This is a genomic window from Pantoea sp. AG1095 (genome assembly GCF_003208415.1).
Taxonomy (GTDB): domain Bacteria; phylum Pseudomonadota; class Gammaproteobacteria; order Enterobacterales; family Enterobacteriaceae; genus Pantoea; species Pantoea leporis.
The window spans coordinates 115,344-171,756 of sequence record NZ_QKMJ01000011.1 but is presented as its reverse complement, the minus strand read 5'-3'; the positions used below and the strand labels follow the sequence as shown (position 1 = coordinate 171,756).

Annotated in this window: 55 protein-coding genes and 1 tRNA gene (1 of these 56 running past the window's edge); 25 read left to right on the top strand and 31 right to left on the bottom strand. The window is 54.5% G+C overall.

Translation table 11 applies throughout. The annotated features are described in order from the left end of the window. The first annotated feature begins 18 nt into the window (after positions 1 to 18). The 3 genes from DEU53_RS19565 to DEU53_RS19555 all read left to right on the top strand — a co-directional run bounded on the left by DEU53_RS19565 (position 19) and on the right by DEU53_RS19555 (position 3,347). Entirely contained in the window at positions 19 to 933 is a 915-nt protein-coding gene (locus DEU53_RS19565; RefSeq protein ID WP_101762333.1) for a substrate-binding domain-containing protein, read from the top strand. A gap of 197 nt (positions 934 to 1,130) precedes the next feature. Further along, positions 1,131 to 2,099 (top strand): glycosyltransferase family 8 protein, encoded by a 969-nt coding sequence (locus tag DEU53_RS19560; protein WP_101762332.1) that lies wholly within the window; start codon positions 1,131 to 1,133, stop codon positions 2,097 to 2,099. After that, positions 2,100 to 3,347 (top strand): O-antigen ligase, encoded by a 1,248-nt coding sequence (locus tag DEU53_RS19555; RefSeq protein WP_110868110.1) that lies wholly within the window; start codon positions 2,100 to 2,102, stop codon positions 3,345 to 3,347. A 44-nt stretch (positions 3,348 to 3,391) separates the two neighbouring features. Here DEU53_RS19555 and DEU53_RS19550 read toward each other — a convergent pair whose 3' ends face one another. Next, positions 3,392 to 4,318 (bottom strand): glycosyltransferase family 2 protein, encoded by a 927-nt coding sequence (locus tag DEU53_RS19550; RefSeq protein ID WP_158527642.1) that lies wholly within the window; start codon positions 4,316 to 4,318, stop codon positions 3,392 to 3,394. Positions 4,319 to 4,560: 242 nt separating this feature from the next. Here DEU53_RS19550 and DEU53_RS19545 point away from each other — a divergent pair, with 242 nt between their 5' ends. Further along, positions 4,561 to 6,012: a methyl-accepting chemotaxis protein gene (locus tag DEU53_RS19545; protein ID WP_110868108.1), complete on the top strand. Its 1,452-nt coding sequence runs from the start codon at positions 4,561 to 4,563 to the stop codon at positions 6,010 to 6,012. 45 nt (positions 6,013 to 6,057) lie between these two features. Here DEU53_RS19545 and DEU53_RS19540 read toward each other — a convergent pair whose 3' ends face one another. From DEU53_RS19540 to DEU53_RS19525, 4 genes are all read right to left on the bottom strand, one after another. Next, a complete protein-coding gene (locus DEU53_RS19540; RefSeq protein ID WP_110868107.1) occupies positions 6,058 to 6,348 on the bottom strand; it encodes a DUF1330 domain-containing protein in 291 nt (96 codons plus the stop codon). Continuing rightward, entirely contained in the window at positions 6,348 to 7,229 is an 882-nt protein-coding gene (yghU, locus tag DEU53_RS19535) for a glutathione-dependent disulfide-bond oxidoreductase (protein WP_110868106.1), read from the bottom strand. The genes DEU53_RS19540 and yghU overlap by 1 nt, the downstream gene beginning before the upstream one ends. Positions 7,230 to 7,330: 101 nt before the next feature. Next, a complete protein-coding gene (locus DEU53_RS19530) occupies positions 7,331 to 8,350 on the bottom strand; it encodes a LacI family DNA-binding transcriptional regulator (RefSeq protein WP_101762326.1) in 1,020 nt (339 codons plus the stop codon). Positions 8,351 to 8,491: 141 nt separating this feature from the next. Then, entirely contained in the window at positions 8,492 to 9,373 is an 882-nt protein-coding gene (locus DEU53_RS19525; RefSeq protein ID WP_007888450.1) for a sugar phosphate isomerase/epimerase family protein, read from the bottom strand. 318 nt (positions 9,374 to 9,691) lie between these two features. Here DEU53_RS19525 and DEU53_RS19520 point away from each other — a divergent pair, with 318 nt between their 5' ends. From DEU53_RS19520 to DEU53_RS19510, 3 genes are all read left to right on the top strand, one after another. After that, entirely contained in the window at positions 9,692 to 10,720 is a 1,029-nt protein-coding gene (locus DEU53_RS19520) for a LacI family DNA-binding transcriptional regulator (RefSeq protein ID WP_101762324.1), read from the top strand. A gap of 146 nt (positions 10,721 to 10,866) precedes the next feature. Further along, entirely contained in the window at positions 10,867 to 11,790 is a 924-nt protein-coding gene (locus DEU53_RS19515) for a TIM barrel protein (protein WP_110868105.1), read from the top strand. Between the two features lie 10 nt (positions 11,791 to 11,800). Next, positions 11,801 to 12,970: a Gfo/Idh/MocA family protein gene (locus DEU53_RS19510; protein ID WP_110868104.1), complete on the top strand. Its 1,170-nt coding sequence runs from the start codon at positions 11,801 to 11,803 to the stop codon at positions 12,968 to 12,970. Positions 12,971 to 13,032: 62 nt separating this feature from the next. Here the strand turns inward: DEU53_RS19510 and DEU53_RS19505 are convergent, their stop codons facing one another. Next, positions 13,033 to 17,763 (bottom strand): Ig-like domain-containing protein, encoded by a 4,731-nt coding sequence (locus DEU53_RS19505; protein ID WP_110868103.1) that lies wholly within the window; start codon positions 17,761 to 17,763, stop codon positions 13,033 to 13,035. 910 nt (positions 17,764 to 18,673) lie between these two features. Here DEU53_RS19505 and DEU53_RS19500 point away from each other — a divergent pair. From DEU53_RS19500 to DEU53_RS19485, 4 genes are read left to right on the top strand one after another with little or no spacing between them, the layout of a single operon-like run. Next, the gene (locus DEU53_RS19500) at positions 18,674 to 19,198 is read left to right on the top strand and encodes a fimbrial protein (protein ID WP_101762319.1); all 525 of its coding nucleotides are present in this window, start codon (positions 18,674 to 18,676) and stop codon (positions 19,196 to 19,198) included. Positions 19,199 to 19,251: 53 nt separating this feature from the next. Continuing rightward, positions 19,252 to 19,938, top strand: a complete 687-nt coding sequence (locus DEU53_RS19495; protein WP_101762318.1) for a molecular chaperone — start codon at positions 19,252 to 19,254, stop codon at positions 19,936 to 19,938. An 11-nt stretch (positions 19,939 to 19,949) separates the two neighbouring features. Continuing rightward, positions 19,950 to 22,535, top strand: a complete 2,586-nt coding sequence (locus DEU53_RS19490; protein ID WP_110868102.1) for a fimbria/pilus outer membrane usher protein — start codon at positions 19,950 to 19,952, stop codon at positions 22,533 to 22,535. Positions 22,536 to 22,546: 11 nt separating this feature from the next. Continuing rightward, positions 22,547 to 23,557: a fimbrial protein gene (locus DEU53_RS19485; protein WP_110868101.1), complete on the top strand. Its 1,011-nt coding sequence runs from the start codon at positions 22,547 to 22,549 to the stop codon at positions 23,555 to 23,557. A 40-nt stretch (positions 23,558 to 23,597) separates the two neighbouring features. On the opposite strand, the gene DEU53_RS19480 is transcribed toward DEU53_RS19485, so the two are convergent. The 7 genes from DEU53_RS19480 to nac form a co-directional block, all read right to left on the bottom strand. Then, complete coding sequence (locus DEU53_RS19480; RefSeq protein ID WP_101762315.1) at positions 23,598 to 23,873, bottom strand: hypothetical protein; 276 nt, start codon at positions 23,871 to 23,873, stop codon at positions 23,598 to 23,600. A gap of 88 nt (positions 23,874 to 23,961) precedes the next feature. Then, the gene (locus DEU53_RS19475; RefSeq protein WP_101762314.1) at positions 23,962 to 24,699 is read right to left on the bottom strand and encodes an amino acid ABC transporter ATP-binding protein; all 738 of its coding nucleotides are present in this window, start codon (positions 24,697 to 24,699) and stop codon (positions 23,962 to 23,964) included. 9 nt (positions 24,700 to 24,708) lie between these two features. Beyond that, positions 24,709 to 25,464, bottom strand: coding sequence for an amino acid ABC transporter permease (locus DEU53_RS19470; protein ID WP_101762313.1), 756 nt, complete (start codon positions 25,462 to 25,464; stop codon positions 24,709 to 24,711). A gap of 5 nt (positions 25,465 to 25,469) precedes the next feature. Beyond that, the gene (locus DEU53_RS19465) at positions 25,470 to 26,165 is read right to left on the bottom strand and encodes an amino acid ABC transporter permease (protein WP_061718311.1); all 696 of its coding nucleotides are present in this window, start codon (positions 26,163 to 26,165) and stop codon (positions 25,470 to 25,472) included. Positions 26,166 to 26,187: 22 nt separating this feature from the next. Beyond that, positions 26,188 to 26,940: an SDR family oxidoreductase gene (locus tag DEU53_RS19460; RefSeq protein WP_101762312.1), complete on the bottom strand. Its 753-nt coding sequence runs from the start codon at positions 26,938 to 26,940 to the stop codon at positions 26,188 to 26,190. Between the two features lie 227 nt (positions 26,941 to 27,167). After that, positions 27,168 to 27,590 (bottom strand): acetyl-CoA carboxylase biotin carboxyl carrier protein subunit, encoded by a 423-nt coding sequence (locus tag DEU53_RS19455; RefSeq protein ID WP_110868100.1) that lies wholly within the window; start codon positions 27,588 to 27,590, stop codon positions 27,168 to 27,170. A 109-nt stretch (positions 27,591 to 27,699) separates the two neighbouring features. Continuing rightward, positions 27,700 to 28,623 (bottom strand): nitrogen assimilation transcriptional regulator NAC, encoded by a 924-nt coding sequence (gene nac, locus DEU53_RS19450; protein WP_049851333.1) that lies wholly within the window; start codon positions 28,621 to 28,623, stop codon positions 27,700 to 27,702. 485 nt (positions 28,624 to 29,108) lie between these two features. Between nac and DEU53_RS19440 the strand changes: the two genes are divergently transcribed. Continuing rightward, positions 29,109 to 30,311, top strand: a complete 1,203-nt coding sequence (locus DEU53_RS19440; protein ID WP_110868098.1) for a pyridoxal phosphate-dependent aminotransferase — start codon at positions 29,109 to 29,111, stop codon at positions 30,309 to 30,311. 112 nt (positions 30,312 to 30,423) lie between these two features. Here DEU53_RS19440 and DEU53_RS19435 read toward each other — a convergent pair whose 3' ends face one another. From DEU53_RS19435 to DEU53_RS19420, 4 genes are read right to left on the bottom strand one after another with little or no spacing between them, the layout of a single operon-like run. Next, positions 30,424 to 31,194: a 5-oxoprolinase subunit PxpA gene (locus DEU53_RS19435; RefSeq protein WP_110868097.1), complete on the bottom strand. Its 771-nt coding sequence runs from the start codon at positions 31,192 to 31,194 to the stop codon at positions 30,424 to 30,426. 20 nt (positions 31,195 to 31,214) lie between these two features. Continuing rightward, positions 31,215 to 32,201: a biotin-dependent carboxyltransferase family protein gene (locus tag DEU53_RS19430; protein ID WP_110868096.1), complete on the bottom strand. Its 987-nt coding sequence runs from the start codon at positions 32,199 to 32,201 to the stop codon at positions 31,215 to 31,217. After that, positions 32,198 to 32,908 (bottom strand): 5-oxoprolinase subunit PxpB, encoded by a 711-nt coding sequence (gene pxpB, locus DEU53_RS19425; RefSeq protein ID WP_110868095.1) that lies wholly within the window; start codon positions 32,906 to 32,908, stop codon positions 32,198 to 32,200. Before pxpB ends, DEU53_RS19430 begins: the two co-directional genes overlap by 4 nt. 2 nt (positions 32,909 to 32,910) lie before the next feature. After that, positions 32,911 to 33,750, bottom strand: a complete 840-nt coding sequence (locus DEU53_RS19420) for a transporter substrate-binding domain-containing protein (protein ID WP_110868094.1) — start codon at positions 33,748 to 33,750, stop codon at positions 32,911 to 32,913. Positions 33,751 to 34,021: 271 nt separating this feature from the next. Here DEU53_RS19420 and DEU53_RS19415 point away from each other — a divergent pair, with 271 nt between their 5' ends. After that, positions 34,022 to 34,942 carry a DMT family transporter gene (locus DEU53_RS19415; protein ID WP_110868093.1) on the top strand — a complete coding sequence of 307 codons (921 nt, stop codon included), beginning with the start codon at positions 34,022 to 34,024 and terminating at the stop codon, positions 34,940 to 34,942. 134 nt (positions 34,943 to 35,076) lie between these two features. Here the strand turns inward: DEU53_RS19415 and DEU53_RS19410 are convergent, their stop codons facing one another. The 6 genes from DEU53_RS19410 to aspA form a co-directional block, all read right to left on the bottom strand. Beyond that, on the bottom strand, positions 35,077 to 35,772 hold the full coding sequence (locus DEU53_RS19410; RefSeq protein WP_101762304.1) for an RraA family protein: 696 nt from the start codon (positions 35,770 to 35,772) through the stop codon (positions 35,077 to 35,079). A gap of 441 nt (positions 35,773 to 36,213) precedes the next feature. Continuing rightward, a tRNA-Phe gene (locus DEU53_RS19405) sits at positions 36,214 to 36,289 on the bottom strand. A 108-nt stretch (positions 36,290 to 36,397) separates the two neighbouring features. Further along, on the bottom strand, positions 36,398 to 36,976 hold the full coding sequence (locus tag DEU53_RS19400; RefSeq protein ID WP_101762303.1) for a transcriptional regulator: 579 nt from the start codon (positions 36,974 to 36,976) through the stop codon (positions 36,398 to 36,400). Between the two features lie 66 nt (positions 36,977 to 37,042). Next, positions 37,043 to 38,743, bottom strand: coding sequence for a protein-disulfide reductase DsbD (locus tag DEU53_RS19395; RefSeq protein ID WP_110868092.1), 1,701 nt, complete (start codon positions 38,741 to 38,743; stop codon positions 37,043 to 37,045). Between the two features lie 83 nt (positions 38,744 to 38,826). Further along, positions 38,827 to 40,128, bottom strand: a complete 1,302-nt coding sequence (locus tag DEU53_RS19390; RefSeq protein WP_110868091.1) for an anaerobic C4-dicarboxylate transporter — start codon at positions 40,126 to 40,128, stop codon at positions 38,827 to 38,829. A gap of 117 nt (positions 40,129 to 40,245) precedes the next feature. Beyond that, positions 40,246 to 41,682 (bottom strand): aspartate ammonia-lyase, encoded by a 1,437-nt coding sequence (gene aspA / locus DEU53_RS19385; RefSeq protein WP_101762300.1) that lies wholly within the window; start codon positions 41,680 to 41,682, stop codon positions 40,246 to 40,248. A gap of 375 nt (positions 41,683 to 42,057) precedes the next feature. On the opposite strand from aspA, the gene DEU53_RS19380 reads away from it, so the two are divergent. From DEU53_RS19380 to DEU53_RS19365, 4 genes are all read left to right on the top strand, one after another. Then, entirely contained in the window at positions 42,058 to 42,510 is a 453-nt protein-coding gene (locus DEU53_RS19380; protein ID WP_192236087.1) for an FxsA family protein, read from the top strand. Between the two features lie 191 nt (positions 42,511 to 42,701). Further along, entirely contained in the window at positions 42,702 to 42,995 is a 294-nt protein-coding gene (locus DEU53_RS19375) for a co-chaperone GroES (RefSeq protein WP_101762298.1), read from the top strand. Between the two features lie 46 nt (positions 42,996 to 43,041). Next, positions 43,042 to 44,694, top strand: coding sequence for a chaperonin GroEL (gene groL, locus DEU53_RS19370; RefSeq protein ID WP_101762297.1), 1,653 nt, complete (start codon positions 43,042 to 43,044; stop codon positions 44,692 to 44,694). A gap of 197 nt (positions 44,695 to 44,891) precedes the next feature. Beyond that, a complete protein-coding gene (locus DEU53_RS19365; RefSeq protein WP_008104416.1) occupies positions 44,892 to 45,239 on the top strand; it encodes a DUF4156 domain-containing protein in 348 nt (115 codons plus the stop codon). Between the two features lie 64 nt (positions 45,240 to 45,303). Here DEU53_RS19365 and DEU53_RS23340 read toward each other — a convergent pair whose 3' ends face one another. From DEU53_RS23340 to epmB, 3 genes are all read right to left on the bottom strand, one after another. Continuing rightward, positions 45,304 to 45,486 (bottom strand): DUF1090 family protein, encoded by a 183-nt coding sequence (locus DEU53_RS23340; protein ID WP_158527641.1) that lies wholly within the window; start codon positions 45,484 to 45,486, stop codon positions 45,304 to 45,306. Beyond that, positions 45,441 to 45,737: a DUF1090 family protein gene (locus DEU53_RS19355; protein ID WP_110868089.1), complete on the bottom strand. Its 297-nt coding sequence runs from the start codon at positions 45,735 to 45,737 to the stop codon at positions 45,441 to 45,443. Before DEU53_RS19355 ends, DEU53_RS23340 begins: the two co-directional genes overlap by 46 nt. Before the next feature lie 96 nt (positions 45,738 to 45,833). Further along, complete coding sequence (gene epmB / locus DEU53_RS19350; RefSeq protein WP_101762295.1) at positions 45,834 to 46,862, bottom strand: EF-P beta-lysylation protein EpmB; 1,029 nt, start codon at positions 46,860 to 46,862, stop codon at positions 45,834 to 45,836. Between the two features lie 42 nt (positions 46,863 to 46,904). On the opposite strand from epmB, the gene efp reads away from it, so the two are divergent. Further along, positions 46,905 to 47,471 (top strand): elongation factor P, encoded by a 567-nt coding sequence (gene efp, locus DEU53_RS19345; protein ID WP_034826669.1) that lies wholly within the window; start codon positions 46,905 to 46,907, stop codon positions 47,469 to 47,471. Between the two features lie 145 nt (positions 47,472 to 47,616). Beyond that, positions 47,617 to 47,751 (top strand): entericidin A/B family lipoprotein, encoded by a 135-nt coding sequence (locus tag DEU53_RS19340; protein WP_007886592.1) that lies wholly within the window; start codon positions 47,617 to 47,619, stop codon positions 47,749 to 47,751. 39 nt (positions 47,752 to 47,790) lie between these two features. Here the strand turns inward: DEU53_RS19340 and DEU53_RS19335 are convergent, their stop codons facing one another. Continuing rightward, positions 47,791 to 48,315 (bottom strand): lipocalin family protein, encoded by a 525-nt coding sequence (locus DEU53_RS19335; protein WP_101762294.1) that lies wholly within the window; start codon positions 48,313 to 48,315, stop codon positions 47,791 to 47,793. A 136-nt stretch (positions 48,316 to 48,451) separates the two neighbouring features. On the opposite strand from DEU53_RS19335, the gene epmA reads away from it, so the two are divergent. Beyond that, the gene (gene epmA, locus DEU53_RS19330; RefSeq protein WP_101762293.1) at positions 48,452 to 49,429 is read left to right on the top strand and encodes an elongation factor P--(R)-beta-lysine ligase; all 978 of its coding nucleotides are present in this window, start codon (positions 48,452 to 48,454) and stop codon (positions 49,427 to 49,429) included. Positions 49,430 to 49,452: 23 nt separating this feature from the next. Here the strand turns inward: epmA and degS are convergent, their stop codons facing one another. From degS to zapG, 3 genes are all read right to left on the bottom strand, one after another. Beyond that, positions 49,453 to 50,532 (bottom strand): outer membrane-stress sensor serine endopeptidase DegS, encoded by a 1,080-nt coding sequence (degS, locus tag DEU53_RS19325; RefSeq protein WP_110868088.1) that lies wholly within the window; start codon positions 50,530 to 50,532, stop codon positions 49,453 to 49,455. 86 nt (positions 50,533 to 50,618) lie between these two features. Beyond that, positions 50,619 to 51,989 (bottom strand): serine endoprotease DegQ, encoded by a 1,371-nt coding sequence (gene degQ, locus DEU53_RS19320; RefSeq protein WP_101762291.1) that lies wholly within the window; start codon positions 51,987 to 51,989, stop codon positions 50,619 to 50,621. Positions 51,990 to 52,093: 104 nt separating this feature from the next. Next, the gene (zapG, locus tag DEU53_RS19315; RefSeq protein WP_064737767.1) at positions 52,094 to 52,498 is read right to left on the bottom strand and encodes a Z-ring associated protein ZapG; all 405 of its coding nucleotides are present in this window, start codon (positions 52,496 to 52,498) and stop codon (positions 52,094 to 52,096) included. Between the two features lie 190 nt (positions 52,499 to 52,688). On the opposite strand from zapG, the gene zapE reads away from it, so the two are divergent. From zapE to sspB, 5 genes are all read left to right on the top strand, one after another. After that, a complete protein-coding gene (zapE, locus tag DEU53_RS19310) occupies positions 52,689 to 53,816 on the top strand; it encodes a cell division protein ZapE (protein WP_110868087.1) in 1,128 nt (375 codons plus the stop codon). A gap of 238 nt (positions 53,817 to 54,054) precedes the next feature. Further along, positions 54,055 to 54,483 (top strand): 50S ribosomal protein L13, encoded by a 429-nt coding sequence (rplM, locus tag DEU53_RS19305; RefSeq protein WP_007886599.1) that lies wholly within the window; start codon positions 54,055 to 54,057, stop codon positions 54,481 to 54,483. Positions 54,484 to 54,498: 15 nt separating this feature from the next. Next, positions 54,499 to 54,891, top strand: coding sequence for a 30S ribosomal protein S9 (gene rpsI, locus DEU53_RS19300; protein ID WP_007886600.1), 393 nt, complete (start codon positions 54,499 to 54,501; stop codon positions 54,889 to 54,891). Between the two features lie 329 nt (positions 54,892 to 55,220). After that, a complete protein-coding gene (gene sspA / locus DEU53_RS19295; RefSeq protein WP_008104394.1) occupies positions 55,221 to 55,862 on the top strand; it encodes a stringent starvation protein SspA in 642 nt (213 codons plus the stop codon). Positions 55,863 to 55,865: 3 nt separating this feature from the next. Beyond that, positions 55,866 to 56,354 carry a ClpXP protease specificity-enhancing factor gene (gene sspB / locus DEU53_RS19290; protein WP_064737765.1) on the top strand — a complete coding sequence of 163 codons (489 nt, stop codon included), beginning with the start codon at positions 55,866 to 55,868 and terminating at the stop codon, positions 56,352 to 56,354. 52 nt (positions 56,355 to 56,406) lie between these two features. On the opposite strand, the gene DEU53_RS19285 is transcribed toward sspB, so the two are convergent. After that, positions 56,407 to 56,413, bottom strand: partial view of a sulfite reductase subunit alpha gene (locus DEU53_RS19285; protein WP_101762289.1) — the end only. Its footprint extends 1,748 nt past the window's final position; only the last 7 of its 1,755 coding nucleotides appear in the window; its start codon lies off the right edge, out of view — the gene reads right to left on this strand; it ends in the stop codon at positions 56,407 to 56,409.

Sequence of the window (56,413 nt, the reverse complement as noted above, 5' to 3'; positions counted from 1 at the left end):
ACCCTACAGGACTAACCCATGAACATCAGAAATGTGATGCTTTGCCTCTGCGCGCTGCTGCTCAGCCTGAGCGTGAGCGCTAAAACCTTCACCGTCGGCGTCGCGCTGGCGAACTTCGATCTCAACTTCGTCTCGATTTTGCGCACCCAGATGCAGGCAGAGCTGAAAGCTAACCAGCTCAATAGCCAGTTTGTGGATGCCAAAGGCGATGTCGCGCTGCAAGTGCAGCAGGTGGATGATTTTGTTAATCAGGGTGTCGATGCCATCATCCTCAATCCGGTGGACACTCAAGGCGTATTGCCAATGATTACCGCAGCGAAAAACGCCGGCATTCCGCTGATCTTCGTCAATCGTAAGCCAGAAGTGAAACTGCCAACCGACATGGCGTATGTTGGTTCAGACTCGGCGTTGGGCGGCGAAATGCAGATGGAAGCGCTGGCGAAGAAGATGAATTACAAAGGTAACGTGGCGATTTTGATGGGCGCGCTGTCGAATGAGGAAGCGCGTGAACGCACCCGCGCGGTGGAAGCCGTGATTGCCAAATACAAGGATATGAAGGTGATTGAAAAGCAGAGCGCCAAATGGCAGCGCAACGAAGCGGTGGATGTGGTGTCGAGCTGGCTGCTGAATCAGCGCCCGATTGACGCTATCGCGGCGAATAATGATGAAATGGCGATTGGTGCCATCATGGCGCTCAACCAGGCGAAAAATGAGAAGATTTTGGTCGCCGGTATCGACGGCACGCCGGATGGTCAGCAGTTCGTGAAGAACGGCAAAATGACGCTGACCATTTTCCAGGACGCGAAAGGGCAGGCGACCGGCGCGGTGCAGGTGACTAAAGCGCTGCTGGAGAAGCAGAAAGTGCAGGAGTTCAACTGGATTCCGTATCAAACCATCACGCCTGAGAACTATGCGCAGTTCGCGGCGAAATAACATTTTTACTTACCAAAACTCTCCTGCTCGCAGGAGAGTTTTACGCTGGAAACCCGATTTATTCCTCCTCCACTTCGCTTTATTTGCCTAACTCTGACTGATAAACTCCGGCTGCAACCAGAATTGTCTCTGGTTAATGATTGCTCAGGCATGATGCATTAACAGAACGCATGCTTTCGACCGGAGAGAAGTGCAGGATGGATAAAGAGATTCTCAACACCATAAATTCTCAGCACCTTTTTCCCGCGCACAGCGACCGGCATATTTTTTTTGGTGTTGATGGTAAATTCATTGGCCACTCGCTGATTACCATCATGTCGATAATCAAGCATGCCAATGATGTTCGTTATCACTTTCATCTTATCTCTTCGGAAATATCTGCAGTTGATACTGCTCGTCTGGAAAAAATATTCGCTGGATCGCCACATGGGTTAACGCTGCATCATATTCAGGATAGTTTGTTTAGCGCGTTCCCTACCACAGAGTTGTTCACTCGCGCGACCTATTATCGTTTTCTCGCTCCGCTTATCTTGCCGCATGCCACTAAATTGCTTTATCTCGATGCCGATATGGTGTGTCTGAATCCTCTTGATGAATTATGGCAGATTGCCATGCCAGCTGACGTTATTGCCTTGGTGGTTGGCGAGATTCAGGCATTGCAACCGCAGTTGGCTGAAAAGGTGGGCTTGCGTGGAAAGCGCTATTTTAATGCCGGCATGATGCTGATTGATGTTCAAAAGTGGAACCGCGAGCAGATCAGTGAACGCGCTTTTAATTTGCTTAGCGAAAAGGGAAAACAATTCCAGTATCTCGATCAGGATGCGTTGAATACGTTGCTTGAGGATCGTGTGATATTTACGGAAACGCGCTTTAATACCATCAATATGCTCTCACACGATGATAGCGGTTATACACAGGATGTGCCGAAAAATACCTGCTTATTGCATTATGCGGGTGCCGATAAACCCTGGCAGCGGTGGAATCAACAGCACGTTGGCCATTACTATCGCGATCTTTATCAGATTTCACCATTAGCCGACGTCTCTTTTGAAACACCGAAAAACGCGCAACAAGCGAAGAGAATGTACAAATTTTTGTTCCGTAGTCATCAATGGATGCCGGCACTCTATTGGCGCATTAAGTATTTTAAAATGAGGTATTTTTGAGTGCAGACTTTACGTTTAAAGCCGCTGTTAACCGAAAGCAATATTTATCAGCTGTGCTTTCTGCTGTTAACCCTGGCATTTGCGACCTCGTTAGTTATCCCCGCATATCCTAAGAAAACATTCTATCTGGTGGGTTATTTAACGCTATTCTTTCTGCTGGTCCAGGGAATAAAAAGAAAATTCATTATCGATAAGAGTGCTTTCATCGTCGCTATTCCCATTCTATTATTGGGCATAGTCAGGGTAATATGGTCGCGTATTTATGCCGATGCCTATTTTAGCGATGTAGTGGATAACTATTTTCAGGGCGGTAAACTTTTCATTATCTCCGCTTTTGTCAGCTATTTTTTCATTGCGTGGCGTCACTGTTTGTCAGCGAAAGTCCTGCGCATTAGCGTGTGCTTGTTAATTTTTGGCTTGCTGCTGACGCTGGGCGCCGGCTGGTACGAACATGCTCAGACGCAGCAACGCATCAAATTACTCACAGATTCAGCCGGTACCGTTTCATACCTGATGACGGCGTTAGCATTAACTGCCCTGTTTATTGTGAATAAGGTGATAGTTCGCCGCCTTAATCAAATTCTGCTGTTCACCGCTATCTTTGTGGTGAATATGCTGCTGATGTTCCTCACTGAGTCACGTGCGGCGGTGTTGGTGCTGCCCGTTTTATACTTGCTCTGTTTTTATCTGGTTCATCGCTGGGCAGGAAAATATTCGCTGGTGATTTTAGTTCTTTGCATTGCGGGGGGGCTGTTCTTCATGCCCAGCTCCATTATGCATCGGTTGGACAACATCCAGAACGAAATAGACAGCTATCAGAAAAATAATGATACCTCAATTGGTGCGCGCTTCTCGATCTGGAAAAGTGGCTATCACAGCGTTTCCTGGTCGCTGCTGGGGCAAAGTCCGGATGACAGAACGGATAAAGCGCGCGTTTATATTAAAACCTATGAACGCGCTAATCCTGAGGCTTATAAAAATGTGATGTATCACTTGCACGATGATTTTTTAGAAACGCTTTCGCTGCAAGGTATCGCGGGTGCTGTCACCCTGATTCTTTTTTATGTCGGTTTAATTGTGGCGGCAATACGTCGTCGGGCATTGGATGTTGCGCTGCTTCCTGTTTCCATTTTTATATTCGGTTTGACTGATACCGTATGGATTCAAAGCAGTTCAGTGTTTATTCTGATGGCATCGATTATTATGAGCTATGCGCTGATGCAGCATAAGCCCCGAACGCATATCTAATATTTGTAAGGTCGCCATTGAAGGCGACCGATTTTCTCAACGCTTCAGTTCATTCTCCGCAATTTCATTCTCAGATATTTTTTCTTCAAACTAAATCTGACTTTACTGTCCAGCAAAAATGAAACGAAAGAGACGTTTTCAATCGCCTGCTTCACCACCTGTTTCTCATGTTCATCGTTAATCAGCGGATAAAACTTATGCGCCAGATTGATCCAGTGACAAGCGAGCAGGTTGCGGTAGCTTTCACCGAGCACATTATCCATCTGTTGCGTGGCTTTGATCAGCATCGATATTTTATCGGCATCCAGCGCGCTGGAGAGACTTTTTTCTCGTTTGAAATAGAGATACGGGCTCTGCTTCGCTAAAAATATCGTCTGACTGGCTTTCAGAATCGAGGGGAATAAATACGCATCTTCGTAGCAACTGAAGTCAGGGAAATGGTTATCTTCCAACAGCGAGCGTTTAATAAACTGACCGATAAAATGCGCCTGAATATCACGATGGATGAGGAATTTTTCAATCACCTGATGTTGCGACAAGGCGTTGACCTGCAAACCTTTCCACTGCTGTAGTTTGGTCTTCTTTTCATAAATTTCATTCAGCGGCGCCAGCAGAATATCGGGTTGTTGCGCCTGCAAAAACTGCACGATGTCAGCAAAAGAGTTCGGCAAAAGCTGATCGTCACCATCCAGCATCGTGACAAAATGGCCGCTGCATTTGCTGACGCCGAAATTTCTCACTTTGCCGATGTTACGGAACATCACGTCAAAGATTTTCACCTGGCTGAATGAAGCGGCAAAGCTGTGCAGCAACGCGCTGGTGTTATCTGTGGATGCGTCATTCACCAACACAACCTCGACCGCATCCTCAACGCCAGAGCAGGCCTTTTTGAGGCTGTTTAACGTCTCAACAATGTATTTTTCGCAATTGTGAGCCGTGACCAGGACGCTGAGAGTGCAAGGTGAATCCATAGTTAGCATCTATCCGTTAATGTTCTGAGAGCATTCATTGCTAACAAGTCTATCGCTTTCTACGCTGAAGGGAATGAAATTGTGTTGCATGGTTTAGGTAATCATACTCACAGCTCTGCGCGTCGTTAATCAGCACAACTAAACTTTCCTCCCGCCTTGCCGATGTTTTTTACCACTGAGTCCGTGCGCTTTGCCCCACGATTTTGGGGCTCTACGATCAACTTCTGGTGTGGAAAAATGTCATGATCGCAACGCCCTTGTCAGGCCCGGCGGCTTCGCCGGTGGAGATGGTTTCGCTCAAACGTATCGCACAGCGCGCGGATAGCCTGGCGGTGTTCCTCAGTTGGGCGCTGTTGCCGATTGCACTTGGCGTTGGCTGGCTAAATGACAGCGTGCTGGTGGCGCTAATTGCGGGTTTGGTATTGGCGCTGCTGGCGACGTTTTTCGGCACCGCGCTGCGCGGTACGCTTACGTCGCGGCTGGTCTTATCCGCGCTGTTAATCGGCTGGGCTGGGCTGCTTATTCAGGTTGGCGGTGGCGCAACCGAATACCACTTCTCGGTGTTTGTGTTGATGTCGGCGCTGCTGGCGTGGCGAGATGTGCGCCCGTTATTGATGGGCGCGGCGGCGGCAGCCACGCATCATGTGTTATTCAATTATCTGCAGGAAAATGATCTGTTTGGCGTGGTGGTGTTTCATCATCCCGGCTGGGACATGGTGTTTTTCCACGCGCTGTTTGTCGTGGTGCAAACCGCGATGCTGCTGGTGATTGCACGCCAGATGGCAGCGGATGCGCGCTCGGCCAGCGAAGTGGCGCAACTGGCGGCACACATTAATCAGCAAGCCGGTTATCTCACGCTGCGTGCCGATACTCAGCAGAGTGAAACGCCGTTCGCGCGCACCTTCAGTACTACGCTTGGGACCCTACACGGCACTTTGCATCAGGTCAGCGACGGCGTCGGTCAACTGCTGGCGGAATCCGACAGCATTCTGGAGCGCAACGCCGCGCTCTCGACGCGTACCGACGAGCAGGCGCAAGCGCTGGAAGTGGCGGCCAGCGCCATGAGCGAAATCAGTATCGCTGCCAGCTTAACCCGGGACAAAGCGCAAAGCGCGTGCGAGCTGGCGAGTGAAACCCGCGCGGTGGCGACGCGTGGTGAAGAGAATATCCAGTCGGCGATTCGCTCGATGGAGAAAATCAGCGAAGAGTCGAGAAGGGTGAAGATCATCCTGGAGCTGATCGACGGCATTGCGTTTCAAACCAACATTCTGTCGCTGAACGCCTCGGTGGAAGCGGCGCGTGCCGGTAATCAGGGACGCGGTTTTGCCGTGGTCGCCAGCGAAGTGCGTAATCTGGCGATGCGCAGCGAAAGTGCGGCACGCGAAATCCGTCAACTGATGGATGCCAGTTCCACCAGCACCGAACACGGCACCGTGCAGGTGGAGCATGCGGCGCAAACCATGCGCGAGATTCACAGCAGTATTAGCGGGTTATCGCAGCTGGTGACGGAACTGTCGGCGATGAGTGAGCAGCAGAATTTGAGCATTGAGCAGATTCAGCAGAGCATCAATAGCATTGATCACAGCGTGCATCATAACGTGCAGCACGTGGCCGAAACGCTGCAAGTGGCGCAGCAGCAACAGCAGCAGGCCAATGCGCTGAAGCAGGCGATTTCGTTATTTAAGTTGGGGTAAGCGTGACCTTTGCAAAGGTCGCCATGAATGGCGACCTTGCGTTAGTTACTCTACGCCATTAACCAGCAGCACGCGGTATTTCGCGCCTTTCAGGCGATGCGCTTTGGCTTCCTGATACGCCGGGCTGAAATACCAGCCTTTCGCCGCCTCAGCATCCGGGAATTCGAGCACCACCACGCCTTCCGCTTCCGGGCCTTCCAGCGTTTCCAGGGCGCCATAAAACGCCAGCGGGGTGATGGGATGGTCGCCGCGCGCCTGTCCGGCTTTCTCGGCATACGTCGCCATCTCGTCCTGGTCTAAGGTTTCGTCCTTAATAAACACCACATATGCAGCCATTATTTCTCTCCTCTCGCCTGGCGTTTGTCTTCAGTGTTGTTATCGAAATCGGCGGCATCATGGCGCTCCAGCAGCTGATCCTGCGGCTCGGCACCAAAAGCGCGATTCACTTTACGCCCGCGAATCACCGCCGGACGCTCGGCAATCTCTTTTGCCCAGCGCACCACATTTTTGTACGACTGCACATCAAGGAATTCGCTGCCGCCATATTGGTTGTTCAGCACCAGATTGCCGTACCACGGCCAGGTGGCGATATCGGCGATGGTGTATTCGTCACCGGCGAGGAAGCGATGGTCGGCCAGTTGACGATCCAGCACGTCCAGCTGACGTTTAGCTTCCAGCGTAAAGCGGTTGATGGCGTATTCGATTTTCTCGGGCGCATAGTGATAGAAGTGACCAAAGCCGCCGCCGAGGTACGGCGCAGAACCTTGCAGCCAGAACAGCCAGTTCAGGGTTTCGGTGCGGCCTGCCAGCGAGGTCGGCAGGAAGTGACCGAACTTCTCGGCCAGATAGAGCAGGATATTGCCGGATTCAAACACGCGCTGCGGTGGCGTGACGGAATGGTCGCTCAGCGCCGGGATTTTCGAGTTCGGGTTTACATCGACAAAACCGCTGGAGAACTGATCGCCATCGCCGATACGGATCAGCCAGGCATCGTACTCGGCGTCTTTGGCACCCACCGCCAGCAACTCTTCCAGCAGGATGGTAATTTTCTGGCCGTTTGGCGTGCCGAGCGAGTAAAGCTGCAGCGGATGTTTGCCGACCGGCAAGGTTTTCTCATGCGTCGGCCCGGCGGTTGGACGGTTGGTTTTCGCGCCGTTACCTTTGGCTTCCGGGTCCCAGGTCCAGACTTTCGCGGGCTGATACTGATGTTCCGACATAGTGGTTTCGCCTTGTTGTGATTGTATTTTTGCTGCTACTGAGTGTAGCAGCGCGTGATACAGGCGATTTAACCGCGCTGGCGGTGGGACGCAAAGTCCGATTATGTAAAGTTCTCTTGCGTAAACAGCATAAAGTCCACTCTACCAGGCTGATAGGTGTCGGGGATGTCGCCCTCTTCCAGATGCCGCAGCATCAGCGTTAAGGCAAGCTGAGCATGGCGCAGGGTGTTTTGATCGAGGGTGAGGTTCAGCACGCGATCCTGCAACAGTCGGCGTGTGGTGCTGTACAACTCGTGCGTGACGTACAGCACTTTACCGTCGAGACGATGACGCGCCAGCGCTTCGTGCACCTGTGTGTTGCCAATGCCGGTGTTATACAGCCCGACAATCGGCGGCGAGGCGGCCAGCGTTTTTTCTAACAGGCGGCTAATGCGTTCGCGCTCATCCTGACCGGCAAGAATCTCGCGCAGGCGCAGCTGCGGAAAGCGTTCGGCCAGCACCGCCTGAAAGCCCTCAATGCGCAGGCGGTGGGCAGCGTAATCCGCGCGTCCGCTCATCAACACCACTTCACCCGGCTGCGACAGCATGCTACCGAGCATCAAACCGGCGGTGCGCCCGGCTTTGTATTGATCGATACCGACGTGGCACAGCCGCGCGGCATCGGGCAGATCGGCGACCAGCGTGATCACCGGCACGCCGCGCGCTTTACAGGCGGCGAGCGCATCGTAGATCAGCGGGTTTTGATGGGCGAAGACGATCAGCGCATCCATCTTTTTACTGCTGGCGGTGATGTGTGCGGCGAGTTTTTCCGGTGCATTTTCCGGGATCAGCGTGCGATGCAGACGCAGGCGGCGATAACCGAGCTGGTCGGCGAGTTTGGCAAAGTCTTGCGCTAATTGCTGAAAGAAGAAGGAGGCGTTGCCGCTGAGCAGCACTTCGATCTGCCACGGATGGCGATGCTCCTCGGGCAAAATGCGTTTTAAACCGGCGTCACGCGCGGCCTGCAGGATTTTTTTGCTCATGGCGGGCGATACGCCACCGCGATCGTTGAGTACCCGGTCAACCGTGGCGACACCGACGCCCAGTTGTTTTGCCAGCTCGGCCAGCGTCACTGCTTTCATGTTGCGTGCATTCCAATAGAGCGGGCCCTCATCCTAACCTTCTCCCGCCAGCGGGAGAAGGGACCGATCGAGCAAGCCGCACCATCCCGTTCCCTCTCCCGGTGGGAGAGGGTTAGGGTGAGGGCATCAGCGCGCACTCAACTATCCCAACAGCTCACGCTCAATCAGTTCGCGGGTTTCCACCGCCTGATACTTCATCTTCTCCGGATAACCGAACAGCGCCGCCGAAATAATCGACTCGCCGCCAACCTTAAAGGTGCGGTTGGCAAAATTCATCTCGCGCAGTGCTTCAAACAGCGCATCGAAATTCACTTCGCCTTCACCGACCGCCACGTGCTGGTGGATGGTGGCATCCACGCCTGGTGGGTTGACGATATAACGGCAGTGCTTGGTGTGGTTCATGGTATCGGCGATCAGCATATGTGAAAGATCGTCGCCGGCGTAATGCAGCATGTTCTTCACATCGCCCACACCTTTGTCGTAATAGAAGGTGTGCGGTGCGCTGTAGATGTATTTCACGTTTTCGCTGCGGAACGACTTCACAATGTCTGCAGTTTCGTTGCTTTGCTCGCAGAAATCCCACGGATGCGCCTGAATTTCGACGCGGATGCCTTCACGTTCGATGATCGGCAGCAGCTCTTCCATCGAACGATAGAACATCTCTTCACAAATTTCTGGCTCGTTGGGATTGCCCGAAAGCTCGGTGTTGATCACCTGCACACCCATTTCGACGGCAATCTCGATCATGCGTTTCCAGTTCTTCACCGCCGCCTGACGACGCAGTTCATCCGGGCCGGACCAGCGATATACGGTAATGAACGAGGAGATCTCCAGCCCGGTGGCATTCAGCGCGTTTTTGTATTCGCGCATGATTTCACGGCTGGCTTTCGGATGTTTATAAAACGGGTTGATCTGCGGGTGCGGCGACTGCTCGATGTACTTGTAGCCCCATTCCGCCACCTGATGCACCATGCGCGTGATGCCGAGATCCCTGATTACATCCACATCAAAAGCGATTTTCATTGTTTTCTCCTGAGCGTTAAGCGGTGCGGACTTTGATGATGACCATACTGATCTTTTTATGCGCTTCATCACGTATTCTGATGTGAAACCATCAGCCGGACCGCTTTGAATACGCACATGAATATCAAACATTTATTCTGAATGGTATTAATATGAAATGAGTTATTTCATTTTTGCGAGAGCGATCAAAATAATGAGAGATTCTCTATCACTCGAAGCCAATTACTGATGATTTCTGTGCGGGATGATTGGTGATTTACCGCAGGTTAAGGCATTATTTTTGATAATTTATTATCATTTCATTCAGGGAAGTAGCGCATGAGTAAAATCACCATGACCGCGATTGCCGCCGCCGCCGGGGTTGGCGTGGCGACCGTCGATCGCGTGTTAAATCGTCGTGCACCGGTGCGCGCTGCAACGGAGCAGAAGGTGCTGGAAGCCGCTAATCGCCTCGGTTATCGCATCGGCAATGTGCCGCTGCTGAGCGGCACCGCGCCTGCCGCCAGCGTGACGCTGCGCATGGGCTTTATCCTGCTGTCAAAATCCTACTCGTTCTATCATTCCCTCACTGATGCGCTGCGCCAGCATACGCAGCCGTTTCACCCGGCAGGCAGCGAACCGCTTTTTACCTGGCACGACATTGATGATGTGGAAGCGGTGGTGGCCTCGCTGTATGCGCTGGCCGGGCAGGTGGATGCGATTGGCTTAGTCGCGCTGGACCACCCGCTGATTCGCCATGCGATAGAAAACATATCGCGTCAGGGCGTGCGGGTTTATGCGCTGTTTTCCAACTTTTCGCCGTGCGGTCACGCCGGTTACGTTGGTCTGGATAACCAGAAAGCCGGACGCACCGCCGCGTGGATTGCCACGCACCTGTTGCATCAGCCGGGGTCGGTCGGCGTGCTGGTGGGCGACCATCGCTTTATCTGTCAGGAGAGCAATGAGATCAGTTTCCGCTCCTATCTGCGTGAGCAGGACAGCGCGCGACGCGTGCTGGAGCCGCTGAAAACCAATGAATCGATTGATGGCGGCTACCGTTCCACGCGTCAGTTACTGGAAGAACATGCCGATTTGGCACTGATCTTCGCGCCTTGCGGCGGCATTGAGGGCGTGATTCATGCGTTGCGCCAGCAGCCGCAGCGTAAAGTGGCGTTGATATGTCATGGTCCGGTGAAAGAGGGCGAGCTGGCGCTGATTGATGGCACCATTACGGTGATGATCCGCAACCGCATCGACGAAATGGCCATGCGCCTGGCGCAGATGGTGCAGCAGCATCATGCGCAGCCGGGCGATCATTTCTCCCAGATCATCCTGCCGTTTGATATCGTCACGCGTGAAAACCTGTAGGCCGCGTCGTTGCTGTATTTGATATATTTCTATCATTTTAATGATGCGAAATACTATGATCGCTATCAAAAAATGAATGTTTCATGGTTGTTGATGATGAAATATTTATTTGATACTTGCGCCATCCACTACCGCAAGGAACGATCATGACTATCCATATTGCTAACGCGCCCTGTAGCTGGGGCGTTGATGACCCGAAAAATCCCTTCCTGCCGCCGTGGCAGAAAGTCCTGAGTGAAGCGTCGCAGGCCGGTTATAAAAGCATTGAGCTGGGCCCATGGAGCTATCTGCCGGTTGAGCCTGCCGAACTGCGTCAGCAGCTGGAAGCGCACGACTTGTCGCTGGTGGCGGGCACCATTTTTGATGATTTGGTGAGTGAAGCCAATTTTCCGGCGATGGTTGAGCTGACGCACAACATCTGTCGCAACCTGTCTCTGGTACCGACCGCGACCAAAACCCATGCTGACAACAAACCCGCACCTTATCTGGTGATTATCGACTTCGGTAATCCAGAACGCGCCAAATACGCTGGTCAATCCGCCAAGGCGCCGCGCCTGTCAGCTGAAGCGTGGCAGCGCATGATGCAGCACATCACCACGCTGAGCCAGATTGCCTGGAACGAATACGGCGTGCGTGCGGTGATCCATCCGCATGCCGGTGGCTGCATTGAGTTCGCCGACGAGCTGCAACAGCTGGTGGAAGACATTCCGCATGAAGTCGCTGGTTTGTGCCTCGATACCGGCCATCTGTACTACTCCGGCATGGATCCGATTCCTTACCTCAGCCGCTACTGGGATCGCATCGATTATCTGCACTTCAAAGACGTTAACGATGCGGTATGGCGCGACGTGATTGCGCGCGGCGTCGATTTCTTTGCCGCCTGCGCAGAAGGCGTGATGTGCCCGATTGGCAAAGGGGCAATTGATTATCCAGCGGTGCGCGCCTTCCTGGCGGAGCGCAATTATCAGGGCTGGATCACCGTCGAGCAGGAGCGCGATCCGCGTGATGCCGACACCAGCCTGCGTGACGTCACCGCCAGCCTGCACTATTTGCAATCGGTCGGATTCTGAGGAGAACAACATGATCAACGGCATTAATGCTCTGGATCGCTCGCTGCGCTGGGGCATGGTTGGCGGTGGCGGCACCAGCCAGATTGGTTACATTCACCGTTCGGCGGCCACGCGTGATAACAACTTCACGCTGCTGGCAGGCGCATTCGATATCAACGCCGAGCGCGGCCGCGCCTTTGGCACTTCGCTAGGTATCGAAGCCGATCGCTGCTACGCAGATTACGAAACCCTGTTTGCGGCAGAAGCGGCGCGTCCGGACGGCATCGAAGCGGTGTCGATCGCCACACCCAATAACACGCACTTCGCCATCTGCCGCGCCGCACTGAATGCGGGTCTCCATGTGGTGTGTGAGAAGCCGCTGTGCTTCACCGCTGCCGAGGCCGATGAGCTGGAACAGCTGTGTGCTGAGAAGAATAAAATCATCGGTGTGACTTATGGTTACGCCGGACATCAGCTGATTCATCAGGCACGCGAAATGATTGCCGCAGGTTTGCTGGGTGAGATCCGCATCATCAACATGCAGTTCGCGCACGGCTTCCATAACGAAGCGGTTGAATTGCAGAACGAAAGCACCAAGTGGCGCGTCGATCCGCGCTTCGTCGGGCCGAGCTATGTGCTGGGCGATTTGGCGACGCATCCGCTGTTTATCGCCGAAACCATGGTGCCGCATCTGCAGATCAAACGCCTGCTGTGCAGCCGCCAGAGCTTTGTCAAAACCCGTGCGCCGCTGGAGGATAACGCCTTCGTGATGATGGAGTACGACAACGGCGCAGTCGGCACTATGTGGGCATCGGCGGTGAACTGCGGTTCGATGCACGGCCAGAAGGTGCGGGTGATCGGCGAGAAAGCCAGCCTGGAGTGGTGGGATGAGCAGCCGAATCAGCTGCGCTATGAAGTGCAGGGCGAGCCGGTGCAGATTCTCGAGCGCGGCATGGGTTATCTGCATCCGAGTGCGCTGGCTGACGACCGTATTGGCGGCGGACATCCGGAAGGATTGTTTGAAGCCTGGTCCAATCTCTATCGCCGTTTTGCGCTGGCAATGGATGCCACCGATCGTAGCGATCAGGCATTCCTGAAAGACTTCTGGTATCCGGGCGCGCATGCCGGTTTGATGGGCGTGCGATGGGTGGAGCAGTGCGTGAAGTCTGCGGATGCGGGATCAGTGTGGGTGACGTGCTAAGGGGGCGGTAAAGAAAATGGGTCGGCATGTCCAGCCGACCCAAAATGAGCATACCGAATGACTTATCGCGTGCAAACAATGTAAACAGTAGGAGCTGTTGATTTTGAGGCGATATCTCCTACGGTGCCTAGGGTGGAATCGAAATTGCCTTTGAGGCCTTTCCAGCTATCACTCAATGCATACCAAGTGCTGATGAATCCACTTTGTGTTAACAGCGTTCTGGCTTCAACAAAGTCGCCGCCTTCCTGGGCAAATACGGCCAATTCTGCGGAACCAGCTAGATGGGCACCCATATTGTTACAAAAATCTCTCACCTCCTGAACAGGCGGTGTTACCCCAGTCGAGTCATAGGCAAGGGCAAGGTATTGATGATTGCCGGCTCTGTATACCGGAGTAATGGTCTGACTGATCGTTTTCTGAGAAGTGTTAGCCAGCAAAGCTTGAACAGTGCCCTGTCTCTTATTGCTGTTCACATGCAAGCTATCAAGAGTGGCGGTCGCCGTACCTGTAGCATCAGTGAATGATTCGCTATCGATGCTACCAATATCGGTCGACCAGTTAACTTTGTAATTGGGTACCGCCTGATTTTGCGCATTTTTTACCACCACGCTAATCACTGGATTATCGCCACCAAAACCGTATACCGCGTTTTTAGAGGTTTGCATTGATGTAATCGTGGCGGTGGAGCTATCGACCACAAATTCGACTTCCGGTGCGGTAACTGGCGCGTTGGCTCCGACACTCACGCTGACAATCCCTTTGCCTGGTGCACCTGATTGCAAGGTATTATGCGATTTTCCCTCATCATCTGTGCGCTGTGTTTGCCCGTTAAGTTGGCCAAAGTTGGTGGTCCAGTTGATAAGCAGCCCTTTCACGGGATTGCCATAGCGATCTTTCACCAGTGCGGTATAGGTCGCTTTACTGGTGTTGTCCGCTGGAATTTGTCGTGCATCCACGATCAGATCACTGGCGTTAAGGCTGGCGCTACTGCTCTCCGCCGTGAACTCCACCGCCGTCGCCGCCACCGCCGTGCCGCTACCCGGCTGCGCCGTGACGATAGCTGCTCCCAAAACCGTTGAGCTTAACGTTACCGTCGCCACGCCTGAGACGTTGGTTTTACTGCTATTCTGCGCCAGGTTGCCGCGGTCGGTGCTCCAGCTCACAGATAAATTGCTCAGCGGGTTGCCATAGGCATCCTTAATCGTTGCACTGTAAGTAATTTTCTCACCGCTATTCGCGATGGCGCTGACTTTGTCCGCCGTCACACCGCCATTGGCGATTTGTGCACTGGCGGTATCTGCCGTCACCGTCACTGGCGGTGCATTCACAGCCGCGCTGCTGTTGACGCGAGCGTTAACCTGCACGGTGCCTGCTAATGTGGCGGTGAGTGAGATAGTGGCCTCACCAGCGGTATTGGTGGTAGACGTCGTACCGCTCAGCGTTCCACCGCTGGTTGCCCAAGACACAGGCAGGTTGGCTACGGGGTTGCCGTGGGCGTCTTTCACTACGGCGCGGAAGATCGCCATGTCAAGAGTGCCCGCTGTGATGCTGGTTTTGTTTACCGTTAAATCACCGTCGCTGATGCTAGCCGAAGCGGCGTCAGCCTTGAAGTCAACCACCGGCGCATTAACCGCTGCGCGGCTGTTCACCACCGCCTTTACTTGCGCGTTACCTGCAGCCGTAGACGTTAACGTTATGGTTGCCTTACCGTCCGGACCAGTCACGCTGGCCGCACTGCTCAGCGTGCCGCGATCGCTACTCCATCCAACGGTTACGCCACTCACCAGGTTACCGGCGGCATCGATGACCCGTGCCGTATAAGACACGCTGTCGCTGCCGTTAGCCAGCGCGCTAGTTTTGTTGGCGGTGAGATCACCGCTGTCCAGACGGGCCGATGCCGCGTCGGCGACGATGTTTACCCTCGGTGCATTTGCCGGGTTGCCGTTGACCGCAGCGATGATCTGCGCCGACCCTACAGTGGTACCGGTGAAAGTAACCGTGGCCTCACCGTTGACGTTGGTGACAGACGTTGCATCGCTGAGTTTGCCAAGATTGCTGGTCCAGTTGACCTGCTGATGCGCCACTGGGTTGCCGTTAGCGTCTTTAACCACCGCCGTAAAGCGTGCTGCATCCGTGCCGCTACTTACAATGGTGGTTTTATCCACGGTCAAATCGCCGCTGCCGATTCGCGCGCTGCTGGCATCGGCGGCGAAAGTCACGAGGACGGCACTTAGCGCGGGTTTGCCAACCAGCGCTGCGCTTACACCCGCCTGGCCCATTTGGGTTGAGGTCAGCGTGACCTGGGTTTTGCCGTCTGGCCCTGTCACGCTTGTTGTCTGGCTAAGTGTTCCGAGTGAGGTCTGCCAGTTTACAACTTGTGCGGGCAGCGGGTTTCCGTTTTTGTCCTTCACAGTAATGGTGTAAGTCACGAGATCGCTGCCATCGGCCACGGCACTGGTTTTATCCACAATAAAGTCGCGCGCGTCGATGGTGGCGCTAGCGGCATCGGCGGTAAAGCTGATGACGGGTGCATCCACGGCGGCCTGCGTGCCAAGCTGTGCCTGTACCTGCACATCATGCGCCGCAGTATCTTTCAAGGTGACGATGGCAATACCGTTTTTGCCACTCTGACTCACAGCAGCACTCAATGCACCACCGTTACTGTGCCAGTTGAGCTTCACGCCCGGTACTGGATTGCCATTGGCATCCTTAATCAGCGCGCTGAAAGTGACAGAATCGCTACCATTGGCGATGGCAGTGGTTCGATCAACTGTAAGGTTACTCCTATCCAGTGCGGCGGTGGATGCGTCGGCAATGAAATTCGCCAGGGCGTTGGCGCTGCCGTTGGCGGTAGACGCGGTAACTGTAATGGTTTCTGCCGCGGTATCGGTAAAGGCGATTACCACCATGCCGTTGTCGTCGCTGATGGCCGTCAGGCTACTGCCTGCTGCGACTTGCGCGGAGCCACTCAATGCAAAGGTCACGGTCACACCCGCAACCGGGTTGCCCATGGCATCTGTCACGCGAGCTTCTGCGCGAGCAATGGCACTGCCGTTGGCCACTACATTATCCCGTGTCAGACGTAGATCGCCGTCAGCCACGGTGGCGCTACCGATGTCGCTAATTTGTTTAATGGTCAGCGGGCTCAGTTGCAGCGTATCGATGGTGGCGCTGAGTTTAACGTCTGCTGCACGCGTACCGGCGGTTAGCGTGGCGAGGTATTCGCCATTGCCTTTTTCTGTGACAGCACTCAACACCGGCGTCTTCGCGGCAGCGGTAGCCGCATGGGTGCTGGGGCGAGCACCAACACCGGCTTTCTCCGGGGCGTTGCTCAACTCGGTAGCACTTAGCGCGATGGACGCAGCCACATCGGTCACTGGCTGCTCGTTTTCATCGCGCAGCAGGATGCTGATCTGCGACGTGGCCTTACCGTCGGCAAGCAAAGTGGCAGGCGAGGCGCTCAGCGTGCTAGTGCTGGCATTTATCGCCGGGCTACTGACGTTGACCACAGTCGAGGAAACTTTCGAACGGTTATTACGTGTGTCTATGGCCACGCCGCTCAGGGTATAGCGGTTATGGCCGCCAGCGATAAAGCGCGGTAACACGATTTGGTATTGGTTGTTACCCAGGTCCTGAATGTGACCACCCGCAGCGACGATCTCGGCGTCGTTCCAGATAATTGATGCCAGACCGTACTTGCTGATGATCTTGTAATTCAGAGTCACGGTTTTACCGCTGCGACCATTGATTTCGGTCGGCAGGCCAAGTTGAATCAGCTCCTGTTTGCGATATTCCAGCACGATATTGTTATTACGCTCAACCAGCGCCATACGGTTAGCAGCTAAAGTGCGGTTTAGATTTACGGCGCTGGGATCGAGCTGGCTACTGAGCGTCTGACCCAATTGATAGTTGAACTGGAGGCCTAATTGGGATTCGCGCTGATGACCACTGGCTTTATGGTCCAGTGTGAACGACACCAATGGCACCGGGGTATAGCTCAAACCTGCGGTGAAGGCAGCAGGGTTACTTTGGCGCCTCTCTTTGCTGAACAATGCAACTTCGTCACCGTAGTATTTTTCGTACATAAAACGCCCGCCAATCGCCGGGTAGACGGGTAGCCAGGCCTCGGCCCGAAGGTCGAACCCGTTTGCCGGGCGAGCATCGTAGTCTTCAACATCTACAGAGTTGCGCCAGCTGCTCAGGCGATAATAACCATTTCCGGAAAGCTTGAGGTAGTCGCGCCAGGCTTCGGCACCAATGCCCATTCGTTTATGACTGCGACTGATGTTCTGGTCGTAAAAGGCGTTGTAGCCAAGCATCCAGCGGCTGGTGAAGTGGCGCTGGCCGAGACCGAAGTTACCAGTAAATTGACCGTCTTTATTGCGCAGGCCTTGTTGAGCGAAAAGTAGGCGGTCCGGCGTCTGATTGAGCGGTAACAGCAGGTCAAACGAGCCAGTCTGCGGCTTAAAGTGCTCATCCGTGCCAAGCTCGACGCGTGCGGTACCCCATTGTTTTAGCCATTCTTGCGCCTGGCCTACGGCGGCGCCAGTGACCTGCTGGCTGAGATAGCCGCTTAGGTTACCGGATTGATGCGCCTCAGCCAGTCCACTGGCCTGCTGGGCAGCGCTGCTGAGTGAGGTCTCTTCGCCCGGACGGATGGCGGCTTCAACAGATAATGCCCAAAAGGGGGTGAGTGCCATGCCCACCTGGACGGCAATCTGGGTAAAGATGAGCGGCCGCATCCAGCGGGATGAGGCATCGGCGCGTGACGCTGACGAACGTGTGTTGTCCATAAAATTCTCGTGTTTTGGCTAAAAGGGGGTCATGAAGTAGGTGAGGGGGAATTCTCACGCGGGGAGAAGTTGTTAGCGCTTGAGACGGGTCTTAAACCTTTTAAGTGATTTGAAAAAAGCAAGGCAGGAACGACTTGCGAGGAACAAGATTAAAAGGGGGATAGGACGAAAATACCGCTAGATGGACAACAACACATACGCTTACGAGGCGACCTGTAGATAGGCAAGTGTGTAAAGCGCTGACTTGATGCGATATCAGTTCAGGCGTCATACTTGCCGTTTTTTTCACGCTTTACCTAAAAATTTGATGCCATTTTATCTTCGATTTTTCTGCGTTTTTACGCGCTTTTTGGCGCCTTTATGCGCTTTTATACCAGGCGTAGAACAATATTCTGTCTGCAACCAATAATCACACCCCTCATCATTAACCCAACGCAATATAACAGTTTTATTTCTGTAATAGTTAAACCTGGCTTATAACTATTGTACAAATAAAAACCGAATTCATGCTGTCTTCCTGAAAATAAAGGGGCATCTTTGACGGTAATAGCAGAAAAAGAAGACATATCCTGGAGAAGTCACATTTTGTCTTATTCGCATAAAATGCTGTCTTAGGTGATTTTTTAGATCTTTAGATCGTTAAAATACAAATGTTAAGTTTTTTATTCTAAAAAAGGATCTTAAAAAAGATCAAAGATCTGTAAATTAACCGTTGCGCTAATTTTTTTAGGGTTATATTTCAAATTAAGCACGAATAATCAAAAAAACTTTCAATAGGTTGAAAATTGTCATTTACTTAAAGCGGTCGAAGGGCTCCAACATTACTTCGATTAATGTTTTATCTGCTGTGGAAATGAAAGTTCATTGCTTGAGCAGAGACATTTTTTATGACGATTTTTGAGGCTTAATCATGAAAAGCAAGTTCGCAGTATTGGTTGCAATTACGGCTTCTCTTGGATTTATTGGCACGACAACTGCTGCTGATGGCACGATTAATTTTACGGGCACAATTACCGATAACGCTTGCACGGTGGATACTGGCTCTGCCAACCAAACCGTGAATCTGGGCACCGTTTCAAGCAAAACCTTCACCGGAGCCGGTGTCACCGCGGCACCGACTCGCTTCAACATTAATCTGACAAGTTGTCCTGCTGCGGTAACCTCGGCCAGCGTACGTTTCGATGGCGCAACCTCTGCGGGAAATAACCAAATCCTCGCTCTGAACTCAGGGCAAACTGCCACTAATGTGGGTGTCGCGCTGTATGAGCAAGACAGTTCCACTCTCATCCCTATCGCCAGCAAATCGGCTGATCGTCCGATCACGGCAGCCGGCCCTAATGTACTGACCTACATAGCGAAATATTACGCTACGGCTACGCCAGTTACTGCGGGTACAGCAAACTCCACGGCGACCTTCACCATTGCTTACAACTAAGTAGTTTCAGAGCCGCGTCATGCGGCTCTTTCTTTCGTCACGGAGAGAGATGGATGTTTAAAAAAAGTCTTTGGCCATTGGCCATGGCACTTTTGTGCCTGTCGCCTATGGCTCAGTCTGGTGTGCAGATTGGTGGCACACGTCTGGTTTATGACGGTAAAAACAAGCTGGCCGCGATAAGTGTGACTAATCCAGACGATCGTCCCTATTTGATTCAATCCTGGGTTAGCAGTCAGGAAGAGAGTGATACCGCTGATGACACTTTCATCACCACGCCCCCGCTCTTCCGCCTTGAGCCTCATAGCCAGAATTCGGTGCGCGTTATCTACAGTGGTCACACGTTGCCAGACGATCAGGAATCCGTGCACTGGTTGAATATCAAGATTATCCCGACGGTCAATCGTCAGGCCACTAACGATCTCGTTATCACCATTAAAAACAAGATGAAGTTATTTTACCGGCCCGCAGAGTTAAGCGGCGATCCCGCATTGGCTTTTACCAGGCTCAAATTTCGCCAGCGTGAGGGCAAACTCGCCGTGTTTAATCCCACGCCTTACAGCGTTTCGCTCTACGACCTGACCGTAAACGGTTCAACCATGACCAAACCGCCGATGGTGTTGCCTTCACAGGAAATCGTTCTTGGCCAAAAAGTGCACGTTGGCAATCCGGTGAGCTGGCGAGCGATTAATGATTTCGGCGGCATTACAGCAGAACAAACATTAAAAGTGGGCACCGATTAAAGGAGAGGGCCATGTCGATGAGACAAAATATACCTTTAACGCTGAGGCCTGCTTTTCAGCGCACCTTACTTAACATGGTAATACTGGCTGCAATGCCCATTAATGATGTGGCTGCAGAGGATTATTTTGATCCTGACACGGTGGAACGACACAGCGGCCAGCGTGCAAATCTGGATCTTTCCACTTTTAGTCGCAGTGGGGGTCAAGCGGCGGGCGTTTACAACGCCGACGTTTACCTGAACGACAATTTTGTTGGATCAAAAAGCATACGCTTTGAACCCGGTGCGAAGGGTCTGCAGCCCCTATTAATGAAAGCCGATTTTATGCGGTGGGGCGTGAAAGAGAATGCCACACCCGCTTTCGTGAAAATCTCACCTGCGCAGGAAGTGACGAATATCGCTGCCATCATCCCGCAGGCGCAAACCCGCTTTGATTTAAGCCAGCAACGCTTAAATGTCTCCATTCCACAAGAATATGTGCGACAAAACGCACAAGGGTATGTTGGCCCAGATGAGTGGGACGATGGTGTCAACGCGCTATTTATGAATTATGGCTATTCAGGTGCCAATAACTGGAGTGATTATCGTCAGGGAAGTGATAACAACGCGTATCTCAATTTGCGTAGCGGTATCAATCTCGGGGCCTGGCGCGCGCGCAATTACACCACCTATAGCCATAGTCAGGGTGATGATAAGTGGAACAGTATTAATACCTACGTTCAGCGTGACATCAAACCCTGGAAAAGCCAGCTGGTATTGGGAGAGAGCTATACGCCATCAGAGGTATTCGATAGCTTCCCCTTTCGTGGAGCTCAGCTCTACTCAGACGACAATATGCAGCCTGAAAGCTTACGAGGATTCGCACCCGTTGTACGAGGCATTGCGCAGAGCAATGCGCAAGTTACCATTCGTCAGGACGGTAACATCATTTGGCAAGCCTATGTGCCACCCGGACCTTTCGCCATAAACGATCTTTATCCTACCTCGGCCAGTGGCGATCTTGAGGTGGTAATAAAAGAAGCGAATGGCAGCGTCCGACAGTTTGTTCAGCCATTTTCTGCGGTGCCTATCATGCAGCGTGAAGGGCGTTTCAAATATGCTTTCACGGCCGGGCAATATCGTTCAACCGGGGGATCGGCAAAAAAACCGGGCTTTATACAAGGCACAGGTATTTATGGTTTGCCTTATAGCTCAACCGTTTATGGTTTGCCTTATAGCTCAACCGTTTATGGTGGATCTATCCTGTCGGGTGATTACACGTCAGCATCGGTTGGTGTGGGGAAAGGTCTGGGGTTATTGGGTTCGATTTCGCTGGACGGAACATTCGCCAATGCCCGTTTAATGGAAGAAACTCATCGCGGTGGCTCATTTCGTTTTCAATATGCAAAAGATGTCGCAATGAGCGGCACCACTTTTACTCTGGCTGGCTACCGTTATTCCACGTCTGGTTATTACGATTTTAATGAAGCTAATGGCTATTACGCGAATACACTACCGCCGGGTTTCCGGGGTAATCCCAACAACCGCAATGAAGTTGAACAAGCCCGACGCGAATGGCGAAACTGGCGTTATAGCCATAACAGACGCAGTAAATCCCAACTCAACGTTAATCAATCGTTGGGTGATTATGGCAGTCTTTTTCTCTCCGCTTACCAGCAACAATATTGGGGCGTGACAGAAAAGGAGCGCAGTTTGACGCTGGGCTATAACTCCAGCTTCAACGCCATCAATTACTCCTTTAACTACAGCTATTCACAGACGCCGTTCTACACCAAACACGATCAAATTTTTTCGCTGGCGGTGCAGATTCCCTTTGACCGATTTTTACCCAAAAGCTGGCTGAACTTCTCGGGCAGCACCGACAATCGCGATAAAACCACTGGCGCGGTGGGGTTGTCAGGCACTGCACTGGCAGACAATAACCTGAGCTATAGCGTGCAGCAGGGTTACACCAATCAAGGGGTTGGCGCCAATGGCAATGCGTCAGTCAACTATAAAGCACGCTTTGGCGAATACCAGGCTGGCTATAACTACTCGCGGAATACCCGACAACTGAATTACGGCGCAACGGGCGGCATTGTGGTGCATCCCTATGGTGTGACTCTGAGCCAGCCGTTAGGTGACACCATGGCGTTAGTGCGCGCTGAAGACGCGGAAGCGGTTCGCGTGCTCAACCAAACCGGCGTGCTGACTGATGGCAGAGGTTATGCCGTCGTACCTAACGTAACACCTTATCGCCGCACCTCGCTTTCGCTTGATGCCAATTCGCTCGGCGATAACGTCGATCTGCTGAGTGACAGCCAAACAGTGGTGCCTACGCAGGGGGCCGTAGCATTAGCCAATTATCCCACGGTATCGGGGGCAAAAATGGTCGTCACCTTGCGTGGGCGTCAAGTGCCGTTCGGCGCACGTGCCAGCGTTGCCAACGGCGAAACCCTTTCGCATGGCATCGTTGATGACAAACAACATGTTTACCTCAGCGGCGTGCCCGCAGCGGGCGTGGTTAAGGTGAACTGGAAGGGCGGCGAATGTCAGGCTCCGTTTACGTTAGGAAAGGCTCAGTTTGGTGTCAATTCTGTGACGGCACAATGCCGCTAAAGGAAACATTTATGCGTTTATTTCTTTTATTACCGAGCATATTTTTTATTGGGTTGTACGTTAACTTTGCGCAGGCTTATACCTGTACTACCACCACAGCAGCGACAACAATTTCTCCACCTGCGATAGTGATTCAACGGGATTTACCGGTAGGATCGTTGATTGGCAGCCAGATCACCTCGGGTGCGGTGAACACGTTTAACTGTACTAACACGGCCCCCGCGTTGACTTATCAAAGTGTGGGCGTAAAAGGCACCGGTAACTATGTCACGACCATTGGAGGCAGACGAATTTACAGCACCAATATTGCGGGAATAGGCTTTGCTATCGGTGCCATCTCAGTGAACAACTGCAATAACTTTAGTGGCTGGGTTGATGGAACCGGTACGGGAGATGGTAATGCGAACAATAGGTTGCTGTGTTCGGTCAATGGCTTAATGGCGGGACAACCTCTGCGCGAGCAAGCGTTGTTACAGTTCTATAAAACGGGGCCAACCGGTTCAGGGATGGTTACCGCGCAGCAGGCCGGAGCGTTTATTTTGCGCAACAACCAGGCGCTCTGGCATTCACCGGGATCGACGATTCTTATGAATGGTTTTAGTGTCACAACGCTGGCGTGTTCAGTAAGCAATACAGCCATCGCCGTGAATATGGGCAACGTGGATAAGCGTGCGTTCAATGGGACAGGCAGTTCACCCGATGCCAGCTTTACGCGTAATTTTACCCTTCCGCTTAACTGTAATGCCGGCACCCGCATCAATGTGAAAATTGATGGAAATGCCCAAAACTCCGCCAATGGGGTATTAAATCTGACATCAGGTGCCAATACGGCAAGTGGAGTGGGCGTGCAGCTGCTGTTTAACAATGCGCCTGTGCAACTGGGCACTAATATTGTTGCCGGAACCTCGGCCAGCGCGGGGAATTATAACATTCCGCTTCAGGCGCGTTATTACCAAACGACCGCAACCATTACACCTGGCACAGCTAACAGTTCCGCGACTTTCACTCTGACCTATCAATAAATAATTTTCCCCCTGGCGGGGGAAAATTGTCAGTGATGACTCACCGATAGATCACTTCAACAGCTTTAATATGACCCGATGATTGCACGCTGACATTGCCGAGTTGAAACGGCAGCGTCTGCTGTTGCTTATTGAATCTAATCTGACGCACTTTATCGACACCATTCTGGCTACATTGCACTGCGGCATGCTGGCTATTGGTCGTCGTCGTACAGGCAGGCTCAACTATCGCACCGGTAAAAGAAACGGTACCGCCCTCAGCCAGAACGGCTTGGGCAAATAGCAAACCAGAAAATAATACGAATGCTGTTTTCATCGGTCTTCTCCTGGTGGTGGCATAAAGAAGAACGACAAGTTAGGACCAAACTTTAATTAAAAATGGCGATAGTGAAAAAATATCCCCCTTAATGCGATCGCAGGTCGCTTAGAAAGCGCTGCGCGCGCGGGTGCTGCGGCTGGGTGAAGAACTGTTCTGGTTGTGATTTCTCCAGAATCTGTCCCTGGTCCATAAACCAGATGGTATCCGCCACCTCACGGGCAAAGTTCATTTCGTGGGTCACGCACATCATCGTCATCCCTTCCTGCGCCAGACCGCGCATCACCGACAATACTTCGCCGACCATCTCCGGATCGAGCGCCGAGGTCGGTTCATCGAACAGCATCACCGGCGGCTTCATCGCCAGCGCGCGGGCAATCGCCACGCGCTGCTGCTGGCCGCCGGAAAGCTGCGCCGGATAAGCATCGGCTTTATGCGCTAAGCCCACGCGCTCCAGCAATTCACCCGCCTGACGACGCGCTTCGCTGCGCTTTACGCCCAGTACTTTCATCGGCGACATCATGATGTTCTCGGCCACCGTCACATGCGGGAACAGGTTGAAGCTCTGAAACACAAAGCCGATGCGCGTGCGCAGCTGATTGAGGCGCGTGCTGCTGCCGTGAATATCGGTGCCATCAAACACAATCTGGCCGTCATCGATCGGTTCTAAACGGTTAACGGTGCGGATCAGCGTCGATTTGCCCGAGCCGGAAGGGCCGCACACTACCACCACTTCGCCGGGATTAATCTCGGCGCTCAGGTTGGTCAGCGCCTGATACGCGCCGTACCATTTATTAACCTGATTAAACATGATCATCGGTCCCATGCGGTTTCCTTATTGCGAAGAGGTTTTAGTCAGCATCACTGCGGGCGCCATGCTGGGCGTTGGCTGCGGTGCTTGACGACGTTTCTGCGCAATGTGCGCTTCGAGTTTATTAGCCAGCCAGGTGAGGCTGAAGCAGATGAGGTAGTAGCTCAGCGCCACAATGGCGAACACCTGAAACGGTTTGGTCAGCAGCTGATTGCTCACCTGATTGGCGGCAAAGGTCAGCTCCGGCACGTTAATCACGTAACCCAGCGTACTGTCTTTGATGATCGATACCAGCTGGCTGACCAGGCTGGGCAAGGTGTTGAACAGCGCTTGAGGCAGGATCACCAGACGCAAAGTTTTCAGGTGGCTCATGCCGAGCGCGCGTGAGGCTTCGTATTGGCCGTGCGGCAGCGCCTGAATGCCACCGCGCACGATCTCGGCGATATAGGCACTCTCATAAATCACCAGCGTACACAGCATGGTGGCGAAGCCGCTGATGTTGTGGCCGATCAGCAGCGGCACACAGAAGTAGGTCCAGAACACCACCATCATCAGCGGGATGCCGCGCAGCAGATAAACCCAGCCAGTGGCGGGCCAGCTCAGCCAGCGCCACGGCGACAGGCGCGCCAGGCCCAGCAGCACACCAATCGGAAACGCCAGCAGCACCGCCAGCACCGAGATCAGCAGCGTACAAAGCACGCCGCCAATCGGACCGTTCGGGTATTGCCCCATCAACAGCAGCATGCCGTTGTCATGCAAAATGGTGAACATCTCAAACATCGCCATTACCTCGCATAGACGCGCTGGAAGCGGCGGGCCAGCAGTGCGCCAAGGCCCATCAGCAGCAGGGAGAAGAACAGATAGCCCACGGTCGCCACGATGTAAGATTCGAAGGTACGGAACGTTTGGTTCTCAATATCGCGCGTTACATAGGTGAGATCCGCCACACCAATCACCATCGCTAGGCTGGTGTTTTTAAACAGCAGCACCGTGTGGTTGATCATCGCGGGCATCGCATTGCGAATGCCCTGCGGCAGAATCACGCCGTGCATGGCGCGCACGTAGCTCATGCCGAGTGCGCGCGCAGCTTCGTTCTGCCCGTCGGGAATGGCGCGCAGGCCGCTGCGGATATCTTCGGAGAAGTACGCCGCCTGACACAGACCCAGCGCGGTGAGGGAGAACAGGAACTCGGCGTTGTAGTTGTTGATCCACATCTGCAGCGCTTCCGGCAGCAGCGTGGGAATGGCGAAGTACCACATCATCAACTGGATCAGCGTCGGCACATTGCGGTGATAAGAGACATAGGCTTTGACCAGCCCAACCGCGATGCGGTTTTCAGTCAGGCGAATCACCACCAGCAGCAGCGCCAGCACCATCGCCAGCAGCCAGGCACCCAACGCCAGTTCAAGGGTGATCACCGTTCCGTCAACGATCATCTGGCCGTATTGGCCGGTTATCACACTGCTGAAATCGAGAGCCATTCTGTTACCTCATCTTCGCCTGCTACGCGCTGTGCTCGCCCGGTCGCATGGTGGAAAGACCGCCCGGCACCTGTAATGTCGGGGTGATTTCGATGTTGCCGATATTTACCGCCAGCGGTGCCGCGAGCGCGAAAGCAACGCAGTCGGCGATATCTTTGGCCTGCGGCAGTTCAAAGCCATCAATGAAGCGGCGGCGCGCCTCTTCGTGATCGCCTGACACGTTGCCGAAGATATCGGTGGCGACGCGGCCCGGACAGATTTCGGTGATGCGCACGCGCGCGCCGTAGCAATCGACGCGCAGCTGGCGCGAAAGGGCATGCACGCCGGCTTTGGTGGCGTGATACACCGAGTTGCCGTTGAAGTTGTAGATGGCAGCAATCGAGGTGATGTTGAAGACGTGGCCACGATCGCGCGCCACCATGCCCGGCACTAGCAAACGGCACAGATGCAGCACCGCGCGCAGATTGACGTCCACCTGGGTTTCAATCACGTTCTCGTCTGCATTGAGGATCGAGCCCGGATGCGACAGGCCAGCGTTATTCACCAGAATGTCGATTTCGAGATCCTGGCACAGCGCGGTCAGCGCCTTTATGTCACTGACATCCACCGCATGCGGAATACAGCCGGTACGATCGGCCAGCGCTGCCAGCTGCTCTTTACGGCGCGCCACCGCGTGCACGGTGATGCCCTCCTGGCACAAGCGCTCAACAATCGCTTCGCCCATTCCCGCCGATGCGCCGGTCACCAGCGCGGTTTTGTAATCTGAAAATGGCATCTGCCTCTCCTCGTTATGGCGTCTTTTGACTGTATGCAGTTATGCCGCAAGGGCATAAGACATAAAAATTTTGAGGCAATAAGCGCCCCTTATAACGCTTGCCTGCTGCACTTCACCCGTTCCAACATTGCGCAATAAATTGCGCCGCTACGACATGTGCGGTGATTGAGATCGACCTACAAAATGCACGTATTTGTAGCGGCGCGATTTATCGCGCGGTATTGATCTTATGCGCTTGACGGCGCAAATGTCAGAATGTCCTCGTCATATTCCACCGCCGAAAGATGCTCAGCCATGAGCGATCGGATCGTGCCGCTATCCGGGCTAATCACCGGCACATACAGCGGGCCAACCTGCACCAGCGCCACCACCGCACCGGCATCGATGTGCTGGCCGGGCGCGACAAAATCCTGCGGGCTATGCGGATGGCGGCGCAGCAGCGTGCCGGGCATCGGTGCGCCGATGCGTTGCGGGATGAGGGGGATTTCAGCGGCGGGAAGCGTGACAGGCGCGGGCGTGGCTGGCGTGGCGGCGAAGGTCAACCGCACTGACCAGTGCTTGCCATCGAGCGCCAGGCTGTTCAGCCCGGAGGATTGCATCTTGCGCGCCAGCGCACGCAGCGTCGGCAGCGGTATTGCGGTTTTATCCATGGAATTCCCGTCAAAGCGAAACACGCCCGCCTGAGCGGGCAAAATCGTAATCTAGCGCGTTCGCAATACGGGCAGTAAGAGGGTTTCGCTTTGCGGCAATAAGCGGGACTTATCCCACCAACGTCAGAGGATGATTCTCAACGTTGCGGCGCGACATCAGCGACAGCAGGATCGATTTCACCGCTTCGGCCGGCTGTGACAGCGGCAAGTGATCCGACATGCAGAACGACAGCGACACCTGTACATCCGGATCGACGATCTTCGCCATCCACGCATCGCCGCTTTTCAGCATCGCGCGCGCTGCGGATTCCGGCATGATGGTGGTGCCGAGACCGGCGCTCAGGGCGGCATTCAGCGTGGTTTGCGACTCGATCTCGCATTTCACGCGGTACTGCAGATTGTTGTGTACGAAGGCATCGTCGAGCACTTTGCGCATGATGTTGTAGACGCGCGGCAGGAACAGATCGTATTGCGCCACCTGCGCCAGCGGGATCTCTTTCACCGGTTGCGCGAGGCTGAACGGACAGACGAAATAGAGATCCTCTTTCATCAGCGGCATAAAGCGCAGGCCGTGAATGGTGCGGTGATCGTAAATTACCGCCATATCCATGCGGCCATTCATGATCAGTTCGCTCAGCGTGGTGCCGAAGTTCTCATTGAAGTAGAGCACGATGCCGGGATGCTGCTGCTGCACTTCCATCATCAGCGGTAATGCGAGGTTTTGTGCCGCGGTGCCCGGCGCTAAGCCCACTGAGACGCTGCCGCTCAGTGACGCGCCGACCAGCTCGATGGCGCTTTGTGCCTGCTCGCACTGGCGTAAAATCGCCTGCGCGTGGGAATAGAGGGTTTTCCCGGCTTCGGTCGGCGTCACGCCGCGCTTGGTACGAATGAGCAGTTGCTGATTCACTTCCCCTTCCAGCGTAGCCAGCTGCTGGCTCAGCGCGGGCTGGGCAATATGCAAAATATCGGCGGCCTGGGTCAGGCTGCCCACATCAACAATTTTAACAAAGTACTTCAGGCGACGAAGATTCATGAACGCTTCCTCCAACAGAACGCATAGCGGGTATCAAGCAAAGTTGATGCCAAATAAGCTTTCGCGAATGAACTCAGACAGGAGGGTAGAGCCACAGTGCCTCCTACGGCAGGTGCTGAGTTGGATAGTTGCCGTGACGGCGAGGGTAAAACAGCAACCTTTGCACTGGTATGGTGCGATTCACTCATTAGATTTGGCGATGATGGGAGTGAGTAAACGGGCGTTGCGCGCTGTTAACCGGCACTCAAAGTAACACTCTATTAACATTACGTCAGGCGCTAGCGCGTGACCTGCCGCGCATTTCCACATCAGGCTCGCCATCTTTATGGCGAAAGTGTGCGGTCGGTTCAGTCATCGCTTTGTGTTATATCACCACAACAAAGCACTATTAACCGCCGCTTCGGACAAAAACCTATCCTCTGGTAAACGTCGTGTTTGCAGCTTGCTGCAAGCCGTTCATGCTGACACTGAGCCAGGATTAACCCATGCCCGAGATAGCCGATCGATTAAAGAATGTGACCGTTTCTGCCTCCGTTGCCATGACCCAAAAGGCCCGCGATCTCGCGGCGCAGGGCATTGATGTGGTGGCGCTTTCTACCGGTGAACCCGATTTCCCCACGCCACCTCACGCGATTGAAGCCGCTTATGCCGCTGCGCGCGCCGGGGATACGCGCTATCCGCCCACCGACGGCACGCCGGCGCTGCGCAAAGCGATCCAGCTGAAGTTCAAACGCGATAATCAGCTCGATTACGACGTCAGCCAGATCCTCACCGCTGGCGGCGCTAAGCAGATCATTTTTAACGCGATCCTCGCGACCATCAATCCTGGCGATGAAGTGGTGATCCCGACGCCGTCGTGGATCAGCTATGCCGATATCGTCAAATTCGCTGGTGGCGTGCCGGTGGCGCTACCCTGCACGCAGGAGAACGGCTTCAAACCGCTGCCGGCCGATTTGGACGCCGCCATCACCGATAAAACCAAATGGTTGTTGCTCAACTACCCGAGCAATCCCACCGGTTCGGTGGCGAGCCAAGCGGAGCTGCACGCGCTGGGCGAGGTGCTGCTGCGCCATCCGCAGGTGTGGATCATGACCGACGATATCTATGAACACCTGATTTATGACGATGTGCGTTTTTACACGCTGGCGCAGGTTGAGCCGCGCCTGGTTGACCGCGTGCTGACGGTGAACGGCGTGTCGAAAGCCTGGTCCATGACGGGCTGGCGATTGGGCTTCTGTGGCGGCCCGGCGCCGTTGATCAAAGCGATGAGCAACGTGAATACCCAGAACAGCGGCGGCGTCTGCACCTTAACGCAGGCCGCGGCGGTAGCGGTGCTGGAAGGCCCGCAGGATCTGCTGCAGGAGCGCGCGCGCATCTATCGCCAGCGCCGTGATTATGTACTGGAGCGCCTGACGTCGATTGATGGCCTGCGCTGCCACAAACCGCAGGGCGCATTTTATCTGTTTGTGAATATCGCGGGCTACATCGGCAAAACCAGCGCCGGTGGCAGATTGATCACCAATGATGCCGATTTTGTGCTGGCATTGATCGAAGAGCAGCACGTAGTGACGGTGCAGGGCGCGGCGTACGGCATGGGTCCGTTTATCCGCTTGTCGTATGCCACGAGCATGGAGCGGTTAGAGACGGGATGCGATCGCATTGCGGCGTTTTGTGGTGGATGTGTTTGATTCATTGAAATAATTATCGCGCCGTTGCGGAGAGATGCAAAAACTGTAGCGGCGCAATTTATTGCGCGATAAATCGCGCCGCTACGTATCGGTGCGATGGATAAGCAGGCCGCTAATCAATGACCACCTCCGCCGCCGGGGCGACCTGATGGCCGCTGGCTTCGATTTCGCTGCGCACAATGGTGGCGAGCGCCAGGGAGCCTGGCGTGTCGCTGTGAACCAGAATCGAGCGCGCACGCACCGCAATCTCTTCACCTTCAATCGTCGTCACCGTGCCGTGCTGCAAAAACTGGCGCACGCGGGCGCGCAGCGCGCTTTCCTCGTTGATCACCGCACCGGCAATGCCGCGCGGCACCAGACGGCCTTGCGCGTCATAGGCGCGGTCGGCCAGGAACAGCGTCAGCGTCTTCAGGCCTGCCGCCTGCGCCGCGACTTCAATGATCGTATCGGGCTGGGCGAAGATGATCAGCTCGCTATTGATGCGCGCCACTAACTCCATCACCTGTTGCGCCAGGGCGGCATCGCGGTTGACGATGTTGCCCATCGCGGCGTGGAAACTGAAGTGGGAAACGTGGGTGCCTTCCGCGCGGGCAATCGCCGTCAGCGCGCCGAGCTGATAGGCCACCTGCTGACAAATCTCTTCGGCGCTAAACGGCAGTTCGCGGCGGCCAAAACCTTGACGATCCGGCAAGCCGGGATGCGCGCCAATGCCCACGCCATGTGCCTTCGCTAGCCGCACCATGTTGGTCATGATCGCCGGATCGCCAGCGTGGAAACCGCAGGCGATATTGGCGGATGACACCACTTTCATTAGCGCGGCGTCATCGCACAGCTGGTAAACGCCGAAGCCTTCGCCCATATCGGAATTCACATCAATCTTCATGTCTGGTTTCCTTGTGCGGATTAAACGGTAAGCGCCTTACGCAGTGGCTGGCAGCTGAAGCGCAGACGGCTCAGCCAGCGCGCCACTTCCTGTTCGATGGCGATCGCTTCACGCACATCGCTGTGGATCAGCTGGATCGACTGGCCCGGCAGCACTTGCCCAAGTCGCCACAGATCCTGCTCGATCACGCCAGCGATCTTCGGATAACCGCCGGCGGTATTGGCATCGCTTAGCTGGATGATCGGTTCCCCCCCCGGCGGCACCTGCACAATGCCGGGGATCAGCCCGTACGATCGCATCTCAACGGTTTCAGAGGGGAAGATCGGATCGCCTGAAAGCCGATAGCCGGTGCGATTGCTTTGATTTGATACCTGCCAGGATTGCTGCCAGAAGCGCGCGGCATCGGCGGCAAACAGCGGGTATTCGCCGGAGGGAATGGCGCGCAGCTGAATGTCTCCGGCGCTGTTACGGGGAAAAATGGCGTGTAATGCGCTGTCTGGCGGTTCAATGCCGATGCCGCTGTGTGGAAGTGCCGGGCCGCGATTTTCGCCGAGCGCCAGCCGATCGCCACGCTGCAACGGACGTCCTTCAACGCCGCCGAAGCCACCGCGCAGCGCGGTACTGCGCGAGCCAAGCACCAGCGGCACATCAATGCCGCCAGCAACACACAGATAGCCACGCGCGCCGCTGCGCGGATAACGCAGCTCCAGCACTTGCCCGGCACGCACGCCGCAGCCCCACCACGGCGGCAGCGGCGTGCCATCCAGCGTGGCGCGGCAATCCGCGCCGGTCACCGCGATGCTGCTGTTTTGCAAAAATCGCACGCGGAACGGGAACAGCTGCACTTCAATTGCCGCCGCATTTTCGTCGTTGCCGAGGAGTAAATTACCGGCACGCAGCGCCAGCGGATCCATCGCGCCGCTCACCGACACGCCGATGTGGCGATAGTTGAAGCGACCTAAATCCTGCACCGTGTTGAGCGCACCGCTCTGTTCGATCTCAATCACAGCTCAATCCTCTGCGGCAGAAAACGGATGCGATCGCCCGGTGCCATCAGCGCGGGCGATGCGGCCAGCGGGTCAAACACCGCCAGCTCGGCAAAACCAATCGCATTCCAGCCGTTCGGGCCGGTCAGCGCCGAAACGCCCGCCTGCGCGCCACCGATGGTGACGGTGCCTTTCAACATGCTAAGCGACGGCACTTTCTTGCGCGGTGTCGCCAGCAGCGGATCCAAGCCGTGCAGATAGCCGAAGCCCGGCGCGCTGCCCAATGCAAACACCGTGTATTCGCTTTGATGGTGCAGGCGCACCACCTCGCGTGGGCTCAAACCGGTATGACGGCACACCGCCTCGAGATCGGTGGCGTGTTCACCGCCGTAATGCACCGGAATTTCAATCAGTTTGCCCTGCGGACTGATCGCCTGCGCCTGATCCCATGCGACATGCAGCTGCATGCGCACGGCGATTTCATCAGCTGGAATATGGCGGAACAGTACCAGCAGATTGGTGACGCCGGGGATCAGCGCTTCAATCGCTTCATCGGCATGCAGCAGGCGCGCCAGCGACCAGATGCGGCGCTGCGCCGGGAGATCGAAACCGCCTGGCGCTTCCACCAGCCACGCGCGTGCGCCGATGGTGGAGAGCTTGATAGCAGAGGAGCAAGCCAGCGCGGGAACGCTGGCAGGCTGGAGAGCAGAGTGCGACGTCACGGGCATGGTTATTCCAGCGGTTCAAATTTCAGACTGGAGAGCGGCTGTACGCGCTCTTCGCGCACCATTTTGTATTCGGTGTTGGGCCCAATCCACGTATCCCAGATTTTGTCGATGGTGCCGTCATCGTCCATCGCCTTCAGGCTGCTGTTGACGCTGGCCAGCAACGCCGGTTCATCACGCTTCATGCCGACACCAATCGGCTCCAGCGCCATCGGTTCTTTGATCATCGCCAGATTGATGCCGTCTTTTTTTGCCTGCGAAATGGTTTTGATGCCGGTCATGGTGTTGGTGACGAAGCCCACCGATTTGTTCTGCTCCAGCGCGAGGAACGCGGAGGCTGAATCCTGGAAGGTCACCGCTTTGCCGCCTTTGATATGGATTGATTGCTCAGAAGTGGTGCCTTTGGTGGCGCTGATGCGTTTGCCCTTGAAATAGCTCAGCGGCTTGTCGGCCAGCGGTGCTTTGACCAGCAGCATCTCCTTGGCGACGTAATAGGGATCGCTGAATTGAATCTGGTTGCCGCGGGTTTTGGTGTAGGCCAGATTGGCGATCAGTACGTCGGCGCGGCCGGTAGCAATCACCGCAATACGCGCTTCCACCGAGGTGGGCACCAGCGTCAGTTTGACGTTCATCTGCTTCGCCAGCGCGTTACACAGATCGATATCCATGCCCGCCAGCTGACGTGTTTTCGGATCCGGAGAAGAGAAGGGCGGCACGTCCGAATAGACCGCGCACTTTAGCTCGCCGCTGGATTTGATGTTGGCCATCATGTCGGCATGAGCAGCCGAAATAGCCAGCAGCGGCAGCAGTGCCAGCCCGATGGTGGTAGGTCTTTTCATGGTCATGTGAACTTCCTCAATGATGAATACCACGGCGTCACCGGGACGGAGCGCCTGCGTTCTCGCTTTTCTGGACTATATCGGCTTTGTTTTCAGACGAAAAAGAGGGAAACCCTGTCGTGCAATAGCAAAAAAATATGGCTAAGCGGCGCATAAGTTCTTTCTATTCGGGCAGAGCAAAAAAGTGTTATCCAGCGCACACTTTTCTCGCCAGGCTTGATCGCATGTCCTCTCGGCAGTCCCGCCGATTGCATGTGGTAGAGAGAAGTGAAAAAGCATGAATGCCCGATTAGGCGTGTTACTGAAGATACTGGCCGCGCTGTGCGCCACCTTGATGCTGGCGTGTGTGAAGGGGCTGAACGGCGCCATTCCCACCGGCGAAGTGATTTTTTTCCGCAGTTTTATCGCGCTGTTGCCGCTGCTGATTTGGCTGAAAATGCAGGGCAACGTGCTGGACAATCTCAAGACGCGTAACCTGTCTGGTCACTTTATTCGCGGCTTCTCCGGCACCGGCGGCATGTATTTTAACTATCTGGCGCTGGTCTATATTTCGCTGGCCGATGCCACCGCGCTGAGCTATGCGGCGCCGCTGTTTACCGTGATCATGGCGGCGATGCTGCTGAAAGAGCGGGTGCGGGTTTCACGCTGGGTCGCCGTGGTGGTGGGATTATCCGGCATTTTGATCATGCTCTCTTCCAGCCTGAGCACCAGCGGCGCGCTGTTTTCCTATGGGGCCAGCAACGCGACGACGAGCATTGGTGTGGCATGTGCGTTGCTGGCGGCGCTGTGCTCCGCGACCTCTAACGTGCAAATTCGCTTCCTCAACGGCATCGAAAAACCGGGCGCGATCGTGTTCTATTTCTCACTGATGACTACCGTAATTGGCCTGGCAACGGCGCTGTTTGGCTGGAGCAAACCCAGCGCGATACAGCTGCTGTTGCTGGTGGGCTGCGGCCTGTTTGGGGGTCTGGCGCAGATTCTGGTGACGCTGAGCCTGCGTTACGCCGATGCGTCACTGCTGGCACCGTTCGATTACACCACGCTGGTGTGGTCGATGCTGATTGGTTATCTGTTCCTGAACAGCCTGCCGGGCAGCACCACCTTGCTGGGCGCATCGATTGTAGCGCTGGCCGGGATATTTGCGGTGTGGCGTGAGAATCGCCAGCGCAAACTGGCGATGGTGAGCAGTACGCCTTAGCGTTGTGCAATAATTTGCGCTGCGACAAATAGGTGCACGCATCCGTAGCGGCGCGATCTATCGCGCAATGAATTGCGCCGCTACACATAGGTGCACGCATCGGTAGCGGCGCGATTTATCGCGCGGTTTTGTTTCTAACGAAACACATCATCAATGATTTCAACCTGCTTGGTGCGTAGCGTCTCATCCAGCCAGCTGCGTTCGAGTGAGCCGGTTTTCGCCAGCTCGAAGTTGTGTTCATCAACGATTAAATACGCCTGCGCCGCTTCGAGAATGCGTGCGGCATCCTGGCGAGGAATCACAATCACACCATCCGCATCGCCCAGCACGATATCGCCCGGTGAAACGTGAATTTTACCGCAGGCAATTGGCACGTTGATCTCGCCCGGACCATCCTTGAACGGGCCGCCCGGCGTGTGACCGGCGGCGTAGATGGGGAAGTCCATGCGTGACAACCCTTCGATATCGCGGACCGGTCCGTCCAGCACAATGCCTTCCATACCGCGCTGTCTGGCATAGGTCGCCATCACTTCGCCCATCAGCGACTGACTGCGATCGCCCTCGTTCGACAGAATAATCACATCGTTTCGGCCCGCCATATCCAGCGCTTTGTGCAGCATCAGGTTGTCACCGGAACGCGCTTTAACCGTCACCGCCAGGCCACACATGATCGGTTGGCGCGGCGCGGTTTTCAGGCTGATCTCGGCCGACAAGGCGGGCAAACGGCTCATGCAATCCGCCACCACCGCAGCCGGTAACCGGCGAAAAGCTTCCAACAGCGGTTCGGCATCGGCGGGACGACGTAAATAGATTCGGTTTCCTGCGCTCATGGTTATTTTCCTGTAGGGAGTGATTTAATTAATCGCGTTGTGTTCCTGGATAAATAATTAAATGTAAAAGTAAGCGTTTTTATTTTTGGTTGTGATGAGTCATTACTTCATTGAATAGGGTATTCAGCTAACAAGCTGAATCATCGGATGATTACTGGAACGTGATTAAGCTTACGCGATTACGCAGATGTTACGCAGGGGATGTTACGGCTAACCGAGACAGGATCACGAATTACTATTTCGGATGAATTTAACTCACTGATAATTAATTTTATTGGATTTTATTATGGGGAGATAGATTAAAAGTATTAGCTGGAGATAAATATATTGGCATCGATCAATGCTGGATAATCAGCATGTATAGAGGGAAGGGAGGCAGTAGCTGAGATGAGCAAACGCAGAAAAGCAAAAACCCAGCCATAAGCTGGGTTTTCAGAATGTTGGTGCCCGGACGCGGAATCGAACCACGGACACGGGGATTTTCAATCCCCTGCTCTACCGACTGAGCTATCCGGGCAACGGGGCGCATTAAACCCTAATGGCTTACAGCCGTCAACGGCTTTCGTCAAAAAAGCGGTGCAATCGTGATTGATTGCTTGCTTTTCAGACAAGGTGAACAAAAAGGCTACGCCAGCGCACCATTTTTACGGCACAGCGCGATACCAAGTACATCTTCCGCCAGACGGCGCGCCGTCGCGACATCCTGTACGTTGCGTTTCACCAGCAGTTTGCTCAGGCAACCTTCCAGAATCAATTCCATCTGATCGGCCACCATGCTGGGATTATCCAGCGCTAAATCGACCAGAATTTCATGGGTGAATTGCCAGGAACTGCGCTTTTGCTGTTCGGCTAGCTGATGCACCGGCTGATCGGGTTGCGGATAGAAGCTGCAGGCGGCGATAAACAGGCAGCCGGGAAAGCGGCCTTTGCTGACGTGCTCACTCAGCACTTCGTAGCGGGCTAACAGCTTTTGTTCGGCGCTGAGGTGTTCATCAAGCTGCACCTGACGACGCCAGCTGTCAATCTGCTGGCCGTGATAGCGCAGCGCGTCATACAGCAAGGCATCACGATCGGGCCAGAAACGCGTCAGTTGTTCGGCTTCAAGACCGGTTGCACCAGCCAGCTGAGTTAGGGAAGTGGTGGCGGCCAGGCCACTTTGTTCGAGCACATTCAACGCATGCTCGAGTATTTGTTCACGTTGCAAGTGACTCTCCTCTGGAATGCGGGCCCGCTCGCGGACGAACGGGCAGTGTCCTGCTGACAGTGTCGTTTAACGTGACACATTCTGCAAATGCGTGCGGAAATCGGCGGCGTTGAGGAAGCCGGTGACGCGCGAATCGGGGATCTCTTTGCCTTGCGCATCGAAGAACAGAATGGTGGGCAAACCTAAAACCTGCAGATGCTGCAACAGCGCGTTGTCCTGCGCGTTATTGGCGGTGACATTGGCTTGCAGCAGTTGTACCCGACTTAGCGCGTTACGCACGCCCTCATCGCTAAAAGTGTATTTCTCGAACTCTTTGCAGGCCACACACCAGTCGGCGTAGAGATCGACCATGGTGATACGGCCTTGCGCCTGCTGTAGCGCGCTGTCGAGCTGCTCGCTGCTATTGATGGTGTGGAACGGCAGATGCGCCACGGCTTGCGCGCTGTTGCTGCTGCCAAACGCCCAATCCTGTAGCGGGCGCGCACTGACCAGCGCGGCAGCAAGCATGATGACTTGCAGCACGCGCCATTTGCCGCTGGCGCGCAGGCTGAGGCTGAATGCCCAGGCAAAAAATGCCACGCCAAGCAGGCTCCACAGACGGATGCCCCACAGATCGCCAATCACGCGTTCCAGCAGGAATACCGGTAGCGCCAGAATCACAAAGCCAAAACCCTCTTTGACGGTTTGCATCCACGGCCCACTTTTTGGCAGCAGCTTGTTGCCAAACATCGTCACGGCAATCAGCGGCAGGCCCATGCCGAAGGCATACAACCACAGCGTGCCGGCTCCGGCCCACAGATTACCGCTCTGCGCGATGTACAGCAGAATGGCGCTGAGCGGTGCGGTGGTGCAGGGCGAGCAGATCAACCCGGCCAGTGCACCCATCATGAAGACGCCCGGCAGCGAGCCACCTTGCTGGCGATTGCTCCACAGCGTGAGGCGCGTTTGCAGGCTGGCAGGCAATTGCAGCGAGAACAGGCCAAACATCGACAGCGCCAGCACGATAAACAGCGCCGACAAGCCAATCAGCACGTAAGGATGTTGCAGCGCCGCCTGGAAGCGTAATCCGGCCGCTGCCACAACCATGCCGAGTACGGTGTACGTCAGCGCCATACCTTGCACATACACCATCGCCAGCGCGAACAATCGCCCCATCGAATAGCGGCGCGGGCCTCCTAAAATGATGCTGGAGATCAGCGGATACATCGGCAGCACACACGGCGTGAAAGCGACGCCAATACCAATCAGCAGCGCCCAAAGCGGTGAAAACGGCAGCGGCGTGCTGTGATTGGCGGGCTGCGCACTGACCGCAGGCGCAGCCTGATTGGCGGCAACCGCGCTCAGCGGCACCGCGCGGGTTTCCGGCGGATAGCAGAAGCCCGCAGCCGCACAGCCCTGATAGGTCACGGTGACGGTCGCGCCGGCAGCGGCCTGGCGCAGCGTGATCGGCAGTTGCAGATCCTGCGGATAGATTTCACTTTTGCCGTAGAACTCATCTTCGTGCGGCTGGCCCGGCGGCAGCGTGAGTGGAGCAATTTGCGCTTTTTGCGGCGTGACGTGGATTTGCTGGCGATAGAGATAGTAGCCATCCTTCACTTTCCAGCTGAGCGTCAGCTGATTGCCTTGCTGAGTGAAATCGAAGCCAAACGCCTGATCAACCGGCACAAAGCGGCTGTTATTGTTCGGGGAGAAGAGTGAGGCTTGTGCCGAAAGGCAGAAAACCAGCGCCAGGCAAAAGCCGGCAAGGCGAAAGAGTCGTGCAGCCATAGCGAATGAATGAGCTCCGGTGGCGAATAGGCCGCGATAATAACACGACCGCTTCGCCACGAGGTTTTCAGGATGTAACCGCGCTACAGAATCAGGCTGCCAAACAGGAAGCCAAACGCCACCGAGAAGGCAATCGCTAACACGCCGGGAATAATAAAGGAGTGATTAAACACAAACTTGCCGATACGGGTTGAACCGGTGTCATCCATTTCGACCGCGGCCAGCAGCGTAGGATAGGTTGGCAGCACAAACAGCGCGGAAACCGCCGCAAAGGACGCGACGGCGGCCAGCGGCGAGACGCCCAGCATCAACGCGGCAGGCATCAACGCTTTGGTGGTGGCGGCTTGCGAATAGAGCAGCGTAGAGGCGAAGAACAGCACCAGCGCCAGCATCCACGGATAACCTTGCAGCATATCACCGGCTAACGCCTGGATATCGTTGAGGTGCGCTTTGACAAAGGTATCGCCCAGCCATGCTACGCCCATCACGCAGATACAGGCGCTCATGCCCGATTTAAAGGTGCTGGCGCTGAGGATTTCACCGGTATCGACTTTACAGGTCAGGCAGATCAGCGTGGCAACGGTCAGCATAAACACCACGATGGCTTCGTTGCGTGGCAGCACGGGATTGCTGATCAGGCCAACGCTGTCGCTAATCGCGGTGGCGTAGAGCACCACGGCGGCGATGCCGATCAGGAACAGCAATACGGCACGCTTCGCGCCCGGTTTGATGTCATAAACCTGCTCACCGCGCAGTTTCACTTCACCTTTCGCTAAACGCGCCTGATATTTCTCATCATCCCTGAGCTCCTTGCCGAGAAAACTGGTGATGATGGCGGCGCAGAAGATCGCTGCCATGGTAGAGGGAATCGCCACACCCAGCAGCGCCAGATAACTCACGCCATGCGGTTCCAGGATTGAAGCGAAGAATACCACCGCCGCCGAGAGCGGCGAGGCGGTAATGGCAATCTGCGAGGCGACGACCGCAATCGACAACGGACGCGACGGGCGCACGCCTTGCTCTTTCGCCACTTCGGCAATCACCGGCAAGGTGGAGAACGCGGTGTGACCGGTGCCGGCCAGCAGCGTCATGACATAGGTGACCAGCGGCGCAAGGAAGGTGACATAGCGTGGATGGCGGCGCAGCAGGCGTTCTGCTAATCCCACCAGATAATCGAGACCGCCGGCGATCTGCATCGCGGCAATTGCGGCAATCACCGCCATGATAATTTCGATTACATCAAAGGGAATCGCGCCGGGTTTCAAGCCGCAAATCAGCGTCAACGCCAGCACACCTAAACCGCCCGCGAACCCAATACCGATGCCGCCCAGACGTGCACCGAGCCAGATTGCCAGCAGGACAATAACCAACTCCACTACTACCATTCGTTCCACTCCCTGAGCCGCGGAGAAATCCCGACTCTTAAAGTTGTAGCCGCCAAAATGAAAAAAGCACGCCGCATTGTATATGGGCGTGCTGTTGGCAACTTGATCCGGAACGGATTACTGTTCGTTTTCGTCGGTGTAACGTTTGGCTTTGTACGCCGGATGCATCAGGTTCTGAATGGAGAAAATGTCATCCAGTTCAGTTTCCGTTAGCAGGCCACGCTCCAGCACCACTTCACGTACGCTTTTACCGGTTTCGGCGCAAATCTTACCGACGATATCGCCGTTGTGATGGCCGATGTACGGGTTGAGGTAAGTGACGATACCAATCGAGTTGAACACGTAAGCTTCACACACCGCTTTGTTGGCGGTGATGCCGTTGACGCATTTTTCCAGCAGGTTGAAGCAGGCGTTAGTCAGGATGCTGATCGATTCAAACAGCGCCTGGCCAATCACTGGCTCCATCACGTTGAGCTGCAGCTGACCCGCTTCTGACGCCATGGTGACGGTGATGTCATTGCCGATCACTTTGAAACACACCTGATTCACCACTTCTGGCACCACCGGATTGACTTTGGCGGGCATGATTGAAGAACCGGCCTGCAGTTCAGGCAGATTGATCTCATTCAGGCCGGCGCGCGGACCGGAGGAGAGCAGGCGCAGGTCGTTACAGATTTTCGACAGTTTCACTGCCAGGCGTTTCAGCGCCGAGTGCACCATCACGTACGCGCCGCAGTCGGAGGTGGCTTCAATCAAATCTTCTGCAGGCACCACCGGCAGATTACTCACTTCCGCCAGACGCTGTACCGCCAACTGCTGATAGCCATCCGGCGTATTGAGACGTGTACCGATGGCGGTGGCGCCGAGGTTCACTTCCAGCAGCAGTTCAGCGGTGCGCAGAATGCTGCGAGTCTCTTCATTCAGCAGCACGTTAAACGCGTGGAACTCCTGGCCAAGCGTCATCGGCACCGCATCCTGCAGCTGAGTACGGCCCATTTTCAGAATGCTTTCGAATTCAACCGCTTTGCGCTGGAAACCTTCGCTCAGCTGATTGATGCCGTCGAGCAGTTTCAGGATCGAAGCGTAAACCGCGATACGAAAACCGGTTGGATAAGCATCGTTGGTGGACTGACACTTGTTCACGTGATCGTTGGGATTGAGGTACTGATATTCACCTTTCTGGTGGCCCATCAGCTCCAGGCCGATGTTGGCCAGCACTTCATTGGTGTTCATGTTGACCGAGGTGCCCGCGCCGCCCTGATAGACGTCAACCGGAAACTGATCCATGCATTTACCGTTATTCAGCACTTCATCACAGGCCTGAATAATGGTGTTGGCGATATTGCGGGGAATGGTCTGCAACTCTTTGTTGGCGAGCGCGGCTGCTTTCTTCACCATCACCATACCGCGGACAAACTCCGGTATGTCGCTGATTTTATTGTTACTAATGTAGAAGTTTTCAATCGCACGCAGAGTATGAACACCGTAGTAAGCGTCTGCCGGAACTTCGCGCATGCCTAACAGGTCTTCTTCGATACGAATGTTGTTCGCCATGATTACCTTCTTGTTATTGCTGCCTGGTTACTGCCGGGCGTCGGGATGGACGGGCGGCAAACAACGTGCAGGTGAAGCGATTATATTGTCGTGGAATGTCAGCGCCGACATATTATCCATCTTCGCACTGACGGGCACGATCATATTCTGATGTTACAGAATTGTTTGTGCACAGATCACTTTACGGGCTTTTGCAGGCCCATCGGTAATAACGATATGTGATGTACTTCGCAATTTTAAGTCAGTGGGAAAAAAATGGCAGGATCGGTTGAAAATGCCGGTGCAAATGCCCATCTCTATCAATACGGTCGTAAAGACCCTCCCTTTTTGCTGCCTGGCCATTTGCGGGGCAGCTTCAACTCACAGGAGAACTCGGTGCGCTGGTTACCGTTCGTGATTTTTTTTGTTTTGGCCTGGATTGAGATCTCAATCTTCATTCAGGTCGCGCATGCGCTGGGCGTGCTGCTCACCATGCTATTGGTGATCTTCACCTCGTGTATTGGTGTGTCGCTGGTGAAAAATCAGGGCATGAAGAATTTCCGTTTGATGCAGGAGAAGCTGGCGCGTAACGAAAGCCCGGCGGCTGAGATGACCAAAAGCGTTTCGCTGATCATCTCCGGCTTCCTGCTGCTGTTGCCCGGTTTCTTCACCGACTTCCTCGGTTTACTGCTGCTGTTGCCGCCGGTGCAGAAGCATCTGACGTTGAAGCTGATGCCGCACTTGCGCGTATGGCGAGGTCCGGGCGCCGGTCCGGATGCGGGTTTCACCGTGGACGGTGAATATGAGCGCAAAGATCAGGACCAAATAGGACATGACAAAGACCATTAGATAATCAAGGCGGCGCAAGCCGCCTTTTTGTTGCTTTTTTCGCCGTCTGTTGCAGAAACGAAAATATTTATATTTTTTGCCCTTGAAAGCCCACTTATTGCCCCTATCTCTTCCAGCACGAGGCTGGAAGCCCTGCTGTCCGGCTCAACCCCAAAAATGAATGATTGGACTTTCTAAAGGAGAGCTATCAAATGAAAATTCGTCCATTGCACGATCGCGTTATCGTCAAGCGTAAAGAAGTCGAAGCTAAATCAGCGGGCGGCATCGTGCTGACCGGTTCAGCTGCCGGTAAATCTACCCGCGGTGAAATCCTGGCTGTTGGCAAAGGCCGCATCCTGGAAAACGGTGAAGTTAAGCCACTGGACGTAAAAGTGGGTGATCTGGTGATTTTCAGCGAAGGCTACGGTGCTAAAACCGAGAAAATCGACAACGAAGAAGTTCTGATCATCTCCGAAAGCGACATCCTGGCAGTTGTTGAAGCGTAATTTACGCGCAATTCACTGAACGAAACGAATTTAAGGGATATTTGAAATGGCAGCTAAAGACGTAAAATTCGGTAATGACGCACGCGTAAAAATGCTGCGCGGCGTAAACGTACTGGCAGATGCAGTAAAAGTTACCCTGGGCCCGAAAGGCCGTAACGTGGTTCTGGATAAATCTTTTGGTGCACCGACCATCACCAAAGATGGTGTTTCTGTTGCGCGTGAAATCGAGCTGGAAGACAAGTTCGAAAACATGGGCGCACAGATGGTGAAAGAAGTGGCCTCTAAAGCGAACGACGCAGCAGGCGACGGCACCACCACCGCAACTGTATTGGCTCAGGCCATCATCACCGAAGGCCTGAAAGCCGTCGCTGCGGGCATGAACCCGATGGATCTGAAACGCGGTATCGATAAAGCCGTTATCGCCGCCGTTGAAGAACTGAAAACCCTGTCTGTGCCTTGCCAGGATTCACGCGCAATTGCACAGGTTGGTACCATCTCTGCTAACTCTGATGAAACCGTGGGCAAACTGATTGCCGACGCGATGGACAAAGTGGGCAAAGAAGGCGTTATCACCGTTGAAGAAGGCACCGGCCTGCAAGATGAGCTGGACGTGGTTGAAGGTATGCAGTTTGACCGTGGCTACCTGTCTCCGTACTTCATCAACAAGCCAGAAACAGGCGCAGTTGAGCTGGAAACCCCGTTCATCCTGCTGGCTGACAAGAAAATCTCTAACATCCGCGAAATGCTGCCAGTGCTGGAAGCCGTTGCGAAAGCCGGTAAGCCACTGCTGATCATTGCAGAAGACGTGGAAGGTGAAGCTCTGGCAACGCTGGTGGTGAACACCATGCGCGGTATCGTGAAAGTGGCTGCGGTTAAAGCACCTGGCTTCGGCGACCGTCGTAAAGCGATGCTGCAGGATATCGCTATCCTGACCGGCGGTACCGTGATCTCTGAAGAGATCGGTATGGAGCTGGAGAAAGCTACCCTGGAAGATCTGGGTCAGGCAAAACGCGTTGTGATCAACAAAGACACCACCACCATCATCGATGGCGTGGGCGATCAAGGCGCTATCTCTGGCCGCGTAACGCAGATTCGTCAGCAGATCGAAGAAGCAACCTCTGATTACGACAAAGAGAAACTGCAGGAGCGCGTAGCGAAACTGGCAGGCGGCGTAGCCGTGCTGAAAGTGGGCGCAGCAACTGAAGTTGAAATGAAAGAGAAGAAAGCGCGCGTTGAAGATGCCCTGCACGCGACCCGTGCTGCGGTTGAAGAAGGCGTGGTTGCCGGTGGTGGTGTGGCGCTGGTTCGCGTTGCAGCGAAAATCGCCGCATCTGGCCTGAAAGGCGATAACGAAGATCAGAACGTGGGTATCAAAGTTGCGCTGCGCGCAATGGAAGCCCCGCTGCGTCAGATCGTTTCCAACGCCGGCGAAGAGCCTTCAGTTGTTGCTAACAACGTGAAAGCAGGCGACGGTAACTACGGTTATAACGCGCAGACTGAAGAGTACGGCAACATGATCGACTTCGGTATCCTGGATCCAACCAAAGTGACTCGTTCTGCGCTGCAGTACGCTTCATCGGTTGCGGGCCTGATGATCACCACCGAAGCGATGGTGACTGACCTGCCAAAAAGCGACGCACCTGATTTAGGCGGCGCTGGCGGTATGGGTGGCATGGGCGGAATGGGCGGCATGATGTAATTGCCCCTGACTGCTTAAGTCATCTGGAAAACCCCCGATCGGAAACGGTCGGGGGTTTTTCTTTTGCTGGGGAACAAGGTATAAGTAAGGGCGCAATACTTCGGCTTTACGGGTTTAGGGCAATGAATGTTCAGAAAAAAAGTGCGCTTTTCTGCTACGCTGCCGCCCGACACTGATGATAATAAATGGGGATTACAATGCGGATTAACCTCTTGCTCGGTCTGGCAGTCGGAACTTTACTGCTGGCGGGCTGTAGCAGCTCCAATCAATTGAGTGCTGGCGGCGAACGTGTGACCTTCGTCGACCAACAACCCGCAAGTCAATGTCAGCTGCTGGGAACGCTTACCGGCTCTCAGAGCAACTGGCTGAGCGGTTCAGGCGGTGAAGGCAGTTCACTGCGTGGCGCGGCTAACGACCTACGCAACCGCGCGGCAGAAATGGGCGGCAACGTGATTTATGGCGCCACCAGCCCGACGCAGAATCTGCTGTCAGCTTTCGCACCGCTCGACAGCAAAATGACCGGCCAGGTGTATAAGTGCCCGTGAATTTTTCCGGCGTAAATGCATGAAAAGTTGAATGCAAAATGGCCGAATTGCTTCGGCCATTTTGTTATTTCCTCAATGCGGACATCTCATTCTGTACTCGCGCTAGCTCTTGTTGTGCTTCAGCGAGTTCTTCTTGTTTATCTTCTAGCTTATGCTGATATTTGCGAATTTTTTTCGCATCTGCGTCTACACGAGCGCGCCTTAAATCAAACTCGATTTCACCAATGGATTTCTGCTTATCCGCCACTTTATCTTTGAGTTTATCGAGTTGGCGCTGTGTATCGTAAATGACGTTATGCGGGTGCAATGCGCATTCAGTTCAGCGAGCGCGCTGCGCAGGCCGTTAATCCGTGAATAATTATTATTGGCTTCAGCGTAACGTAATTCTTCGCTAATTGCCGCGTGACGCGTGGCGCAATCCTGAGCGGCCTTGGCTTTCATAGTAAAAACCAAACTCAGCGATAACAGTGCCAGTAGCGTTAATGCCACTTTTTTCATAACAGCTCCTGTATAACCTCAGCACACCATGTGCCAGATAATTTCAGGAGCTTTTATAGAGGAACGATGGGCAGGAATCATTCAGTTGGGTCTTGGTTATACCTGACGCAGCTGCAAATCCAGCGGCGTCTTGCTTGGCTCGCCGCCAATCTCGCGCGCCAGTTTCGGCACCATATAACCGGAAACCATCGGCAGCAGCTGGCGCATCAGCCCACGTGCTTCCTCATCTGACACAAAGAAGTGCGCCGCGCCTTGCACCTTATCCAGCACGTGCAGGTAGTAGGGCAGAATGCCAGCATCAAACAGCGCATTACTGAGATCCGCTAGCGTCTGCGCATCATCATTCACATCACGCAGCAACACGCTCTGATTGAGCAGCGTCACGCCGGCACGCTTCAGCATCTGCATGCCGTAACGCAGCTCATCATCAATTTCCTGCGCATGGTTGATATGGCTCACCATCAATACCTGCAGGCGCGTGTCCGCCAGAATCTGACACAAGCTTTCGGTGATACGCGACGGGATCACCACCGGCAAGCGGCTGTGAATACGCAGGCGTTTGAGATGCGGGATTTTCTCCAGCGCGCCCACCAGCCATGCCAGTTCATGATCTTTCGCCATCAGCGGATCGCCGCCGGAGAAGATGATCTCGTCCAGTTCCGGATGCGTGGCGATGTAGTCAATCGCTGCCTGCCAGTTGCGCTTGTTGCCCTGATTATCCTGATAGGGGAAATGACGGCGGAAACAGTAGCGGCAGTTGACCGCACAGCCGCCTTTTACCAGCAGCAGCGCTCGGTTTCTATACTTATGCAGTAAACCCGGCACAACGCTGCTTTGTTCATCCAGCGGATCGGTGCTATAACCTGGCGCATCGATAAATTCCTGACGGCTGGTGAGCACTTGCAGCAGCAGCGGGTCGGTCGCATCGCCTTTTTTCATGCGTGCGATGAAGGCGCGCGGTACGCGCAGGGCAAAAAGCTTGCGCGCATCGGCGCCTGCAGCCAGATCAGCATGCTGATCAAGAGATAAAAGTTGCAGTAATTCAGCAGGTTCGGTGACAACATCAGCTAGTTGCTGCAACCAATCTTCTCTGACGGGGGGATTTAGGGTTACAATGTGTGCCATTTTTTTGGCTATTTACCAGTTCAATATTTACAGAGGGCCTTTATGGCGACTTATCTTAGCAACGATTTCCGTCCCGGTCTTAAAATCATGTTCGAAGGCGAGCCATATGCCATCGAAGCCAGTGAGTTCGTTAAGCCGGGTAAAGGCCAGGCATTTGCGCGCGTTAAAATGCGTCGTCTGCTGACCGGTTCTCGCGTTGAGAAGACCTTCAAATCTACTGACTCTGCCGAAGGCGCAGACGTTCGTGATATGACGCTGCAATACTCTTACAACGACGGCGACTTCTACTACTTCATGCACCCAGAATCTTTCGAGCAGTATCAGATCGAATCTAAAGTGCTGGATGACGTGACCAAGTGGCTGCAGGACAATGCGGATTGTATCGTTACCCTGTGGAACGATAAAGCGATCGCTGTTCAGCCACCGAACTTCATCGAAGCGGAAGTTATCGAAACCGATCCAGGCCTGAAGGGTGATACCGCAGGTACCGGCGGTAAGCCCGCTACGCTGTCAACTGGCGCGGTAATCAAAGTGCCACTGTTCGTACAGATTGGCGAAGTAGTAAAAGTAGATACCCGCTCTGGCGAATACGTTTCTCGCGTAAAATAATCGTCAAATCAGGCGCATCATTGATGCGCCTTTTTTCTCACTGTGTGTTTCCCTTCTCTTTTTTCATCCGTCCAATCCGCAGTTTTACAGATCAAGACTATGCTTTAAGAGCTGTACTTTTACTGCAACCAAAAAGGATATGGCTATGTTAAAGAAAAGTATTGTCGCGATTTTTTCCGTGCTGGTGCTCTCATCCGTTCTGACCGCTTGTAACACCACGCGTGGTGTTGGCGAAGACGTTTCGGCGGGCGGCAAGGCAATCCAGCGCAGCGCACAGTAAGATAGTCCGGTGCGAAAGCGACTTTCGCACCGGTCCTCTCTATTTCTGCTCCACCCAAATCAGCTCATCCACCGGGAATCCGGCACTTCTGGCCTGTTCAACCAGGCGTTGCTTAACATTTTCATCCAGCTGCGGCGTACGTGACAGAATCCACAAGTAGCTACGATTCGGCCCGCACACCAGCGCATAGCGATAGTCAGGATCCAATGCGATCACGTTGTAGCCGCCATAGAACGGGCCAAAGAACGACACCTTCAGCGCGGCGCGCTGTTTATCGCCGGTGAAGTAGGCTTTGCCAACGCTCTCTTGCCAGCGCTGTTTCTGCTGATTGTAGCCGCGATTGATCACCTTCAAACCGCCGTCCTCGCGCGGACTATAATTAGCGGTAACCTGTTGTAATCCGCGCTCAAAGCGGTGATCGAGGCGGGCGATTTCATACCATTGGCCGAGATAGCGCTGACTGTCGAAACCTTCTACTACCGTAACACCTTTAGGTGGCGCGGTTGAGCAGGCAACGGAGAGAAAAGCGCTCAGGCTGGCAAGCAGGGTTTTCCATGGGGACATTGTGGGATTCCTTTACGATTTTAATGGGTTAAGTATAGCTTCCCGCTAGCAAATTGCTGCCTGCGCCCGCTGCCGTTGTTTGCCATCGGCATTGCGGGTAGACTTCCACCCCTTATCTGTATGAGGAGTCATCAACATGAGCGAAACGGCAAGCTGGCAGCCGAGCGCACCCATTGCCAATTTGTTGAAACGCGCCGCTATCATGGCGGAAATACGTCGTTTCTTTGCCGATCGCGGCGTGCTGGAGGTCGATACCCCGGCGATGAGCCAGGCGACCATTACTGACATCCATCTGGTGCCGTTCCAGACGCGTTTTGTTGGGCCAGGCGCAGCCGAAGGGCGCGATCTGTGGCTGATGACCAGTCCGGAATATCACATGAAGCGCCTGCTGGCGGCCGGAAGTGGTCCGATTTACCAGATGGGTCGCAGCTTCCGTAATGAGGAGGCCGGGCGTCACCACAATCCCGAGTTCACCATGCTGGAGTGGTATCGTCCGCACTACGACATGTACCGCCTCATGAACGAGGTGGACGATTTGATGCAGCAGGTGCTGGAGTGCGACAGCGCGGAATCTCTGTCGTACCAGCAGGCGTTTATCCGCCATCTGGAAGTCGATCCGTTATCGGCTGATAAAGCGCAGCTACGCGAAGTGGCGGAGAAGCTGGGCGAGGGCGAGTTGGCCAATCGTGAAGAAGACCGCGATACGCTGCTGCAGCTGCTGTTTATGCTGGGCGTTGAGCCGAAGATTGGTAACGATAAGCCGTGCTTCGTCTACCATTTCCCGGCGACGCAGGCCGCGCTGGCGGAGATCAGTACAGAAGATCACCGCGTCGCCGAGCGCTTTGAGGTCTATTACAAAGGGATTGAGCTGGCGAACGGTTTCCGTGAATTAACCGATAGCCGCGAGCAGCGTCAGCGCTTTGAGCAGGACAATCGTCGTCGTGCTGCGCGTGGCCTGCCGCAACATCCTATCGATACCTATCTGCTGGATGCGCTGGCGCACGGTATGCCTGCCTGTTCTGGCGTGGCGTTGGGCGTGGATCGTTTGATCATGCTGGCGCTGAAAGCCAGCTCGCTAAGCGAAGTGATCGCCTTCCCGGTCGATCGCAGCTAAATCATCAGGGCGCGCAAGCGCCCTTATGGCGTGGTGGTGGCGGGCGCGGTCACTTCCGGGAATTCCTGAATCGTCACCGGCAAGGTCATTTTCTTTTCATTACGCAAGATCTGCACGTCAATCACCGAGCCCGGCCGAATTTCTGCCACCTGATCCATGGTTTCCTGCGCCGAGAGCGCCGGTTTACCATTCACTTCCAGCAGCACGTCATTGGCCTGAATGCCGGCGCTATCGGCGGGGCCGCCAGGCGTGACGTCGCTAACGATAATGCCCTGCACGCGATCAAGATTACTGCCCTGGCCGTGCAGCGGCGGCAGTTCGCGCCCGGTGATGCCGATGTAGCCGCGAATCACCCGACCATCACGAATCAGCTTATCCATGATTTTGCTCGCCAGCGCGGTGGGAATGGCGAAACCAATTCCTTCCGGCGTTTCGCCATCGCTGCTTTTATCAAACGTCAAGGTGTTAATGCCCATCAGTTCACCAAGCGAGTTAATCAATGCGCCGCCCGAGTTACCCTGATTGATCGAGGCATCGGTCTGCAGGAAGTTTTGTCGTCCGGATGAGCTCAGACCCACGCGTCCGGTGGCGCTGATAATGCCTTGCGTCACGGTTTGGCCGAGGTTGTATGGGTTGCCGATCGCCATGACGACGTCGCCGATGTGCGCGATACGTTTGGCGTTGATGGGGATAACCGGCAAGTTGGAGGCGCTGATTTTCAGCACCGCTAAATCGGTCATGGCATCGGAACCCACTAAGGTGGCTTCGAAGAAGCGTCCATCCTGCAGCGCGACGATGATTTGGTCGGCGTTATTAATCACGTGTTTGTTAGTGAGGATGTAGCCTTTGCCGTTCATGATGACGCCGGAACCCAGCGTGGTGATTCCGCGATTATTGTTGCCGTGGGCACTGCGGTTATAGACGTTAACGACCGCGGGCACGGCACGTCGCACACCCTGATTAAAACTAACGGGTGCTTCATCGTCGCTGTTGTCTTGATCAAAGGTGACGTTGCTGCCCATACGCAGCGCAGGGATCGCGACGAGCAGTAAGCCAGCCACGATCAGGCCCATCACCACAGAACGCAAAAGTTTAAGAAACATGGTGTTATTTCAAGCCAGGTGAGATCGCAGGGCAGAATAGCATGAGAAAGGCGGACAAACACCTGCTTGTCCGCCTGTTGCGAGGATTATCGCAGAAGCAGGTAAATCGTCTCTTCGCCGCGCACCACGTTCAGTGCCAGCACCGGCGGTTTGCCTTCCAGCACTTTGCGCATTTCGGCAATAGAAGCGACGCGATTGCGGTTTACGCCGATGATCACATCATCTTTCTGCAAACCGACTTGCTCCGCTGGCGTGCCTTTTTCAATGGCATCGACTTTCACGCCTTTATCACCGGTTTTAGTCGCGCCGTCGCTCAGCGTTGCGCCTTGCAGTGCAGGCGACATCAGCTGCGCGCTGGCGGTGGTTTGCGCGCTCTGTTCCAGCGTGACGGTGACGTTGACCGGTTTGCCTTCACGTAGCAGGCCGATTTTTACGTCCTGGCCCGGCGGTGTGGTGCCGACTTTCACACGCAGCTCAGCAAAGCTGGTGATTGGCTTATCATTGATGGAGGTGATGATATCGCCAGCTTTGATGCCCGCTTTCTCGGCGGCTGACTTCGGCAGCACTTCCGAAACAAAGGCACCGCGCTGCGCATCAACGTTAAACGCTTTGGCGATATCGGCGGTCATTTCCGTACCTTTGATACCAAGCTGACCGCGCTTCACTTCGCCGAACTGAATCAGCTGCTGCGCCAGGTTCATCGCCATATTGGCGGGAATGGCGAAGCCAATGCCGATGTTGCCGCCGCTTGACGCCAGAATCGCGGTGTTGATACCAATCAACTCACCATTCAGGTTCACCAGCGCACCACCGGAGTTACCGCGGTTAATCGCGGCATCGGTCTGAATGAAGTTTTCCAGTCCTTCCAGATTCAGGCCGCTACGACCGAGCGCAGAGATGATGCCCGACGTGGCGGTTTGACCCAGACCAAACGGATTACCGATGGCCACGGCAAAATCACCCACTTTCAGCGAATCAGAGTCGGCGATTTTCACCTGCGTCAGGTTTTTCGCGCCTTCAACCTGGATCAATGCGATGTCGGTTTGTTCATCGTGACCAATTAACTTAGCGTCATATTCGTTGCCGTCACCCAGTTGCACGCTGATTTTATCGGCGTTGCTGACCACATGGTTATTGGTGAGGATATAGCCTTTAGCGGCATCAATGATCACGCCAGAACCCAGACCTTCAAAAGGCTGCGGCTGCGATTGTCCCGGTGCCTGACCAAAAAAGCGCTTCAGTGGTTCAGGAATATCCTGCGCCTGCTGACCGCTGTCGGTACCTTCAACACGCACGCTCACTACTGCGGGCAGAACTTTTTCCAGCATCGGTGCCAGGCTTGGCAATGCTTGTCCCTGAATCTGGGCGGGAAGAGTTGCCAGCGCACTCGGCGCCGCAGCCAAACTCATCCCGATACCTAAGGCTAATGCGCTTAACAGACGTGCTTGTTTTTTCATTGCTACAACGCTCTCGCTGCGAAAGGGATAAAAGAAGTGTGACAGTAGTTTGTGGTTTGTGTTCGAAAACAAAAAGGGCACAGCTAAGCTGTGCCCCAAAAGGATTAATTACGCGGAGCGCGGTCGCTGCCACGTAACAGGCCGGATGCGCCTTCAGAGTAATCACGCGGCATCTGCACCGGCGCCTGATCGTTATCCGCTTCGGCTTCCGTTAACTGGTAGGCAAACGGATTTTTCTCGCCGGGCAGATTTGGCAGCAGGTCGTTAGACCCTTTCGCCATGTGCTGATACAGCTGGCGATAATCATGCGCCATATTGTCCAGCAGCTCGGCGCTGCGGGCGAAGTGGTTGGTGAGCTCCTCGCGGTAATCCGCCAGCTCAGCCTTCGATTTTTCCAGTTCATACTGCATGCTACGCTGCTCACGCAGCTTCTTGTTGCCAAAACGCATGACGACTGCGCCGACAATAATGCCAATCACTAAACCAATCAGCCCGTATTCCCAGGTCATAATGACTCCCGTGTAATTTCCGTTGTTTCGTAGGGCATTGCTTCTGTTGCAACATCAACTTCAATAGCAGCCACTATACCCAATAATCTATTGGAAGTGGAACTATCGGGCTGCATCGCTTAGTGTAGAGCGGCCTAATTTTCGTCAACCGACCCGTGAATCGGACTTTTTCAGGGATTCTGAGAGAACCATGCAAACCTCATCTCCGCTTGCACGCTACGAGCAGGCGCTGTCGCAGGGCGAATTTCGCCCGGATGACGTACAACGAGAAGCGATTACCCGCTTAGATACCATCCAGCAAGGATTGATTGCCCGCCAGCAACAGGTTGAACCGGCTGCCAAAGGTCTGTTGGGCCGCTTGTCTAAGATAATGAATAAAGAGAAAAGCACCCGCGAAGCGCCAGTGCGCGGACTGTATATGTGGGGCGGTGTGGGACGCGGTAAAACCTGGGTGATGGATCTGTTTTTTCAGTCAATTCCTGGTGATCGTAAGCTGCGCCTGCATTTCCACCGCTTTATGCTGCGTGTCCATCAGGAACTGACGCAGCTGCAAGGCCACAGCGATCCGCTGCTAATTGTCGCCGATCGCTTTAAAGCGGAAACCGACATTCTCTGTTTCGATGAGTTTTTTGTCTCGGATATCACCGACGCCATGCTGCTGGGCACGCTGATGGAAGCGCTGTTTGCGCGCGGCATCTCGCTGGTAGCCACCTCGAACATTCCGCCGGATGAGCTCTATCGCAACGGCCTGCAGCGCCCGCGTTTCCTACCTGCCATCGAACAAATCAAGCGTCATTGTGAAGTGATGAATGTGGACGCGGGTATCGATTACCGCTTGCGCACACTAACGTCGGCGCATTTGTGGAACTTCCCGCTCAACGATGCCACGCATAGCGAAATGGAGCGCATGTTCCGCGCGCTGTCCGGCAAAGCGCGTGAAGACGCGCCGGTGCTGGAAATCAACCATCGCCAGATGCCCACGCTGGGCGTGCATGAAGGCGTGCTGGCGATCAATTTCCTGACGCTGTGCGGCGAAGGGCGCAGTCAGCACGACTATATTGAGCTCTCGCGCCGTTTTCACAGCGTCTTGCTGTATGATGTGCCGGTGATGATTTATAAGACCGAAGATCAGGCGCGCCGCTTCCTTGCGTTGGTCGATGAGTTCTACGAACGCCACGTGAAACTGGTTGTCGCGGCTGAAACATCATTGTTTGAAATTTATCAGGGCACACGCTTGAAGTTTGAGTATCAGCGCTGCTTGTCGCGTTTGCAGGAGATGCAGAGCGAAGAGTATTTGCGTCTGCCGCATCTGCCCTGATGACGTGGCATAAATCGTAAGTTTTAGATGCAAAAAGGTTCGATCTTTGAGTTCGACTTCTCTATAATCTTGCGACCCCACGTTACAGCATCGGTTTTCTTTCCCAAGAACTCGATGTGATCCGGTAACTCACTTGAAGGGGTGGCTTGCTGGGCAAAATGGTCGTGTGAGCCTCAATCGTTTACTTAGCGTTTGGGATTTCACCAACGTGTAACTTTTTATTTGGGTAAGCTTTTCAATGAAAACTTTTACAGCTAAACCAGAAACCGTACAGCGTGACTGGTATGTTGTTGACGCAACGGGCAAAACCTTGGGTCGCCTGGCGACTGAACTGGCGCGCCGTCTGCGTGGTAAGCACAAAGCGGAATACACTCCGCACGTTGATACCGGTGATTACATCATCGTTCTGAACGCAGAAAAAGTTGCTGTAACCGGCAACAAGCGTACTGACAAGATTTACTATCACCACACTGGCCACATCGGTGGTATCAAGCAAGCGACCTTTGCAGAGATGATCGAGCGCCGTCCTGAGCGTGTGATTGAAATCGCGGTTAAAGGCATGCTGCCGAAAGGCCCACTGGGTCGTGCTATGTACCGTAAACTGAAAGTTTACGCAGGCAACGAGCACAACCACGCGGCGCAGCAACCGCAAGTTCTTGACATTTAATCGGGATTATAGGCAATGGCTGAAACTCAAAACTACGGCACTGGTCGCCGCAAAAGCTCTGCCGCTCGCGTCTTCATCAAGCCGGGTAGCGGTAACATCGTAATTAACCAGCGCTCTTTGGAGCAGTACTTCGGTCGCGAGACTGCACGCATGGTCGTGCGTCAGCCGCTGGAGCTGGTTGATATGGTTGGTAAATTTGACCTGTACATCACTGTTAAAGGTGGTGGTATTTCTGGTCAGGCTGGTGCGATCCGTCACGGTATCACACGCGCTCTGATGGAGTACGACGAGTCTCTGCGTTCTGAACTGCGTAAAGCGGGCTTCGTTACCCGTGATGCGCGTGAAGTTGAACGTAAGAAAGTCGGCCTGCGTAAAGCACGTCGTCGTCCGCAGTTCTCCAAGCGTTAATTGTTTGCTGCTCCGGCAGCGGCAGTTGGCTCAAAAAACCCGCTTCGGCGGGTTTTTTATTGCCTGCATTAATGATTTTTTCCCACGAAAAACGCGAGCTTTACCCGCATTTTGCCCGCAAATCATCACGCCCGCCCCACAAGCTGCTTAAAATCTGGTAAACTCACTGTCACTTTGCGCCTGCAAGACGCAGCGTTGTGCATGTCGTTCCTGTCCGGAAGACCGGTCGATGCTCCTGACGCTGACGGTAGGCGAATCTGATGAGCCGGTGAGTCGCCGCGTGGTTGGCTATTCGCAGTATCTTTTTGTGAACAAACTTGGAGGTTTTCATGGCTGTCGCTGCCAACAAACGTTCGGTAATGACGCTGTTTTCTGGTCCGACTGACATTTTCAGCCATCAGGTACGTATTGTACTGGCTGAGAAGGGCGTCAGCGTGGAGATCGAGCAGGTTGAAACGGATAACCTGCCGCAGGATCTGATTGACCTCAACCCGTATCGCACCGTACCGACGCTGGTCGACCGTGAACTGACGCTGTATGAATCACGCATCATCATGGAATACCTCGATGAGCGTTTCCCGCATCCACCGCTGATGCCGGTTTACCCGGTAGCGCGCGGTGAAAGCCGTCTGATGATGCACCGCATTGAGCAGGATTGGTACAGCCTGATGCGCACCATCGAAACCGCCAACGGTGCCGAAGCCGATGCAGCGCGCAAGCAACTGCGCGAAGAGCTGCTGGCGATTGCACCACTGTTCGCACGTACACCGTTCTTCATGAGCGAAGAGTTCAGCCTGGTGGATTGCTATCTGGCGCCGCTGCTGTGGCGTCTGCCGCAGATGGGCGTTGACCTGTCTGGCGCCGGTTCTAAAGAGCTGAAAGGCTATATGACGCGTGTGTTTGAACGTGACTCTTTCCTTGCGTCACTGACGGAAGCAGAACGTGAAATGCGCCTGCAAGCTCGGGGCTAATGTATGGAAATGTCGCAACTAACGGCGCGTCGTCCTTACCTGTTGCGGGCGTTCTACGACTGGTTGCTGGATAACCAGTTGACGCCGCATTTGGTGGTCGACATCAATCTGCCTGGTGTGCAGGTGCCGCTGGAATATGCGCGTGATGGACAGATTGTTCTGAACATCGCGCCGCGTGCGGTAGGCAATCTTGACCTCGCCAATGATGAAGTGCGTTTCAACGCGCGTTTCGGTGGCGTACCGCGTCAGGTTTCTGTGCCGATGGCTGCAGTTCTGGCGATTTATGCCCGTGAAAACGGCGCTGGCACCATGTTCGAGCCGGAACCGGCTTACGAGCTGGCGACGGACGAGCAGGAAGGTAGCGGTCAGGAAGAGACAATGATGTCTGTGATTGATGGCGATCGTCCGGATGATGCGACTGACGACGATCATTCGCCAGATGATGAGCCGCCGCCGCGTGGCGGACGACCTTCACTGCGTGTGGTGAAGTAAAACGTGCAATAAAAAACGGGCCGATTGGCCCGTTTTTTTATGCCTGCGCGTCTTAGTAG

What these genes read in the sequence shown, in the direction of transcription:
- DEU53_RS19365 (WP_008104416.1), top strand. Translation starts at nt 44,892, where the DNA reads ATGCGGATTAACCTCTTGCTCGGTCTGGCAGTCGGAACTTTACTGCTG.
- degS (WP_110868088.1), bottom strand. Translation starts at nt 50,532, where the DNA reads ATGTTTCTTAAACTTTTGCGTTCTGTGGTGATGGGCCTGATCGTGGCT.
- DEU53_RS19500 (WP_101762319.1), top strand. Translation starts at nt 18,674, where the DNA reads ATGAAAAGCAAGTTCGCAGTATTGGTTGCAATTACGGCTTCTCTTGGA.
- epmB (WP_101762295.1), bottom strand. Translation starts at nt 46,862, where the DNA reads ATGGCACACATTGTAACCCTAAATCCCCCCGTCAGAGAAGATTGGTTG.
- DEU53_RS19355 (WP_110868089.1), bottom strand. Translation starts at nt 45,737, where the DNA reads ATGAAAAAAGTGGCATTAACGCTACTGGCACTGTTATCGCTGAGTTTG.
- zapE (WP_110868087.1), top strand. Translation starts at nt 52,689, where the DNA reads ATGCAAACCTCATCTCCGCTTGCACGCTACGAGCAGGCGCTGTCGCAG.
- sspB (WP_064737765.1), top strand. Translation starts at nt 55,866, where the DNA reads ATGGAAATGTCGCAACTAACGGCGCGTCGTCCTTACCTGTTGCGGGCG.
- DEU53_RS19470 (WP_101762313.1), bottom strand. Translation starts at nt 25,464, where the DNA reads ATGTTTGAGATGTTCACCATTTTGCATGACAACGGCATGCTGCTGTTG.
- DEU53_RS19525 (WP_007888450.1), bottom strand. Translation starts at nt 9,373, where the DNA reads ATGAAAATCGCTTTTGATGTGGATGTAATCAGGGATCTCGGCATCACG.
- sspA (WP_008104394.1), top strand. Translation starts at nt 55,221, where the DNA reads ATGGCTGTCGCTGCCAACAAACGTTCGGTAATGACGCTGTTTTCTGGT.
- rpsI (WP_007886600.1), top strand. Translation starts at nt 54,499, where the DNA reads ATGGCTGAAACTCAAAACTACGGCACTGGTCGCCGCAAAAGCTCTGCC.
- groL (WP_101762297.1), top strand. Translation starts at nt 43,042, where the DNA reads ATGGCAGCTAAAGACGTAAAATTCGGTAATGACGCACGCGTAAAAATG.
- DEU53_RS19335 (WP_101762294.1), bottom strand. Translation starts at nt 48,315, where the DNA reads ATGTCCCCATGGAAAACCCTGCTTGCCAGCCTGAGCGCTTTTCTCTCC.
- DEU53_RS19460 (WP_101762312.1), bottom strand. Translation starts at nt 26,940, where the DNA reads ATGCCATTTTCAGATTACAAAACCGCGCTGGTGACCGGCGCATCGGCG.
- DEU53_RS19520 (WP_101762324.1), top strand. Translation starts at nt 9,692, where the DNA reads ATGAGTAAAATCACCATGACCGCGATTGCCGCCGCCGCCGGGGTTGGC.
- DEU53_RS19545 (WP_110868108.1), top strand. Translation starts at nt 4,561, where the DNA reads ATGATCGCAACGCCCTTGTCAGGCCCGGCGGCTTCGCCGGTGGAGATG.
- yghU (WP_110868106.1), bottom strand. Translation starts at nt 7,229, where the DNA reads ATGTCGGAACATCAGTATCAGCCCGCGAAAGTCTGGACCTGGGACCCG.
- DEU53_RS19340 (WP_007886592.1), top strand. Translation starts at nt 47,617, where the DNA reads ATGTTAAAGAAAAGTATTGTCGCGATTTTTTCCGTGCTGGTGCTCTCA.
- DEU53_RS19375 (WP_101762298.1), top strand. Translation starts at nt 42,702, where the DNA reads ATGAAAATTCGTCCATTGCACGATCGCGTTATCGTCAAGCGTAAAGAA.
- DEU53_RS19455 (WP_110868100.1), bottom strand. Translation starts at nt 27,590, where the DNA reads ATGGATAAAACCGCAATACCGCTGCCGACGCTGCGTGCGCTGGCGCGC.
- DEU53_RS19435 (WP_110868097.1), bottom strand. Translation starts at nt 31,194, where the DNA reads ATGAAGATTGATGTGAATTCCGATATGGGCGAAGGCTTCGGCGTTTAC.
- DEU53_RS19390 (WP_110868091.1), bottom strand. Translation starts at nt 40,128, where the DNA reads ATGGTAGTAGTGGAGTTGGTTATTGTCCTGCTGGCAATCTGGCTCGGT.
- DEU53_RS19490 (WP_110868102.1), top strand. Translation starts at nt 19,950, where the DNA reads ATGTCGATGAGACAAAATATACCTTTAACGCTGAGGCCTGCTTTTCAG.
- DEU53_RS19540 (WP_110868107.1), bottom strand. Translation starts at nt 6,348, where the DNA reads ATGGCTGCATATGTGGTGTTTATTAAGGACGAAACCTTAGACCAGGAC.
- aspA (WP_101762300.1), bottom strand. Translation starts at nt 41,682, where the DNA reads ATGGCGAACAACATTCGTATCGAAGAAGACCTGTTAGGCATGCGCGAA.
- DEU53_RS19415 (WP_110868093.1), top strand. Translation starts at nt 34,022, where the DNA reads ATGAATGCCCGATTAGGCGTGTTACTGAAGATACTGGCCGCGCTGTGC.
- DEU53_RS19395 (WP_110868092.1), bottom strand. Translation starts at nt 38,743, where the DNA reads ATGGCTGCACGACTCTTTCGCCTTGCCGGCTTTTGCCTGGCGCTGGTT.
- DEU53_RS19565 (WP_101762333.1), top strand. Translation starts at nt 19, where the DNA reads ATGAACATCAGAAATGTGATGCTTTGCCTCTGCGCGCTGCTGCTCAGC.
- DEU53_RS19505 (WP_110868103.1), bottom strand. Translation starts at nt 17,763, where the DNA reads ATGGACAACACACGTTCGTCAGCGTCACGCGCCGATGCCTCATCCCGC.
- DEU53_RS19475 (WP_101762314.1), bottom strand. Translation starts at nt 24,699, where the DNA reads ATGGGACCGATGATCATGTTTAATCAGGTTAATAAATGGTACGGCGCG.
- DEU53_RS19465 (WP_061718311.1), bottom strand. Translation starts at nt 26,165, where the DNA reads ATGGCTCTCGATTTCAGCAGTGTGATAACCGGCCAATACGGCCAGATG.
- DEU53_RS19410 (WP_101762304.1), bottom strand. Translation starts at nt 35,772, where the DNA reads ATGAGCGCAGGAAACCGAATCTATTTACGTCGTCCCGCCGATGCCGAA.
- pxpB (WP_110868095.1), bottom strand. Translation starts at nt 32,908, where the DNA reads ATGCCCGTGACGTCGCACTCTGCTCTCCAGCCTGCCAGCGTTCCCGCG.
- DEU53_RS19515 (WP_110868105.1), top strand. Translation starts at nt 10,867, where the DNA reads ATGACTATCCATATTGCTAACGCGCCCTGTAGCTGGGGCGTTGATGAC.
- DEU53_RS19420 (WP_110868094.1), bottom strand. Translation starts at nt 33,750, where the DNA reads ATGACCATGAAAAGACCTACCACCATCGGGCTGGCACTGCTGCCGCTG.
- DEU53_RS19560 (WP_101762332.1), top strand. Translation starts at nt 1,131, where the DNA reads ATGGATAAAGAGATTCTCAACACCATAAATTCTCAGCACCTTTTTCCC.
- DEU53_RS19550 (WP_158527642.1), bottom strand. Translation starts at nt 4,318, where the DNA reads ATGGATTCACCTTGCACTCTCAGCGTCCTGGTCACGGCTCACAATTGC.
- DEU53_RS19480 (WP_101762315.1), bottom strand. Translation starts at nt 23,873, where the DNA reads ATGAAAACAGCATTCGTATTATTTTCTGGTTTGCTATTTGCCCAAGCC.
- DEU53_RS19440 (WP_110868098.1), top strand. Translation starts at nt 29,109, where the DNA reads ATGCCCGAGATAGCCGATCGATTAAAGAATGTGACCGTTTCTGCCTCC.
- DEU53_RS19485 (WP_110868101.1), top strand. Translation starts at nt 22,547, where the DNA reads ATGCGTTTATTTCTTTTATTACCGAGCATATTTTTTATTGGGTTGTAC.
- DEU53_RS19510 (WP_110868104.1), top strand. Translation starts at nt 11,801, where the DNA reads ATGATCAACGGCATTAATGCTCTGGATCGCTCGCTGCGCTGGGGCATG.
- efp (WP_034826669.1), top strand. Translation starts at nt 46,905, where the DNA reads ATGGCGACTTATCTTAGCAACGATTTCCGTCCCGGTCTTAAAATCATG.
- epmA (WP_101762293.1), top strand. Translation starts at nt 48,452, where the DNA reads ATGAGCGAAACGGCAAGCTGGCAGCCGAGCGCACCCATTGCCAATTTG.
- rplM (WP_007886599.1), top strand. Translation starts at nt 54,055, where the DNA reads ATGAAAACTTTTACAGCTAAACCAGAAACCGTACAGCGTGACTGGTAT.
- degQ (WP_101762291.1), bottom strand. Translation starts at nt 51,989, where the DNA reads ATGAAAAAACAAGCACGTCTGTTAAGCGCATTAGCCTTAGGTATCGGG.
- DEU53_RS19495 (WP_101762318.1), top strand. Translation starts at nt 19,252, where the DNA reads ATGTTTAAAAAAAGTCTTTGGCCATTGGCCATGGCACTTTTGTGCCTG.
- DEU53_RS19530 (WP_101762326.1), bottom strand. Translation starts at nt 8,350, where the DNA reads ATGAAAGCAGTGACGCTGGCCGAGCTGGCAAAACAACTGGGCGTCGGT.
- nac (WP_049851333.1), bottom strand. Translation starts at nt 28,623, where the DNA reads ATGAATCTTCGTCGCCTGAAGTACTTTGTTAAAATTGTTGATGTGGGC.
- zapG (WP_064737767.1), bottom strand. Translation starts at nt 52,498, where the DNA reads ATGACCTGGGAATACGGGCTGATTGGTTTAGTGATTGGCATTATTGTC.